We start from the raw sequence: 57,671 nt of genomic DNA on the forward strand, positions 1-57,671 counted from the left end.
TAGCTGTCAGTGGCTGTACAAAGTTTTCTTCCAATGAAGTAGCCATCTCCGCTGCAATGGAACCGATCGTAATACCATTGATATAATCAAACATACTCATCTGAGACATCTGACGATATCCCATTAGTTTTGTAAGTATGAATATAGCGATAATGGAGCCCAAAGAAAGGGCAATGATATAGATAATTTCTTTCACAAAATCCTCCACATTACTTTACTTTTTCTATATAGTATGTCGAGAACTTCCTGAATCTATGCTATCAATCTATTGCCCTGACTGTCTCTTTATATTTTCTACTTTCCCGAAGTTATCTGATTATTCAAACGCCATGAACTGATACCTGTAAGGTACTTCTTCCTCTTCTTCTGAGACAGCATCGTGCAGTTTCTTCCATAATTGTCCCAGAGAATCCTCTCCTTCCCGGAGATCATCAAGCACCATTCCTCCATCTTTTTCCAACAGTTCATAAGCCTTTTCTTCTTTTCCGCTCTCACCTAATGCCTGAATATAATAGAACCGAAATCTGCTGTCAGCCTGAAGTTTTTTACTCAGCTTTTTATAAGATGCACACAGTTCCGCATAAGCTTCACAACAAATTAATATCTTGAATCCTTCTTTTTGATATGAGCATTCCTTCTTCTGAAGCTTCATTCCTTTTAACATATACCGGGCTGCTTTCTTCTTCTTTCCTTTCCGTAAGCTCAGACAGGCGAGCCCATGAAGTGCCCATGCATTTTCCTCCAGTGTTCTGGATGTCTGAAATTCCTGCTCTGCTTTCTTGAATTTTCCATCCATATAATAACGAACTCCCAACTGATAGCGCGCGTACCAATTATGTTTTTCCTGTTCTTTGACAGCTTCCATTAATCTGGTAAAGCTTTCTTCATCATTCAAGAATACATCCGGTCTTTTCTCAGGCTTCGGACAATGTAATCTGCCGCCTTCTATGAATGCTTTCCAGCGGGCATAATCCCCTTCTTCATCTACAAATTCCAGATGATCCGTCCAATTGCCATGAACTCCAAGGATTCCATAGCCGCTTCCTGACTGCACAAGATCTGCTTTCTTTAAAGCCATTGGCTTGGATGTTTTCAGCTTTTCTTTCAGATGTCTGTGACATCCTCTTTCCAGGAGCATCTCTGTGACTTCGGCACTTCGCTCTTCATGAGATTCCTGAAGCTTCTGTGCATCAATCTGAATTGCCCCATATTGCTCCATCCATTCCCAGGCAGTGTGTGGTGCCATAGGAATACAGCCATACTGTGTCTTTGCAAGTCCGGCCTGAATCTCAATATATCTTCCTGCATTCTCCGTCAGGAATTCCTGCCAGTGGTCAGAAGCTGCCTGACTGCCCCAGGAGAATAACTTCCGGCTTTTCAGTCTGTCCGTTGACATCTGAAGAAGGCCGTATCCCTCTGCATTCACATTGGCAATATACTTCGGCATATCCTCTTCTATCTCAAAGAAATAATCTACAGACTTCGGAATCTTCTTATAATCGGTAACATCCACGCCCCGTACCATCGGAATCTCTACTTTTCGAACCTCTTTATCTACCGTCGTATATGCGGCTCTGGCCGGGACAATGATTCTTCCGCCATCGAATTCCGGCACTGCCATGTTACTCCACCAGTACATCGGCACTACCCCATCATTTTCATTTACAATCCGCATCCTGCAATTTAGGAAACGGGAATCTTCTTCCAGCCAGAAATCCATCTGGTATGTAACATCACGGATTCTTTCATATTCGTACATACGAAGAACTGGGTTGCCCGCTTCGTCTTCCGTCCGGGCAACATACATCTGTTCTGTCGTAAATGGAGTATGCCCGATAATACCGATATTCCATTCTACGCCGCCGCTGAACCATGCATTTCTAGTTGCCAGGTTACTGAATCGAAGAACGTCATTCGTATACAGAAGATTCTGATCTTGTTCCTTATCCCACAGTTCCCACAATCTCCCACCATATTCTGGCAAAAATACGGCTTTCAGATATTGATTTTCCAGAACAGCCGTCTGTACTTTACGCTCTTTGAGTTCTCTGCAATATCCATTTCTCTGGCGATACGGATAGGCACTTTTCACTCTCCCATATCCATCGTACAATTCAGAATCCTCCGGCAGCTGAAATCGCAGCTGATTCTGCAAGATACTTTCCCCGGACAGATCCGGCACACATGACTCTTTCCCCAATAAAGCCATCTGCATCTTCCGCTTTTCCATTCTAAGTTCTGTTCCCATATTACACCTCTTCTAACATCTTCGCCGGATCATCGGCTGCTTTTACCTTATCATTTGCTTTGATGATCACACCATCTTCGTCAATCAGGTATGTTGTCCGCACAACACCCATCGACACTTTTCCATAATTCTTCTTTTCCTTCCACACATCATATGCCTGAATTACTTTCAATTCCGGGTCTGACAATATCGTAAAAGTCAGTCCCTGCTTTTCTTCAAACCTTTTATGCGAAGCTACCGTATCCTTACTGATTCCGATGACAACTGCACCTTTTTCCTGAAACTGTGGATACAGCTGTGAATAACCACATGCCTGCTTCGTACACCCCGGAGTATTATCCCTCGGATAAAAATATAAGATCACCTTTTTCCCTCTGTACTCCTCAAGCGAATGCATTTGCCCATTCTGATCCGGCAGTGAAAATGCCGGTGCCTTGGTTCCCACTTCTAACATAGTGTCTCCTCCTTTAATCATAAAACCAACGGTTCATTACAATCTCTCTTCTATGTTCGATAATACAACCTATTTCCGCATTTGAAAAGACCGAAACTTATAAAAATGGCAGCAGGTATTACCCCACCGCCAGATTTTCTTTTCTCTATTCTTTTTCAATCAGCATCCATACCAGTGTAGCGTCTTCGTCCGAGTCGTTCATGCTGCTATGGACTTCTCCGGCCGGAATAAATGATGCTTCTCCGGCACATAATTCATTGCTCTTGCCATTGCACTCACATTTTACTTTTCCGGAGATGATGTAAGAATATTCATCGCCGGTATGAGACGCAGGCGGTACCACGGTTCCTGGTGGAAATACTGCATAGCCCATGGACACTTTTCCATCTGTCGGGCAGCAGGCACCGAAGAAATCACTCATGGCAACTCCGTCCTGGCGAACATGAGCAGAAATATCTGCCTGTTTCCGTACAATCATTCTACTGATCCCTCCTACTTTCTGGCATCTGTAAGACCTTTTACCTCAAAGGTATCTGCATCTACGATAACTCCGTAGTCTTCTTCTGCCTGGCGAATAGATATATATTCGTTCTTTACATCCCATGCTACCAGTTCCGGGTCACGTTCCAGCGGATTGCCATAGCCGCCTCCGGTACAGGTTACCATATATACCACATCATCTTTATTCATTACATGTCTTGCCACAATACCCATCGGTCCTTCTTTACTGCCATCGGCATTATGGAATTCAAAGTAATTGTAAGAACCGTCTTTTCCTCCGGCAGCTCCCCATGCAGGGAATTTATTTCTTCCGAATGATGCAGTAAATAACTGTCCGTCTGTCATTGCCCGGTAAGAGCGGACTGCTCCGCTTCCACCGCGGTATTTTCCTGCTCCCATTCCGTCTGTATGGAGACTGTATTCATCGATCATGATACCATAGCGGTTCTCTGCCATCTCTACCGGTACATTATAGGTCTCGCCATCCCCTACACAGAATTGTCCGACTTCGCCGTCTTTTCCGTCACTGGCTCCCCATCCGCCTCCGGTAGGTTCCACGATCAGGAATGGCTCACCGCTTTCCTGCTTCGTACCTGCAAGTACTACAGAACATACAGAGAGCATATGACCAGCTCCCAGAGCTTCTGGGAATACCGGTGCCAGAGCCTTCCATACAACATCGGATGCATAAATCATACTTTCAAAATAACAGGAAGTCGGTGCCGGTGCATGGCAGCGCATGATAGAACCATCTTCTGCAAAGATCCGCATTGGTTCAAACACTCCGTCATTTACAGCAAGCTCTGGTCCGAGAATGGACATATAGATCACCTTTACGCCCGCACACAGAGAACTGTATCCTGTATTGATAGGACTTGCCACCTGTGGACTGCTTCCGGTAAAATCAGCAATAAATTCATCTTCTGTAATCGTAATCTTTACTTTTACTCTTACCAGATTACCGTAACCGTCATCGTCCATGAATTCTTCCATCTCCCAGCTTCCTTTCGGCAGCTCTTTGATACGGTTATACGCAATCTTTGCGCCCTGCTCTAACAGACGTTTCATGGACTCTTTTACAACTTCTACGGTATATTTCTCACACAACTCACCAATTCGTTTGTATCCGGTACGAAGTGATGCGATCTGTCCCCACATATCTCCTTCTGATGTCTCTGGGAAACGAACATTGCTCTTGATCATTTCCAGAAGCGGCTTACAGATCTCACCCTGGTCTAATAATTTCACGCCGGAGAATCGAAGTCCTTCCTGGAATACATCCTGGGAATCCGTCGTAAAGGAGCCTGCTGCCATACCGCCTACGTCTGACCAGTGCGCCTTATTGCCGATAAATGCGATCAATTCCTCTCCATAGAAAACCGGCATGACCATACCGATATCTGACAGATGCGTACCACCGCCAAGATACGGGTCATTGATCAGATATACATCGCCCGAATGCATATTTTCTTTTCCATATTTATGTATAATTTCCTGAATCATCGGTGCAATCAGACCAATAAATCCGCAGGCTCCATTTCCCTGTGTCAGAAGTCTTCCGTCTACATCCGCAATACCACTTGCATAATCCAGCGTCTCATAGATGATCGGACTCATGGATGTGCGGGCAAATGCATAGAACACCTCATTGCTGACAGCGATCAGGGAGTCTTTCACGATATCAAGTGTTACCGGATTAATCTTTACTTCTGCCATTATTCCTGCACCTCCGTTTCAATAATCAGATTGCCATAGGTATCTACCGTCAGTTTCTGCCCCTTCGCTACTACTGTTGAAGCTGCCGCCTCTTCTACAATGACTGGTCCTTCCAGAACCACGCCGCTTCCCAGCGCTTCTCTGTCATAGATTGGGGTATCCATCCAGCCGTCATCGGTAAAGTATACTTTTCTTACTTCCTTGACTGCCTCTTTTACGTCTCCTTCATGTGGAGCGATCTCTGCCAGCTCAGGCTTGGTAAGACGTCCATAAGCCACCAGATGAAGATTCACGATCTCCGTTGGCGTGTCCGGAAGCCGGAAAGTATAGAAATGTTCATGTGTATCATGGAAGCGGTTGATAATCTCCTCTTTTGTCTCTTCAGTCCATGGCAGCGGGGGAACTTTAACCTTTACCGTATGTTCCTGTCCCATATAACGCATATCTGCGATAAAACTATAGACAACATTTTCCTTTCCGATGCCTTCTCTTGCGAACTGCTCATCTGCCTGCGCTACCAGACTCTCCCACATACTGTTCAGTTCTTCTGCCTTTACTTCATTCATCCTGCGAATATTGGTCTGAATATAGTCATGACGCACATCCGTCATCAGCATTCCCCATGCGGAGAATACCGGTGCAGCAATCGGTACTACTACTATGCGGATATTCAGTTCCTTAGCCAGATAAGCACAGTGCATCGGACCGCCTCCTCCGAAAGCGACCATCGTAAAGTCTCTCGGGTCATATCCACGTCTTACAGAGATCAGCTTCAGCGCATTATACATATTTGCCTCAGCCACACGGAGGATACTCATTGCCGCATCTTCTACATTCATGCCAAAGGCATCTCCTACTTTTTCCTGAATTGCTCTTTTCACGTTCTCCATATCTACTTCGTTATCGAAGTTCTTTGCAGACAGTCGTCCGGTCACCAGACAGGCATCCGTTGTGGTCGGCTCTGTTCCGCCGATTCCATAAGCCACCGGTCCGGGAAGTGCACCTGCAGACTGCGGACCTACCTTCAGAGAACCAGCCTCATCAATCCATGCAATGGAACCGCCGCCGTTTCCAATCTCTACGATATCTACGACCGGTGCCATAATTGGATAACCGGCATAGCTTTCTGTCCGTTCGATGCGATACTCTGTTGTCACCTTAACTTCTCCCTGATCGATCAGAGAACATTTTGCCGTTGTCCCTCCGACATCAAATGCGATAATATTATTTTCCCCAATGATTTTTCCGATAATGGCAGAACCATAGACACCGGCCACCGGCCCGGATTCTACCATATTGATCGGTGTCTGCTTTGCCTGCTCAAAGGTAGTCGTTCCACCATTGGACTGCATGATATATTCCTTGGCATGGCATCCGATTTCCTTCAGTCTGCTGTCCAGATGATCTACATAAGAAGAAGCCACCGGCATAACATAAGAATTCAGAGCAATCGTAGATGTCCGCTCATACTCTCTCCATTCCTTTGTAACCTCGATGGATGAAGTTACGAATACTTCCGGCCACAGTTCTTTGATCACTTCCACCGTTCGCTTTTCATGCGCGTCATTCGCATAGGAGTTAATATAGCATACTGCGATTGCCTCTACGCCTTCTTTGCGGAAATATTCTACTGCTGCTTTGATATCTTCTTCCACAAGAGGTGTCAGCACAGTTCCGTCATATGCAACACGCTCTGTGACTTCTTTGCGCAGATATCTTGGAATAAATGGTCTTGGTTTTGCAAAGACCATGTTAAAAAGATCCGGACGATTACATCTTGCAATCTCAAGTACATCCCGGAATCCCTTTGTCGTAATCAACGCAGTCTTTGCACCCTTTCTCTCGGTCAATGCATTAATGATCGTGGTCGTACCATGAATGAAATCCTCGATCTCCTCCGGACGGATCCCACTCTTCTTAATAACGTCAATAACACCTTCCTCAAAATTGGGCGGTGTCGTATGACTTTTGGTTAAAATTGTTTTCCCCTGGGCATCTACAGCAACCAGATCCGTAAATGTACCACCTATGTCTGTCGCAACTCGCAATATAATCCCACCTTTCTGTTCCTCTCCTTAAAATATCGTTGGTGTTACTATACATAAAAAGACCAGCTCCCGGTCTTCTATGTTTACAATACTATGCAGAAGGGTAGACGGATAATGTATGGATTCTCCTTCTGATACGATACATTCCTGCCCGTCCACGGTAAAACGCGCACTTCCTTCCAGAATATAGATGAACTCCTCTCCTTCATGCGTACACGGTTCAAAATCCGCACGCAGCGGCTCCATTCGAAGCAAAAGACTCTCTAACTTACGTCCTTCGAACTTACCGCTTAACCTCTCATAACTTGCATACTTCTTCTCAAGCCCTAATAATCCTGAACCACTGTCTTTCTTATGAACGAATTGTCCCTGTACATCCGATTCGTCTTCGAACAATTCCTTCACTGTGATGTTCAGCGCCTCTGCAATCTTCTTCAGGGATACCAGGGTAATAGATGAAATTCCACGTTCGAATTGAGACAAGAAACTGACTGATAATTCTGTCTTCTCACTCAATTCTTTTAATGTAATATTTTTTTCTCTGCGTATTTTCCTGATTTTTTTGCTTACGGATTCCATATTTTCGTCATATCCCTCACTCTATGTTTTGTATTTATAAAATTATTTCAGTACTACTGTAATTATTTTACTATTTTCACCATTAAGTGTCAATACAAAAGAAAAAGATATCCTCCGCTGTCTGAAAACAACTGCGGAGGATATCTCTTCTTATTATTGATATCTTTTTATCGCTTCTGCTACGAACTGTGCCGTTCCTTCACCTCCGGCACGGTCGATATTCTCTGTAAATTCATGATCGCCAACATACATCTCTCCCAAGGACTGCAGGATCTCATTCGTACAAGTATAAAAGTGATCCGTAATATAATCCTGTAATTTCTTTACCTGCGCCTGGACTGCTTCGCTGGTCGGGTCTTCCTTTTTCATCTTACCAAATTCTACAAAGAGTTCCATAAAAGCTTTCTGCATATCCTTCTCTTCTTTCTGACTCCTGATTTTTGCCTTTTCTTCATATTCTTGGAAGGCTTCCGTATGACCCCAGGTCTCCTTGGCCTTTCTCGTATATTCTTCTATTTTCTGTGTATCAAATGCCGAAAAATCCATATAATCCGCTCCTTTCTTTTTTGTCTCAAGAGCAAGGTCAATGAGTCTTTCCAGATGCTCTTTCTTCATCTTTAATAAAGTAATCTGCTGGTCCAGCGCCAGATTCTTATCAAAATTCGGGCTGTCCAGAATCTTCTTAATCTCTTTCAACGGGAATTCTAACTCCCGAAACAATAGAATCTGCTGCAATCGTTCCAACTCTGTATCGTCATACAGGCGGTAACCGGCATCCGTACTTTTTGCCGGATGCAAAAGCCCGATCTGGTCATAGTAATGCAGAGCGCGTATACTCACTCCCGTCATCCTACTTACTTCATGTACTGTTAACATCGTCTCGCCCTCCTCTTGTACAGATTCAGCATATACTATGACGCAGCGTCAGAGTCAATAGGTAATGGAAAATAAATGATAATTTCTTGACTTTTCTAACAGGGATAAATATGATAAATGTACCAGGAGGAATCACGATGTATCATTACTATATGTTTAACAAACCCTTCGGCTGTGTCACTGCAAGACGCGATGACCGCTACCCCACTGTGATGGATTATTTTCAGGAATTACACAATGATGCCCTCTCTCCCGTCGGCAGGCTGGACCGCGAGACAGAAGGGCTGCTTTTGATTACAGATGACGGGCAGTGGAATCAGGAAATGACTCATCCTACCCGTCACAAAGAAAAGACTTATGAATTTACCGCCCTTGGGGCCCTAACAGAAGAGAAGCAAAAGCAGCTGGAATATGGAGTCCTTCTAAAAGGCTCTGACATTCCAACTGCTCCTGCCAAAATCTCTGTTACACATACGACAATTCTTGCCGATATTCTTCCAACGCTTCACCCTGAGATTCAGGAGAAAACCCGTCATAACCGGATGGATCATCCTGTTGTCCAGGGAACCATCGTGATCACAGAGGGCCGAAAGCGCCAGATACGCCGAATGTTAAAGATTGTGGGTTGCTGTGTTATAGAATTAAAACGTACAGCCATTGATTCTATTTCCTTAGACCCGGATCTTAAATCGGGAGAATGGAAAGAGATCTCCCCACATTTTTAACCAATTCCACCAAAGAAGATTCCAAGGACATACACAACCAGTGTGATGCCTACAAACACATATTTTGTCAGTGGCTCGAACCATTTGCCCAAAGGCTTCGTCCGTCCCGTCTCAGCCTGACTTCTTGCATATCCTTTCGGACATACCCAGAAGAACATGATTCCTGCCAGCAATGCTCCAAGAGGAATGATGTAGATGGAGATGACATCCATCCATGCGCCAACAGAATCTCCGCTCTCAATGAAGATACTGACGGCTGCTCCAATCACGGCAATCACTGCTACTGCCATCCTTCTTGACAGTCCGAACTGTTCCTGAAGCGCCTCGACCGGCGTCTCGAACAGATTCATAAGGGACGTGATCGCTGCCGATAACACCGCAGCAAAAAAGATAATTGCAAATAAACCACCAAGCGGAAGCTGTTGAAATACTGCCGGCAATGTGATAAACATCAGCGGCGGACCGCTTGCCACATCAAGACCGAACGCGAATACAGCCGGAATCACTACGACTCCTGCCAGCAGTGCCGCACAGGTATCAAAGAACGCAACATTCTTCGCACAGCTCACAATATCAATGTCTTTCTTCAGATAACTTCCATACACAATGGTTCCAGAACCTGCCAGTGACAATGAGAAAAATGCCTGTCCCAATGCATACACCCAGGTATTGATATCCAGTAATTCTTCCCACTTCGGTACAAAGAGATACTTGTAACCTTCCATTGCTCCCGGCAGAGTAGCAACACGTACCATCAGAATCAGAAAGAACAGGAAAAAGACTGGCATCATGACCTTATTGACCTTCTCGATTCCCTTGGTGATACCAAATGCCATGATAACAAACGTCACAGCTAACCCCAGCATATGCCAGCTGATATTTCCGAATGGTACCGCAATCTTTCCAAAAAAGCTTCCCATATCCTCTACTTTTGTAAGATTCCCTGTCAGAGAACTCCACAGATACTTCATGACCCATCCGACAACCACAGAATAGCCGATTGCAATTCCAAGAGAACCTATCACCGGAATCATCCCAATTGCTCTGCCGACTGGTCTCCCTTTTTCTCCGAACCGCATCTCCATCGCTTTTCCAAAAGAACCAAGCGGTCCTGTCTTCATGCTCCGTCCGAATGCCATCTCGCCGATAACACCGGAAAATCCAAGCAGCACCACAAATATAAAATACGGAATTAAAAATGCTGCTCCGCCAAACTTACCGGTTCTGTATGGAAACATCCAGATATTAGCCATTCCTACCGCAGAACCAATACACGCAATAACAAATCCCATTTTTGTGCGGAACTCATCTCTTCCCTTCTCAACTGTCTTACCCATCTCATTTTCTCCATCAACTATCGTATTTTCAACAAAAGAGGCTTATTCAAAATGTCTTTTCCCCGACATCCGAATAAGCCTTATCATCCCTACTGCTCTTCCCTATTCAGAAGCGACCTGAACACAATGTTCTACCAGCCATTCTTTGACCAGATTATTCAATGCGATTTCTTTCAAGTCCTCTTCTGACGCTGCTTCTTTTAACGCATCTACATCTTCATAGCCGTAATCTTCAGCCATCTGTTTTAATTGTTCCTCATAAACATCATCTGTCAGCTTAATCTTCTCTTTGTCTGCGATTGCCTCTGTTACCATCGTCTGCTTGACACTTGATTTTGCAGCCTCCTCAACCTGGCTTTCAAAATCTTCCACTGTGGTCTGCATCTGTTCCTCAATGAAAGTCTCATAATCCTGTCCATAGTATTCTGCTGCTGACTTGTATTGTTCAATCAAGGAATCCGATATCTCCTGTACATCTTCTTCTGGATACTTCTTTACTTCGGTATTATCCAGAACTGCCTGCCATACTTCCTGGCTGAGACTGTCTTCATAGTTGGTCTTGGCATCTTCTTCTAACTGTTTTCTGACTTCTTCCTTATATTCCTTAACAGTCTTTGATTCCTCAGATACAGATTTTACAAATTCATCGTCCAGCTCAGGAACGACCTGTTCACTGATTTCTTTGACTGTAATGGTAAATACGACCGACTTCCCGGCATAATCTGTATTGCCATAATCATCTGGGAATTGTCCTTCCCAGTCATAAGTATCTCCAACATTATGTCCAATCACACTATCTTCAAATCCATCGATAAATGTTCCTGATCCAATCGTAAGCGGATAATCTGTAGAAGATCCGCCTTCAAATTCAACGCCATCCATTTTTCCAACAAAATCAATCGTTGCTGTATCTCCCTCTTGTACCGGACGGTCTGTGATCTCATTCGTAGTTGCATTCATCTGCAGAGTAGAATTAATCGTATTCTCTACATCCTCATCCGTAATCTCCTCAGACTTTTCTACCTCGTCAACTTCCACTCCTTTATATTTGGAAATCGTCAATGCATCCGTCTCCAATCCTTTGCTTCCTTCACAACCAGTCAATATCATAGAAGCGGCAAATACACCTGTTAATAACATTATAATCTTCTTTTTCATACTACACCTCATGCTCTATATTATTCTTATCAACAAAATTACGCACTATTATGTTATAGCACATTTGGCTGGACTTTCAAAGGCTTTTCACATTTATTTCATTCTTTTCTCGTCTCGTATTACAAAACTGGAGATAACAATCTGCAAAATTGTTCTTTGATTCGTACGATATAATTTCTCTGTTCATACTTCTTTCGAGTCACCAGAGTACTCTTTGTAATGTCATTCTCAAATGCTTCAACTAATTTCTCGGTTGTTCGCGCACTGTAGATCACAGCATTAACTTCAAAATTCAGACTAAAACTGCGAATATCCATATTAGCCGTCCCCATACAGGTCACAAGCCCATCTACACACATACATTTCGCATGAAGGAAGCCATGATCATAAGTATAACATCTTGCACCAGCCTCAATCATTTCGCCTAGATAAGAATAGGTCGCCCAATATACAAACGGATGATCTGGTTTGCACGGAATCATGATCCGTACGTCAATACCAGACTTCGCAGCTATCATCAATGCATCCCGTATATTATCATCCGGGATAAAGTATGGAGTCTGTATATAGATACTCTTCTTCGCCATATGAATCAGACGGAGATAATTATTACGAATTTCCTGACTGCTGGAATCCGGGCCACTGGAAATAATCTGTACCGGATCACGTCCGTTACGCACATAATTGGGAATCTCAAAGAGTCGATCTTCTAAGAATAGATTCTCCTTGGCCGCATAATTCCAATCTAACACAAATCGTACCGCCAACGAAGTAACCGCCGATCCTTCAATGCAAATATGTGTATCTCTCCAATAGCCAAACTTTTTATCCTTTCCAAGATATTCCCGTCCGATATTAAAGCCTCCGACAAATCCAATTCTCCCATCGATAACTACAATCTTTCTGTGATTTCGATAGTTTACGCGAAGTTGTAATTTCCCCAGAACTGCCGGGAAGAATTCGGCCACTTCAATGCCTGCTTTCTCTAAGCGAACCCAGTCGGAATTATGCATTCCTCTGCATCCCATACTGTCGAACAAGACCCGAACTTCCACTCCCTGTCTTGCTTTTCGTATCAATACCTTTTCAATCTCCTGCCACAGCTCATCATTGCGGATAATGTAATATTGCACATGGATATAATTTCTGGCATGCTCCATCTCTGCAAGCAACGCCTGAAACTTCTCCTTTCCATCCGTATAGATGCGAATATCATTATTATCTGTCAACACAGACTCTACTTCATTCAGATTATATAAGATCAATCCTTTGAACCTTTCCAGCTCAGGATCGCGCAACCGCAATTTCTTCCTATAGATGGATTCCTCCTGTCTGCGAACGGCATACTTGATCTCTCCTTCGATTTCCTTCATCTTAAACATTCGGTCTTTATGGAAATTCTGACCCAGGATCAGATATAGTACAAATCCCAGAATGGGGATAAAATACAACAGCAGAAGCCATGCCCACACAGTCGTGGGATTGCGGCGCTGAAAAAATATGATCAGAAGTGAAAACACGATATTTATCAAGAAAAAATGATCCAGAATCCATTCATATGCAATTCCGATTCCATCTCCTGCTATCTGAAGCATGATAATCCTCCCCAACACTCTCTTACTTATAATTATTATACCTTTTCTCACCGGAAAAGTAACCCTAAAACCTCAAATCTCTTGCACTTGTGCTCAAAGAATGTTACAATGTAGTTCGTGAAAAATAGATTTTAGGAGGTTCGCCGTGAGTACGTTTACCATCGTATTGCTTGTTATTTTAATCGTTTTAATTGTTGCATGTGTTGTGTTGTATTTCTTAGGAAAAAAGGCAGAAAAGAGACAGGCTGAACAGCAGGAACAGTTGGATGCTGTAGCGCAGACTGTATCTATGCTTATTATCGATAAAGGCAAGATGCGGATGAAAGATGCAGGACTCCCAGCCATCGTTCTGGAGAACACACCAAAATATCTTCGCCGTTCCAAAGTGCCGGTTGTAAAAGCAAAAGTTGGTCCGAAGATTATGACCTTAATGTGCGATGCACAGATCTATCCTCTGATTCCTGTGAAAAAGGAAGTAAAAGCTACTGTAAGCGGCATCTACATTACCGCAGTCAAGGGCTTAAGAGGACCATTAGAGACACCACAGAAGAAGAAAGGTTTCTTCGCAAGATTACGTGGCAAATAAAGACAAGCGCAACAACAAATAAAAGCATTGGATCTTAACGGTCCAATGCTTTTATATTAATCGCTATATTACAGTCAGCGACCATCTCACTATTGATATCCAACGCATAATTTACATGGATATCGATATTCTCCTCGGTCACATCCACCTTCATCTCTTTTGTATGTGTTCCAACCATTAATTCCCCATACGGAGTATTATACTGAGTCATGTTAATCTTATCTTTTTCAAAAACCATATGTGTATTTGAAATGCCACTTTTCATAATCTCAAGCTTGCCCTCTTCATCAACGCGAATCTTATTCTTGATAGACCCCGGCATTCCTTCTACCACTTCATCATAGACAACATAATGCTTCCCATTCTTCAGATAATATGTTGCCGGCGTGATGACTTCAATTGGTTCGTTCTCATTTTCATCCTCATCCACTAATCCAGTCGTCTCATAATGCAGACCAGATATAGTCAATAATACTTCTTTCGTCATACCATCACCTAATATTCTTCTATATTAATCTGCTTTGTCGCAGCGACATCATATGGAAGGATCGTATTCGCAAATTGCGTAAACTTCTCAGCCGCATCACTGACATAAAAATCATAGACTGCCGGTTTTCCCGATTGATTTGCAATTCCTTTCTTTTCCAATATGGATTTCAGATCCATCGCTGTCTCATAAGCCGGATTTACAATATGTACCTTCTCCCCAAAATACTCAATAATTCTGGATCTCAACAAAGGATAATGCGTACATCCCAAAATCATGGTATCAATATCCGTCTTCTTCATATCCGACAGATAGATATCGATTACTTCCTCTGTGATCTTGTGCTTCGCAAAGCCTTCTTCCACTAACGGCACAAATAACGGACAAGGCTTTCCAATAACGACCGCATCCGGATTCATGCTCTTAATGACCTTCGTATAAGTCTCACTTCGAATCGTCGCTTCCGTTCCTGCCACACCAATCATTCCATTCTTCGTCTCCTGCACAGCTGCTCTCGCACCTGGCACGATCACTCCAATAATCGGAATATCTATCTCCTTCTCCACAGTCTCAAGTGCCAGCGCACTGGCTGTGTTACAGGCAATTACAATCGCCTTCACGTTCTTCGTCTGAAGAAAACGGATAATCTGCCGCGAAAATCGGATAATATTATTCTTAGACTTGCTTCCATAAGGCACTCTGGCCGTATCCCCAAAATACACAAGATTCTCATTCGGAAGCTGACGCATAATCTCTCTGGCAACCGTCAAACCGCCCACACCAGAGTCAAAGACACCAACAGGGGCTGTATTTTTAGAATTCATCTCCACGATAATAATCTCCTTTATCATACATTCGTACTACCCATTGTACCGTTTGCCTCTCACGATTTCAAGTAGAGGACGTAGACTTTTTTAACTTTACTACGTCCCAAATTAAAAAATGCCCTGTACCCAATCGAAAAAAAAGAGGCATTTTTGCCTCTTTTTTCTCTATCTTTCAATCTTACAATGCGAGTTCTTTTGCGATTTCGTACTGGTAATCTGGAATTCCTTTTTGCATCTTCAATGCTTCGTTGATATCGAAATCAACGTATTCTCCGTGTCTGTAGCCTACTACACGATTGCTCTTTCCTGCGATCAGAAGATCTACTGCCATTGCTCCCATGATGGATGCATATACACGGTCTTTACATGTCGGGCTTCCACCACGCTGCATGTGTCCGATAATGGTTGCTCTGGTCTCCATTCCGGTTGCTTCTTCGATTCTCTTCGCCATGTTCAGTGAGTCACCGACGCCTTCTGCGTTGATGATGATGTAATTCTTCTTACCACGTTTTCTGCATTCCTGAATATCTGCTACGATTGCTTCTTCGTTATAGTCATGCTCTTCTGGCATCAGAATACGCTCTGCACCATTGGCAATACCACACCACAAAGCAAGATATCCGGCATCTCTTCCCATAACCTCGATGATAGAGCATCTTTCATGAGAAGTTGATGTATCACGAACTTTATCGATTGCTTCCATTGCTGTATTTACTGCTGTATCAAATCCGATTGTATATTCTGTACATGCGATATCCAGATCAATAGTTCCCGGAATTCCGATTGTATTAATTCCAAGATTTGCTAACCTCTGAGCTCCGGCAAAGGAACCGTCTCCACCGATTACTACTAATCCGTCAATTCCATATTTCTTACAAATTGCTGCAGCTTTCTGTTGCCCCTCTTCTGTACGCATCTCTTCACAACGCGCCGTCTGAAGAATTGTTCCTCCGCGCTGGATTGTATCAGATACGTCTCTGGCGGACAGATCAATAATCTCTTCATCCAAAAGTCCCTGATATCCTTTTCTGATACCTCTGACTTTCAGGCCTTTTCCTAATGCTGTTCTAACTACCGCACGGATTGCTGCATTCATTCCAGGTGCGTCACCGCCACTTGTCAATACACCTATCGTACGTATTACTTTGTCTGCCATGAATTATCCCTCCATCGTATTCTTAATTTAATCCCTATGGAAATCTATCTCTCTCGTGCAACATTGTACATTAATTATCAAAGGTTTTCAATGGGTTTTTCGATTACTTTTACACAAGATTCTCCCAAATAATTCGTCAATTTGCTCAATAAAACTTTGTCTGCACTTACATTTCTGTTTGCCGGAAGACGTTTGATTGCCTTCTCTTTTTTACAATATATGACCACAGAATCGGATCCATCGGAGTCTTTCAACAATTCCAAAAGTTCCTTCTCCTTTGATAAATACGCCTCTTTATCCGCGTATTGCAACCACAATTCTCGTTTCGTCTGCTCAAATGGAACAATCGACTCACAGATCAGCTTACTTGCCGCCTCATCTTCTTCTGACACTCTTCCTTTTACAAAGACTTTGCTCTCTTCGTTCAGATATTGCTGATTCTTCTCATAGACTTTTGGGAAGATTACAACTTCTACAGAACCTGCCAAGTCTTCCAGCGTAATAAATGCCATCGTCTGATTATTCTTCGTATATTTGATAGTCTTCGAGGTTATAATTCCACCCACGATCTCTCTGGCGCCATCGTGAACCTTTGTTCTTCCAGTCTCTTCATCCAATTGAAAATCTAAGGTTGTTCTGGTAATATTCTTCTTCCACTTTTCTTCGTATTCTTCCATTGGGTGACCACTGAGATAGATGCCCAGTACCTCTTTTTCAAACGCAAGTTTTGTCTCTTTTTCATACTCACCTACATGAGGAAGCGGAATGTCGAATTCAGCTTTCTGGTCATCACCAACCATATCAAACAAAGACAACTGTCCTGTCATAGAGTATTTACGCTCCTGATTCACCTGATCCAGGATCTTCACATAGATAACCATGAACTGCTTGCGAGTTCCACCCAAACTATCAAAAGCCCCTGATTTGATGAAACTTTCTATGGTTCGTTTATTTACTTCTTTTCCTGATAATCGTTCAATAAAATCTTTCAGATTTTTGAATTCACCTCTGGCGTTTCTCTCAGCAATGATTGCATCTATGACCGGTCTGCCAATACTTTTGATTGCAGCAAGTCCATAACGGATATTTCCATTATCTACAGAGAAACTTCCTTCGCCTTTATTTATATCCGGTGGAAGAATCTCAATGCCAAGCTGTCGGCATGTGTAGATATATTCTGATACTTTTCCCGGATTATCAATGACAGAAGTCATAAGCGCTGCCATAAACTCTACCGGATAATAATATTTTAACCAGGCTGTCTGATAAGATACCACCGCATACGCAGCTGCATGAGATTTGTTAAATGCATATTTTGCGAAATCAATCATCTCATCATAAATCTTATTGGCCGTCTTCTCATCAATTCCGTTGGCGATACAGCCCGGCACCCCTTCTTCCGGATTGCCGTACACAAAGTTCTTCCGCTCACGCTCCATTACTTCGCCCTTTTTCTTAGACATCGCACGGCGTAAGAGATCACTTCGTCCCAATGTATAACCGGCCAGATCTCGTACAATCTGCATAACCTGTTCCTGATACACAATACATCCATAGGTCGGTGCAAGGATCGGCTCCAGCTGCGGACAGTCATACGTAATCGTTTCTGGATGGTTCTTTCCTTTGATATATTGTGGAATAAAATCCATCGGTCCCGGTCGGTATAAAGAGATTCCGGCAATAATATCCTCCAGATTCTGCGGCTTCAGCTCCTTCATGAAACTCTTCATTCCGCCACTTTCTAACTGGAAGATTCCGTCAGTCTTTCCTGTTCCAATCGACTCCAGGACACGTTTATCATCATAATCAATCTGATTAATATCTATCCTTTCTCCTGCGCTTTCACTTGCCAGACGCGCCGCATCCTGAATTACCGTAAGAGTACGAAGCCCCAGAAAATCCATCTTTAAAAGCCCCAGTTCCTCCAATGTCGTCATTGTAAACTGCGCAACTACAGATCCGTCAGATCCAAGTGACAATGGTACATACTCATCTACAGATTTCTGACTGATTACGACTCCTGCCGCATGCATAGATGTATGTCTTGGAAGACCTTCCAGTCTCTTGGACATGTCAATCAATTCACGGACCTGATCATCTTCCTGGTACAACTTCTTTAACTCCGGATTCATGCTCAATGCACGATCCAATGTTATATTCAGTTCTTTCGGTATCATCTTGGCGATAGAATCCACGAACGCATAAGGCAGATCCATAACGCGCCCCACATCACGAATGACTCCCTTCGCTGCCATCGTACCAAACGTAACAATCTGAACCACCCGGTCTGAACCGTATTTTTCCACCACATAATCAATCACTTCCTGACGTCGTTCGAAACAGAAATCCACGTCTATATCAGGCATGGATACACGTTCCGGATTCAGAAAACGTTCAAACAGCAACTGATACTTAATCGGATCAATGCTGGTAATCTCCAGGCAATATGCCACAATACTTCCGGCTGCCGAACCACGTCCCGGCCCCACCATAATACCATGATCCTTGGCATACTTGATAAAATCCCACACAATCAGGAAATAATCCACATAGCCCATGGACTTGATGACAGACAATTCATATTCCAACCGATTCTTTAAAGCTTCGTCACCAGATGGATATCGCTTCTTGAGTCCCTGATAGCACAAATGCTGCAAATACTCCCAAGAGGTGTATCCCTCTGGAACATCATATTTTGGAAGTTTTGTCACCCCAAACTCAATCTCAACATTACAACGGTCTGCAATCTTCTGTGTATTTTCCAAAGCCTGAAGTGCATAAGGGAATAATGTGCGCATCTCTTCTTCGGATTTGATATAATACTGTCCTCCCTCATAGCGCATACGGTTTTCATCCGAAAGTTTCTTTCCAGTCTGGATACAAAGCAGCATATCATGTGGCTTCTCATCTTCTGCATAGGTATAATGAATATCGTTAGTCGCCACCAGTTCAATTCCCGTCTCCTGCGACATTCGAAGCAACGACTGATTCACCATCTTCTGTTCTTGCATACCGTGGTCTTGTAATTCCAGGAAGAAGTTTCCCTCCCCAAATATCTTCTGATACCGAAGTGCTGCTTCTTTACCCTCGCTGTACATTCCACGCAGAATATTTCTCTGAACTTCCCCCGCAAGGCATGCACTCAGAGCAATGATTCCCTCATGAAATTCTTTCAGTACTTCCAGGTCTACACGGGGTTTGTAATAATATCCTTCTGTAAATCCCCTCGATACAATCTTCATCAGATTATGATATCCTAAGTCATTCTCCGCCAGCAAGACCAGATGATAATATCGTTCTTCCCCGCTTCCTGCGGCTTCTTTGTCAAAGCGTGAACCTGGTGCCACATAAACTTCACATCCCAGAATTGGCTTAATCCCCACTGCTTTTGCCGCACGGTAAAAATCAATCACTCCAAACATTACACCATGATCCGTGATAGCCACACTGTTCATCCCCAGCTCTTTCACCCGGGATACGCATTCTTTTATTTTATTCGAACCGTCCAGCAGACTATATTCTGTATGGACATGAAGATGTGCAAAACTCATACCTACTCCTTTTCCTGCTCTTTTGTATTACGCACTTCAAAAATATTTCTATATATAAGTAAAAGGTGCCCCTTCCGAAAGGAACACCTTCTGTCTGCATTCACGTAAGATTCTACTCACCATCAACCATGAATTTCACTAATCTATCAATATCTTCCTTCTCATATGCAATAAGCTCTAATTCCGGAATCTCGCCATTTGAAAAGATATTTGCCATGGATACGTACTGAGACAGCTTAGATTTTAAATTCAATCTGTCACCTTCGCCAGTTACTAATTCTACTCTTCCCTTACACTCATCAACTGCATTAAAAAACTTTTCAATGTTTGTAATATTCTGTACTTTCATCTCACTATCTCCTTCTTACGTTATATTCCTTCGCCCTTATTATAACCTATTTCTTTCGAATTTCAATATGTTTTTCGCTAATTAGTATCTTTCCTTCTTTTAGTAAACGTCCCACTGCACGCTTGAATGCATTTTTACTTAACCCGAATTCTTTCTTGATTAATTCCGGTTCCGCCTTATCTGTAAATGGCAGGATGCCGCCATAAGCTTCTATGCGTTTCATGATCAAATCTGCATCTGCATCCATCTGAAGAAATGCTTTCTCACGCACACTTAAATCAAGCTTCCCATCTTTCTTCACCTGCACGACTCTTGCATGTACACGGTCTCCGACTCTCAGCTTTCCAAAAGCTTCTCGCTTCGGAATCAATGCGGAATAGCGATTATCTACTGCCACAAATACACCAAAATTATCACTGATCTCATAGACTGTTCCTTCCACCTGATCATCCTTCTGATATGGCGAATCACTCTGCAATCTATCGTAGACCTTCATAGTCGCACACAATCTTCCTGACTTATCAATATAAAGGGCAACAAGCACTTCGTCCCCTTTCTTGATCTTTGCAGTCTGCTCCCTGAACGGCAATAAAAGATCTTTCTCCAATCCCCAGTCAAGAAATGCTCCAATCCTTCCAGTATCTACTACACGAAGCACGGTAAGTTCCCCCAATGTAATCTTTGGTTCACTGGTTGTTGCGATCAATCGGTCGGACGAATCTTTGTATAAAAATACTTCGACCGGATCATCGATTTCTATTCCGCGCGGAACCTGCTTTTTGGGAAGAAGTACCTTCTCCTGGCTATTTCCAAGATACACACCAAATTCTACTTCCTTTACTACCATCAATCTTACTTTTTTCCCCAGATTATCTGTTAATGCCATGACTGCCTCCTTGCATCTTGTATACAGTGTTATTATAGTATACTTTTGTTCTGTCCAAAAATCAATATCATTCAGCATAATTAATGGACTCAGGTAATCATTCCATATACCTAATGCAGTAAAAATCCCAAGAGCTCCTCCATCTGTTTCCAACAGGCTGTACTTCCATATAACGAACGTAAAATCCGATTTCTACATCATATCTCTCAGAAACAGGGTAAATGCAGAAATAGCAAAAAGGAGCTAATTGCTCCTTTTCATAACTCCCAATGCTATTCCTACTTTTTTCCCTTCAAGTAAAAATTTTTTCAAATTTTTCTGTAAACGAGTATCTTCTGGATACTCGTTTTTATCTTCTTTTATGATTCCATATACCCTTTGTTCTGCTAATGGGAACATATATTGAATATCCAGGATCTCAAATCTTTTCTGAAACTTCAGGATGTTACTCGTTTCATCTAACAATTCATATAATGCTGGAGATGTCAGCCATGAAGAACAAGTATATAATTTGTATTCGTCCGAAAAGAATTTTTCCGCAAGTGCAAAAGATTCATCACACGCTTCCGGCAAAAGTGATCCTCCTTCCGGAATATGGACACCTATCACCTTTTCTCCTTTTTTTACATGGCCGCCAGAATACCGGATATCTTCTTCCAGAATAATCTTTTCAAATTCAAGTCTTCCCAGGCGGAATACCTTCATCTCATATAATCGTTCATACCATCTTGCCTCGACCATTCCATAGATACCATAATATTTTTTACACCACTTACACCAGATAGTCAGGTCATGAAATGTATCATAATATATTTTTTCTGAAATATTATTTTCTAAAAAAACAGGTTTCATCTTCAGTGCAAATCTAATATATAGATATAATGTTCTTAATTTCTGATCTTCTCGCAATTCCAACTGTGAAAAAAAATCATCCCTGTCATTTTGGAACCGTTTCTCCCACTCTGCCAGCTCTTCTTCTGTCATCTGAAACCGCAGTACTTCATCAACTGCACCCACCGGCAAATGTATACGTTCCATAAACTCTTCGATTGTATCTGTTGTTCTCATCCCTTTATCTTCCAACCTTTCACAATGTCTGTCCCATCTTCAAAGATCTGATACATTGTATAGGGTACTAACTGGAGCCCCATTTCTCCCATTTGAGGATATAAGACTCGTCGCTTTTGCCTGTTCAAATAATCATCTATTACATCCACCTTTTCCATCAAAGACTGATTCCTTCCGTATTTTATTTTAATTCCACTACTGCATAAGGTTTCCCTTTTTCATTGCATAATTCAATCACGGTACGATCTTCTTCATAAGCCGTCCTTGGACAGATTACATCTCCATATACCGCAGACTTCTTATATTCTACTCTGAGCTGCCGAACTTCCATTGGTTCCTTTAGTACTTCCAGTGCCATCTGCACATACTGACAGTTGTTCACATGCTCATTGGTATCAATATGATATTTTCTTACCGGAAATGGTGTATTCTCTATTGTCTCTTTCGGAAGATCGATCTTCCTCGATGCATATTCCATTTCCAATGGCTCCTCTGATCCATAGAGTGCGATCTCCTGTTCATCCGGCTTTACAGGCCTGCCTTTCTCCATATCCATGTACACCCATACAGAATTCGCATATGCCACATTCTGCTTTCCTGCATCCTGCATACAAAAATTACGAATCCCATACAGCCCCTGAAACTCAGTCGCCCAGGTGCTGACACTTACTGGCTCTCCCATCATCGGATAACGCTCTACAATCACTTGCCAGGCCGATAGAATCCATGCTCGTTTATGTTTTGCACAATAATCAATCCCTACCCCAAGACTCTCTGAATGAAAGGTACTGCAATCCTGAAAATAATTAATAATTCCCGGCAATGTAATCCGCTTCGTATGATCTACTTCACTGAATCGTATTCTGCTTTCAAATGTGTACTTATGATTCTTTTGCACTGGCTACATAACTCCTTTCCAACGTAATGACACACTGATATCTGTGATCAACAATCTGCAGAAGCTTAATCAATGTCATACGCAATTCATCCTGCTTCTTCTTGTCATATTCAAATGGTACAACCATGTCGAAGATCAGATTCACCTGTTCTTTTCCATCAACCATACGGAAATCATGAATAGAAACCGCAGGATCCAAAGCATCCAGCGTCTGTTCTACCTGCTCCCGGACTTGTAATACATACGTATCCTTTGTCTCAATCGGATCCATATGTATGACCAGAAAGATTCCCAGATTCTTGATTGCATCTCTCTCAATCCGGTCAATAATCTCATGCGACACTTCAATATCCGCATCGTTCGGTACTTCTGCATGAATAGATGCCATACTTCTTCCCGGCCCATAATTATGTACGATCAGATCATGACTTCCAACAATACCATCATAACCCTCTACGAAATTCGTAATTCTCTCATATTCTTCCGGATCTACCGCTTCTCCGATCAATGGTTCCAATGTATCTTTCGCAATTCCGACTCCGGCCCACATAACAACCAATGACACGCCAATTCCCACAAAGCCGTCAATATTAATGCCTGTAACTTTCCAAAACAGAATCGCCAGAATGGTCGCAGATGTGGTGATAACATCTCCCATGGCATCTGCCGCCGTTGCCAACATAACTTTGGAATTGATTTTGTTGCCTAATGTTCTATTAAAATACCCCATCCATAATTTTACGCCAATGGACAAGATCAGGATAATAATCGATACCAGCTGAAATTTTAACTCTTCTGGTTCGCGTATCTTTCCAATCGAATCCTTAAAAAATGTAAATCCAACCTGAAGTACCAAAAATGCAACAATCAATGCCGCAATATATTCGATTCTTCCATGTCCAAAAGGATGGTCTTCATCTGCCGGCTTACTGGCCATCTTCACCCCGACCAGTCCGATGATCGAGGACCCTGCATCTGACAGATTATTAAATGCATCCGCCATAACTGCGATACTATGCAGGAAGAATCCGATCATCCATTTCACCGCAAATAAAAAAAGCATTACAAAAGATGCCTACCACACTCGCCAACACACCATAGGCGGTACGGACAGACACCTTTTCCGTCTCTTCGTAATTCTTTACAAAATGTCTTACTAAAAACTCAGTCATATAACTGCCTCCGTGTTTCTTCTATTTTTCTTCTGAGGCATCTCCGAAGAAAAACCATTTTATCTTAAAGTCTGAGGTGGCCGTGACCATCTCATATTCCTCAGCCGTCAGCGCCTTCTTTAATTCTTTTTTCCCATCTTCACTGACTACTGCACATGTTGCATTGGTAAAACATAAATTAGGATATAGAACGCACCACCAGTTATGACCTTCTGCCTCGCCCAATCTGATGCGAAGAGCCTCATACCACCCTTCCGGAAAGAGGACATCGCCATAACGCTTATCTGGGAAATAACATGTTGTCACCTCTGCCTTTGCAAGGTAATCATATCCTTCTTTTTCAAGTACTTTATCGGCAACCTCTTCCAAGTCTGTCAGATGTTGCTGCGCCCACTCCTTTGTTTTCTGTGCACTCATTTCTCCTTCCGTCTTATCAGACATACTCTCTTTCATATATTCCAACACCGCATCTCTGACTTGCAATTTCACCTTCTGATCTTCTTCACTGTCACTGTTCGCCAATACATGAAAACGGAACACTTCTTTCGCAAGCTGTTCCTGTGTCTGAGATACCTTAGCATTCACCTGCTCCATTCTATGACAGGAAAATGTAACGGTTATAATGAATGCAATACAGATTCCCAATATTGTACAGATCCACTGCTTGATTCTATATTTCGGATAAAATTCTTTGTGAAGATTCATATGTATCAGACCTCCTTCTATGTTATCAGAAGTGTTAACATATGAATCTTCATTTATTCAGATATTAATTATTTTTTGTACGAATCAGATCCATTACCGCTGCAACCTGGTTGTCAATGTGTTTACATACGATCTCTGCCGCTTCTTTCTTCTGTTTCTTCTCAATATGGCGGATAATCTCTTCATGTTCCGCAAGCAGCTGGGAATATTTATCGGCTCTCTTCAGATACTCAATTCGATACCGATACATCTGTTCTCTAAGATTATTCAACAACAGTATTAATTTCTGATTATCCGTAGCAAGATATATGATATCGTGGAAACGTACATCTGCCTCCGCTATTTCTGTTATATCATTGCTCTTAAGAGTCTTCTTAAATTGTTCTGCTGCCTGCTCTAATTCTCTGATCTGCTCCTTAGTTATCTTATCACAAGTCAACTGAACAGCCAGTTCTTCCAGAGCTTTGCGCACTTCCAATACATCCCGGAGACTCTTTTCCGTGATATCTGCAACTTCTGCTCCTTTTCTTGGAATCATGAGCACCAGGCCTTCCAGCTCCAGCTTACGGATTGCTTCTCGAATCGGAGTACGGCTGACTCCCAGTTTATTCGCAAGCTGAATCTCCATCAAGCGTTCTCCCGGCTTTAACTCACCCCGCAGAATTGCCTGCCGTAACGTATTGAACACAACATCCCTTAACGGGAGATATTCATTCATATTGACTTGAAAATTCGTATCCATCTTCTATTTCCTCCTTGCATTGTGTATATTCGTCACATACACCTGCTTTGCCAATTGTAATTCTTTTATCTTGGATGCTGCATTTTTCGCCTGTTGCTTATCATCGTATATTCCAAAAACAGTCGGGCCACTTCCACTCATCATAGCATTCAACGCACCATTATCCTTCATCACACTCTTGATTTCTTCTATGACCGGATATTCTTCTATGGTCACTTTCTCTAACACATTTCCCATACAAGAAGCGATCTGCTGCAAATCCTGATTCTCCAGTCCATGAAGAATTCCATCGATATCTGGATGTTCCTGAATCTCATGAGCATCTAACTTCTCATATACCATCTTTGTAGATACACTAATCGGTGGTTTTGCAATCAATATATAACATTTCGGCATATCTGGAAGCGGGGTCAGGATTTCTCCGATTCCTTCCGCCAGCACGGTTCCCCGCATAATACAGTAGGGAACATCTGCTCCCAGCGTCACCCCACGTTCCATCAACTCTTTCTGCGATAATCCCAGAGAAAACATCTGATTGATCCCGAATAAAACTGCCGCTGCATTGGAACTGCCGCCGGCCATTCCTGCTGCAACCGGAATATGCTTATCCAGCGTAATCTTCACACCCTCTGAAATCTGAAATTCTTCCATTAATAAGTTTGCTGCCTGATATGCAAGATTATTCTCATTTACCGGGAGATAAAAAAGATTGGTCGACAATTGAATCCCTGGCTCTTTCGTCCTTTCTATCTTAATCTGATCATAGAGATAGACCGTCTGCATAACCATCCTTACATCATGATATCCATTATCTCTCCGCCCCAGAACATCAAGCCCCAGATTAATCTTTCCCAGTGCCTTTAACTCTAATTTATCCATATGCTTTCTCCTTGTATCTTGTATACAGTGTTCTTATAGTATACTCATATTTTCTTTAAAAATCAATATCTTATCCCCTGATTTTATCTCCTCAGTCTCCAAATCATTGACTTCCATAATTCCTTGCACTGTTGTATGATAACGTTTCGCCAGATCCCACAGAATATCCCCGTCACGGACTGTATAGCCTGTAATTCCCGGGCGTTTCTCCATTTCTTCCATATCAATAGGTTGAAACTCTATTTCTTCTATATTCTGAATCATTACCGGGCTCTTCAAGAAGCTGTTGAATGCAAGCACTGCCTTAATCTCAATCTCATCAGTTCCCAAAAGGCTAACGGAAAGTTGTTCCACCGCATAGGTGAGTCCATAGGTCATATCTTCGGAAGTCTCATTGCTCTCCAGAAGATATGAAAACGGAATCATACCCTGCCATGTATCAAATGGAATCTCATCATCTGTTTTGACATACAGAAAACAGATATGAAGCACACCTTCAATCTGAATTCCTCCTTCTGTTACCTCCGTATGTTCTACTTGAATTCTGGCGTTGCTATGACAGATCTGAAGGATATTATCTTTGATCTCTGGGAGCGAGAGTTGCTCGGTCACTTTACATTTCGAATGGTTCTGCATCAGAAGGCGTTCGAAGATCTCTTCTGTCAGCTTTGGCGCACAAGTCTTCTCCAGGGAATACGCATCCATAAGAATGTCCATTTTTTCCTCTTCATAGACAATCAGTCGCACTTCCAATGTCGCTTCTACTCCAATCAGCCTCATCTCTCCATCTTCATCCATACGAACATCAATATTCACATCCGTCAATTCTGGATATATCTGATGATACATGGAATCTTCTGCTCCATAGCATTCAATTCGTCCTTCATAGGGGATAGCCTGTTCCACCCAGTCTGTCTTCCCATCCACAGTCTCATAAAGGCAAAACAGCAGTAGTTCTCCTTGCATCTTCAATTCATCTGTCTCAAGTCGAGTATCTAATTTTCTGCTGGAAAGTTCTGTCCAGAGCAGTGTGCCGATATTTTCCTTTGTTCCACTTAATGCGGCCTCTTCCTTAATACGGTATGTATCTTTTTTCGTCAGGAATGCCCGAAGAAGCTCCCGATTCTCATATCTTTTATACAGTGGAGTATCACTCTCTATATCTACGGTAAGCTCATTTTCTTTCTTGCCTTCCGAACAGATGGTAAGTTCTGCCAGTGTTTTCAGATTCAGCTTTCTGGAATGAATAACCGTAACTGTCAGATCCACACTCGAAGATTGGACAAATAGATTCCCGATCGGCTCCTGCTCAAGATAGATCATTTCTTCAAATGGTATTCTTCCTTCAAGGCATGAAAGCCGATTTTCTCCCTCGTCCGTCACATACAGTACCTTAAAATTCAGTTTGCCGGATGCCCTTATATAATTTTCCACTACCTTCATGTCTTCTACATGTAAGGTTCCTTCCCCTAATATCACTCGCTTCACATCACCCTTTGCATCTGGTACATTATAATCATCATCAATATAGAATTGATCTGTAATTGATTTTCCCGTCTGGTATGTCTGCATTTGTTTTGTCACATATTCCATGGTCAAGCCTCCTATCTGAATTCTACTTCTTTATCCGTATATTCCATTTTTATCACTACATAAGGACATGTCTTCTTCTTTAGAATCTTTTCTTCTTTTTCTGGTCCGAGAAGACTGGTCACTACACGGATTCCATTCTCAGTCTCATAACACTGCTCTACCTTCACACTATATCCAGTGGTATCCTGAACTCCATAACCTCTTGCTGCATACAGGTATCCTTTATCCCCATAAGTCAGCATCATCGGTTCTTCTTTTGATGCTTCAATCTCAGCCAGAAATTCTTCTGGTATCTCGTCGTGATCAAGCACAGTAAACTCAACATCTCGGAGTCTCTCTTCTTCCGTTTTTTTTACAGAACATGCCGTCAGAACCAACAATCCCAGTGACAGCAGAAGTATCTTACATGTTTTTTTCATAATGCCCTCTTAACAGCATATCTTCTCTAACATCATACACAACAACGCTAGGAAAAATTCCAATTTTATAGTATAATAGTGAGTATTAATATGGAACACTATCGAAGGAGAACAATTATGAAAAACGACAAAAGACTATCTGGAATCTTGCTGCATCCCACTTCTTTTCCTTCTCCTTACGGAATTGGAGATCTGGGAGAAGCTGCCTATGAGTTTGTAGATTTTCTTACAGAAGCAGGGCAGCATCTATGGCAGATTCTTCCATTAACACCTACCGGATATGGAGACTCTCCTTATCAGAGTTTTTCAGCATTTGCCGGACAACCTCTTTTAATCGCCCCTTCTCATCTGTTAAAACTGGGACTGATTACAGAAGCAGATCTGACAGATTGTCCGGTCTCAGATCCGGAGCACATTGATTATGGAAGTGTCATTCCATGGAAGCAACAATTATTCAGAATTGCTTATGAACATTTTACAGATGGAACTTTTCACGATGAACAGTTTCTCTCTGACTTTAAACAATTTATAGAAGAACAGAATGAATGGCTGAATGACTATGCACTGTTTATGGCCTGTAAAGACGTACACAACGGAGCATGCTGGCTGGACTGGGCAGAAGAATACCGAATTCCGACCGAGGAATTCCGGCAACAGCTTCGCAGCACTTTGCATCATCAGATACAATATTATCAATTTTTACAGTTTTTATTTTTTGAAGAATGGATGGCACTGAAGTCTTATGCCAATGAACGTGATATTCAGATTATTGGGGACATTCCCATCTTCGTATCCATGGACAGTGCCGATGTATGGGCGAATCAACACTTGTTCCAACTGGACTCTAAAGGCTATCCACTGAAAGTTGCCGGAGTTCCGCCGGATTATTTTTCCGCGACCGGTCAACTGTGGGGCAATCCGCTATATGCCTGGGATGCTCATTTAGAAGATGGTTTTTCCTGGTGGATATCCAGGATCCGTCATCAGCTGCATTCTCTGGACATCTTAAGAATTGACCACTTCCGTGGTTTTCAGGCTTTCTGGGCGGTTCCTTATGGAGAAGAGACTGCTATCAACGGAGAATGGATCCTTGCACCAGGATATGAATTATTCCATGCAATTCAGGAGGCTTTGGGTGATGATCTTCCAATCATTGCGGAAGATCTGGGAATTATAACTGAAGAGGTGGAGGCACTTCGAGATGCATTCCATTTCCCTGGAATGAAAGTACTTCAATTTGCCTTTGATTCTCTGGGAGAGGGTTCTTACCTGCCACATCAGTTCACTTCTCCTGACTGTGTCTGCTACACCGGAACCCACGACAACGACACTACGCTTGGCTGGTATCTGACTCTGAATCCGGACTGTCAGAAAAAAGTATGTCAATATACACGGAACAGCGATGTTGCTTATATCAGCCATGATCTGATTCGCACAGCGCTTGGAAGCATTGCACGCTATGCAATCTTTCCAATGCAGGATGTTCTTGGATATGGCTCATCCGCCCGGATGAATACACCAGGTAAAGCGTCCGGCAACTGGAGTTGGCGGTACAAAGAAGGGGTACTGCGTCAGGAATTAGCAGATAACCTGAGAGAAATGACACATTTATATGGAAGATATTAATGAAACACGCATCAAATTGGGAGGTTCATACAGATGATAAGGTTTCTAATTGTAGTATTATTTTTATTCCTGTATTTATTATTGGGAATCCCGGTACTGGGCATTGAATGGATCATTGGAAAGTTCAACAAAAACTTGAGCGACTACCAGAGCCTTCGTCTGGTTCAATGGGCATTTAATGTAATTCTAAAGATCTCCGGTGTAGAAGTAACCGTAATCGGGGAGGAAAACGTACCGGATGAACCCGTACTTTTTATCGGGAACCACAGAAGTTATTTCGATATTCTTCTTACCTATTCCCGATGCAAGCGCCTGACCGGATATGTTGCCAAAAAAGAGATGCTCCGTTACCCTCTTTTGCGCGACTGGATGAAACGCTTATATTGCCTCTTTCTGGATCGGGAGAATCCAAAGGAAGGTCTAAAGACAATTCTTCAAGCTATTGACTATGAAAAAAACGGAATCTCTATCTGCATCTTTCCAGAAGGAACTCGCAATGATGGCGAGGAACTAAGCATGCTTCCATTCCACAATGGTTCTTTTAAAATTGCAGAAAAATCTGGCTGTGCCATTGTTCCGATGAGTCTGAACAACACTGTCTCTATCTTTGAGGCTCATCTCCCATTTATTCGGAAGACACATGTAGTGTTAGAATATGGCAAACCAATCTATATGAAAGATATGGATAAAGAAACCAAAAAGCATATCGGAGAATATTGTCAGAATATTATCCAGGAAACAATTAATAAAAACCAGGCGCTTGTATAGCGTCTGGTTTTTTGGTTCATCTACTTTCCGTATTTTTTACTGTTCTCTTCGCGGGTCTCTGCCAATGCCTGTTTAAATATATCGGCTTTCATCTTCCATGACAACTTCAGTGGCTGGAAGATCTTCCCAGTCTTGTGCGTAAAGAAATCGTAAAACCCTTCTGCATCTCCCAAAGTAAAATCTCCCTTTGGAATCATATGAAGATCATCATTATTTACATTAATATAAAAATAATTATCATCTGCATACATGAATTCGACTTCTCCATACTTAATCCTCTGCTCATCTCCTGCATCTGGATTGTCTACGCGGAATTCACTTTCTCCAAAGATAAAATGAATCTCACTCTTCTTTTGATAATTGACATCCGCCTTCGCCAGCTTAGAAAATGCGATTCGCTTTCTTACTGCCGTAAAAGCTAATATAATGACTGCAAGTGTGGCAAAAATATAGGTCAGTACCGTTCCTTTTCCTAATGCTGCAAGTGTCAGACTGCAGATGGAAAGCACTACAAGTCGAAAAGTAATATGGATGTTCCTTGCCGCTTCGCGAAATGTAATGAAATCTTTTAACACTTGATCGGTATGTTTGGTCCTTACTTCATAAACTGGGGTCATATTGACTTCTCCTTATATCTTCGTTCATATTAATACTTGTCTACCATTATAGTATGAATCCGTAATTTCCACAAGGACTACTTTTTCTTTTACATTTTCTTCATCTGGTGCTATAATATAGCGGAATATATTATTCATAACGGTTTAAAAAAAAGGAGTATGAAAAAGAATGAACAGACAAGATCTAACTTTGCTGACAGACCTGTACGAACTTACAATGATGCAGGGATATTATGCAAAAGGGCAAAATGAAAAAGTTATCTTTGACGTATTTTTCCGCCAGAACCCTTGCAACAATGGTTATTCTGTTTGTGCCGGATTAGATCAGGTCATTGATTACGTAAAAAATCTGAACTTCACTTATGATGATGTAGATTATCTGAGAGGTCTTGGAATATTCAGCGAAGACTTTCTCCACTACTTAAGTGGTTTTCATTTCAGCGGCGATATCTATGCAATTCCTGAGGGAACGGTTGTATTTCCAAAGGAACCTCTGTTAAAAGTCGTTGCACCTATCATGGAAGCTCAGCTTGTGGAGACTGCTATTCTGAATATCATTAATCACCAGTCTCTGATTGCTACAAAGGCATCCCGTGTTGTATTCGCTGCAAACGGTGACGGGATCATGGAATTTGGACTGCGAAGAGCGCAAGGACCAGATGCTGGTCTGTATGGTGCAAGAGCCGCAATCATTGGCGGATGTGTCGGAACTTCCAATGTTCTGGCAGGAAAGCTTTTTGACGTTCCAGTCATGGGAACTCATGCTCACAGCTGGATCATGAGCTTTCCAGATGAATACACTGCTTTTAAAACTTATGCAGAGATGTACCCAGATAATTGTACACTGCTGGTAGACACTTATGATACCTTAAAATCCGGTGTTCCGAATGCAATTCGCGTATTCCAGGAATTCCGTGATGCAGGTAAGCCTTTTAAGAAATATGGCATTCGCCTGGACAGTGGTGACTTGGCCTACTTATCGAAAGAAGCACGCAAGATGCTGGATGCTGCAGGATTCACGGACGCAACCATCTGTGCTTCCAATGATCTGGACGAGTATCTGCTGCACGATCTGAAGATGCAGGAAGCCGCAATTAACTCCTGGGGTGTCGGTACGAACCTGATCACCTCCAAAGACAATCCTTCTTTTGGCGGTGTATACAAACTCGCTGCGATTCAGAATGAAGAAGGCGAATTTGTACCAAAGATTAAAATCTCAGAAAATACGGAAAAAATCACTAATCCTGGTAACAAGACAATCTATCGAATCTATGATAAAACAACTGGAAAAGTAAAGGCTGATCTCATCTGCTTTGTCGGAGAGACCTTCGACACCAATGAAGATATGCTTTTGTTCGATCCAATTGAGACCTGGAAAAAGACGAAACTTCCTGGCGGTTCCTACACCCTGAGAGAGATTCTTGTTCCAGTCTTTAAGAATGGTGAATGTGTCTATAAGTCACCTTCTGTGAAGGAGATTGCAGAATATTGTAAACAGGAGAAAAAGACACTTTGGGAAGAGACAAAACGTCTCTTTTACCCTCACAGAGTTTACGTGGATTTATCTCCGCGACTCTATGAAGTCAAGAAATCTTTATTGGATCAAATGAATATGACAGAATAAAAAATGACAGTAAAAAAGGAGACCAATTTTTATGAAGATTATTGTATTAGCAGGCGGACTTAGTCCTGAACGCGATGTATCATTAATATCTGGTGCAGGGATCTGCAAAACTTTAAGAGAACAAGGACATCAGGCATTCTTACTGGATGTATATTTTGGATATCCTTATGATCCTCAGAAACTCGAGGAAGTCTTTGATCTTCCTGGAGCAGGTCTTGAAATTGCAGAAGGTATCAAGACCACTGCTCCTGATCTGGAAGCTTTAAGAAAATCACGTCCTGACCAGTCTGATTGTTATCTTGGTCCAAATGTCATTGAGTTATGCCGCATGGCAGACATCACATTTATGGGACTTCACGGTTCTGTTGGGGAAAATGGAAAATTGCAGGCAACTTTTGATATTCTGGGTATCAAATATACTGGCCCGAACTCCCTTGGATGTGCTGTATCTATGGATAAACTGCTCACCAAAGAGATCTACAAGACTGCCAAAGTTCCGACCCCTCGCGGGACCTCTCTTACTCCAAAGACCAAAGATACGCCTTTGGATAAGTTAGGATATTATCTTCCACTGGTGATAAAACCATGTTCCAATGGTTCCAGCATCGGTGTATACATCGTTCATACAGAAGAAGAATATCTCGATGCAATTCATCAGTCCTTTGATGTTGCTCATGAGGATGAAGTCATCGTTGAACCTTATATCAAAGGGCGCGAATTTGCCTGTGGAATTCTTGCCGGCAAAGCCCTCCCGTTAGTCGAAATCATTCCAAAAGATGGTGTCTTCAATTATGAAAATAAATATCAGACCGGTGGTGCTCAAGAAATCTGTCCACCGGTATCTATTGATGAGGATACACAGGCACAGATACAACGTGCCGGAGAAAAAGCATTCGAAGCATTACGTATGGATGTATATGCCCGTGCTGATTTTATTATCGATGATGCAGATGGTAAATTCTATTGTCTTGAGATGAATGGCCTTCCGGGAATGACTCCTGCCAGCCTTCTCCCGAAAGCTGCCAAAGCTGCCGGTATCGAATATAGTGACTTGTGTATGAAGATCATCGAAGAATCTTTTAAAGCACGTTATAACAACTAGAAACGAGGAGATGCACTATGAAAAACCTCACTTTAAGAAATATTACCAAAGCTTGTCAGGGAACTTATCACGGAGATGCTTCCATTCTGGATCAGGAAGTAGACGGTGTTGTGATTGACAGCCGTAAAGTTCAGCCCAATTATCTGTTCGTTGCTATTGATGGTGAAAGAGTCAATGCTCATAAATTCATTCCTGATACCATCGAAAAGGGGGCACTTTGTGTCGTTTCCCATGAAGATCTTGGAGACACAGACTATCCTTATATACTGGTTGAATCTACCGGACAGGCACTACTGGACATTGCCAAGTTATACCGTGATTCTTTTGATGTAAAAGTAATCGGTATCACCGGAAGTGTGGGAAAGACCAGCACAAAAGAAATGATTGCTTCTGTTGTAGCTCAAAAGTACAACGTTCACAAAACGATTGGCAATTTTAACAATGAGTGGGGACTTCCTATCACAATTTTTGAGATGAATGAAAGTCATCAGGTAGCAATTCTGGAAATGGGAGTCAATCACTTTGGAGAGATGCGCCGTCTTTCTTCTGTTGCAAGCCCAGATATCTGCGTGATTACCAATATCGGAGTCGCACATCTGGAATTCTTCAAGACAAGAGAAGGAATCCTTCAGGAAAAATCACAGATGATTCAGGATATGAAAGATGGAGGTACGATCATTCTCAATGGAGATGATGATCTCCTGTCTCGAGTAGGACCAATCAAGGGGGTAGCACCTATATTCTTTGGTATTGATGAGAATAATCAATTCTATGCTGACCAGATCCAGCCATTGGGATTACGAGGAACTTCTTGTACAATTCATCTCCCAGATGATACTTCTTTTGAATGTATCGTTCCGCTTCCTGGAAAGCATATGATCTTCAATGCTCTTGCCGGAACTGCCGTTGGATATACGTTAGGACTTACTCCGGAAGAAATCAAAGCTGGAATTGAAGGTCTTCCTTCTATCCCAGGGCGCAATAACATCATCAAAACAGACCGGATGATTATTCTGGACGACTGTTACAATGCTAACCCGATATCCATGAAAGCATCCATTGATGTATTGGATATGGCCATTGGCCGCAAGATTGCTGTGCTTGGTGATATGGGTGAGCTAGGCGAGAAAGCAGGAGAACTTCACCGTGAAGTCGGAGAATATGCAGCTTCCCACGGAATTGATCTGGTGTGCGGAATCGGAGACCTTTCGAAAGAACTGGTCGATGGCGCCTTAAAAACTGCTTCTTCCACAGAAGGATTATGGTTTGCTACGAAAGCAGACTTTTTGGATGCAATCAGGGACATCATAAAAGATGGTGACAACATTCTTGTAAAGGCATCCCATGGCATGAATTTCCCTGAGATTGTAGATGCCTTAAAAAACATATAGCAGGAGTACTATTATGAGTTATCAGATTCTTGCATTGGACTTAGATGGCACACTAACCAATTCAAAAAAAGAGATTACGAAACCAACCTTAGATGCATTAATTGAGATACAAAAAGCCGGAAAAAAAGTAGTTCTTGCCAGTGGCCGCCCTACAAATGGCGTTCTTCCACTGGCAGAACAGCTTCATCTGGCAGATTACGGCAGCTATATTCTATCTTTTAATGGAGGTCGTATTACGGATTGCCGCAGCAAGGAAATAGTCTACAATAAAGTCTTGCCCGATAACGTTGCGGAGCCAGTTTTCCACATTGCGAAAAAATATGCCGGAATAGATATTATCGGCTATACTCCAGATCACTTACTCTCTGGAATCAGACCGAATCAATACAGTGAACTGGAATCACACATTAATCATATGCCGATTGAAAGGGTTGAAGATTTTCCTTCACACATTACAGAACCAACGAATAAGATTCTGATCACGGGAGAACCTTCCATAATTCAAAGAGTCAAGGATGAAGTATGCGATTATTTTCACTCTTATCTGAGTATCTATTGCTCAGACCCTTTCTTTTTGGAAATCATGCCACGTGGAATTGATAAAGCGCACTCTCTGCTGCGGCTACTGACGAGTATCGGTCTAACTACAGATGAGATGATCTGCTGCGGCGATGGCTACAATGACCTGACTATGATTGAAGTTGCAGGTCTTGGCGTTGCCATGGCAAATGCACAACCGGATGTATTGGAAATTGCAGATTACATTACCAAATCCAATGATGAAGATGGAGTTCTGCATGTCATCAATCAGTTCATGCGTTAAAATTCATAAACAGAGTTTTTATAGAATAGAATAACAGGCGAAAAATCATCTCTGGTTTTCGCCTGTATGATTATACGCCCGTCTCATCAAATTCAGGGATAAAGCTGTCCGACGCCACTTCACCTTCCTGTATAAATCCGTATTCAACACCGATCTCGAGTGCATAATCCACTACTTTTTCATATTCACGTTTTGTAACCTTTCGCTTTAAAAGGGAATCTTCTGCCACTTGAGGCATTGGGGTATACTGATTCATGATACTGATCATAATCTGATCTCCATACGTTTCATATAAATATCGGATTACTTTTTTTGAATCTCTAACATGCCCCGGAAGCACCAGATGCCGAACTATCACACCCTTTTTCATCAATCCGGTAATCTCATCCACATCAGGGCTTCCTACCTGTCTCACCATCTCTTGTAACGCTTCTTTGGCATATTCAGGATAATCCAATGCATGAGAATATTCCTGTGCCAGTTCCGGATCCATATACTTAAAATCAGGCAGATAGATATCCACGTACCCCTTCAACATCTGAAGCGTCTCTACTTTCTCGTATCCACTGGTATTATACACCACCGGAAGTCTAAGCCCTCGCTCTTTTGCCAGATCTAATGCATCTATGATCTGTGGAACATAATGCGTTGGTGTCACCAGGTTAATATTATTCGCGCTTTGCCCCTGAAGCTCCAGAAATATCTCTGCCAGACGTTCCACACTGATCTTCTTTCCGACCTCATTTCTTGCAATATGATAATTCTGACAAAAAACGCATCCCATATTACATCCAGCGAAAAAAACTGTTCCTGATCCATCTTTCCCTGAGATACAGGCCTCTTCCCACATATGCAGGGCTGCCCTTGCCACAACAACATCTGCCGTTTCTTTACAATAACCTTTTTGTCCCATTACACGATTCACATGACATTGCCTAGGACACAAAGTACAATCTTCAAGTCTGGAATCCTTTCTCATCTGCAAATTTACTCTCCTATCAGTTACTTTGGACATACATTCCTCTGATTATTATAACATAAAAACAATTATGACTGAACCATTCCAATTTATTTGTCATAATATTCGCAGGCTCTTGACCTAGTTGTAAAAACTATGTATCATGTTATTGATTGCATTATTTTAAAGCATTAATATTATACACCCGAAAGGAGATTCCCAATGAATCCAATCATTCTTGTTGCAGAGACCGGTTCTGATCTGACACCAGAACTTGCCTCTCAATATAATATCAAAATTGTTCCGATGCACGTCTCTTTTGACACAGAGACCCTCGATGACGGATCATTTCCTGTTGAGAAAATCTGCGATTACTACCATGATACTCGTAAGCTTCCCAGAACCAGCGGATGTTCACCGGAAGATTTTATTACAACTTTTGATGAGATTCACGAGCAATATCCAGACTCTCAGATTCTATATCTTGCATATTCTGCAGTGACCACTTGTTCCTATCAAAGTGCACTCATTGCTGCGCAAGACCGTGATTACGTCACTGCAATCGATACCAAGCAAGTATCCATCGGACAAGCTGCTGTCGTGACTGCTGTCGCTGAGCTTCTCAAGAATCATCCCGAGATGACTATTGAAGAGGCTGCAGATGCTGCCAGAGAACTTCTTTCACGGGCAAAGATGTGTTTTCTTCCAGACAATCTGGAATTCCTGCGTGCCGGCGGCCGTGTCAGTAACGCTGTCTGTCTTGGAAGCCGCATCTTACACATTCATCCATGTATTGAAATCCTGGATGGTAAACTTGTAGCTACGAAAAATACCGGGGAAAGATGAAAAAAGTAGTCCGACAACTTATTGAAGACTATTCCGACAGCTACCGTCTGGAGCGCGACGTTCTGTGGATGGTATATACGATTGGACTGCAGGATGAGATACGTACTGCTGCCGAAGAAACAGCCAAATCTTGTGGATTCAAAGAAATACAATGGATTCAGGCACAGGGCGTCATTACAACTCATGGAGGTCCTGCAGCTTTTGGAATTGCCGGATTTTCAAGCATTTCCTGATAACCAAAAAGGAAGTGTAAATCATCATGATATCTACATAAAAAAAAGCCATTGCACTATGGATGAATATCATCTATGTGCAACGACCCTTTATTTCATTCTGTATTTACTTTGTCTTTACATACTCATTGATTGGTCTCAGCATATATTCGTTATATGGGAACTGATCTGTTGTAACATAACCTGCCGGTGCATCGATCAGCTGTGCAATACGGTTGACCAGTGTTGCACAGGTAAGTTCAACGGTCGCCGGACGATTGACGATACTTGTTGTATCCGGTTCTCCATACAACGTCCATTCATTCTTATCATATTCTTCCGGTGCATATACCTTGCCGACACATTCCGTCTCCAGAGTAATTCCCTCTGCTGTCTCTGTCGTTACAATCGCACGCATTCCTGTCGCATCACCGGCTTTGATCGTTGTACCCAGTGTCTTGGATTCCAGGTCTGTCGGCCATGTGCATGGAACACATTTCTGCGTCTGAGAAGTAATGGTAAGTCCAAGCTTGCTTGCAAGCCATCCATTCTGGTTCCACATATAAGACGGAACGTATTCTCCACTTTCAACCTTTTCCTTAATCTCCTCAGATGACCACTTATTACAGGTTGCAATCTTCTCTTCAAACTCATCCAGAGAAAGTCCTGCTCCATGGCCCTCTGCCAGTGCTATTCCATAATCTTCTACATCATACCAGCTGCTGCCTACGATCTTCTTTACCTGGAAGGAAGAACCCATCAGATTCGTGACCATGGTGCCCCAGAAGAGGTCACAGTAGCCAACACCTGTAAGTGTACATCCACCTTCTTTTGCAAGTGCATCCAGCTTCTTCGTCAATGCAGGTGAAGAATTCCACGGATATAATGCTTCTTCACAGGTTGTAATTGCATTTACCCCGTGTTTCGCACAGATGGTAAAGATATCTTCCAGCTCTGCCACCGTGCTGCGGGTGGCAATGATACATACATCCGGCTTTAACTCTCCAATGATCCGATCAGCATCTGCTGCCGGAGAGACGCTTACTCCAACAGATGGATATCCATTTCCAATGATCTCACTGACATCCTTGCCAAACACTGCCGGATTCATATCGAATGCTGCCAGCAGTTCACATCCCTTTTCCATCGCATAGCGCATAAGCCAGCGGCTCATTCTTCCACATCCATACTGTACATACTTAACTTTACGATCCATACTGATACCTCCTATGATAATCTCATTTTTCGTTCCTTTGTTATATTATTATCATAGTGGTTATTGTTGGTATAAAGTCAATACTTTTTCATTAAAAATTCAGCTATAAAATAACCGGAATCTGAATCTTACTGAATATGTGTCGCTTTTTTTCTTCCAGAACCGGGAAATCTATGATCGCCTCGCAAAGATAATCTCCGACGATCTGATATCCCATATCTTCTATATATGCGAGCAATGTCCTTGCGTTTTCCGCTTCCTGGGAAAAATCACCGGAACACATACATACATAAGTCGCAGCCGGAACCCTTTCGCAATCTTTTATATCTATACGTTCATCCACAAACAGAAACACTTCCTTAGAGGTAAGCTTCCCAAACTTCAGATCCTCTTTACGGATAATCGTTCCGATATTGCAGAATAATGACAGCGGAATATCGTGGCTTACAAGATGCTGTTTTAACTGGCGCAGCATATACTCATATCCTGCCTCATCCTGCTCAAAAAAATCCTGTTCACATTCACACCTGTAGATCTGCCTTTCTGACTGATACTCCAGGAATATCTGTCCGTTCTTCGGCAGCGCTTCGTATCGCTTATAGTTATCCAGTACCCGATTCAGGGAGCACTTTACCCTAGTCAACTGCTGAAGACGCTCTTCAATGTCCTTCGACTGCATCTCCAGTTTCTGCCGGATCACATCCGCATCATCATTTTCCAGCATATCCTTGATCTGCTTTAATGTCAGTCCGTACCGTTTCATATTCTGGATCAGGTCGATTCTTGCCGACTGCAGGATGTGATAATAACGATATCCGCTTTCCGGATCCACCTCCTGTGCTTTGAGCAGCCCCTCCCTGTCATACAAGCGCAGGGTCTGCTCAGATATATGATTCAATTGTGCCATCTGTCCGATTGTTAATCTCTGTAAATCCATTGTAAAACCTTATCCTTACTATAATGTTTTATATACCTTTAATCTACATAACAGAGGCATCATCGTCTCACTAAGCGCACAGATCTTATCAGCGACACACACGATCCAAGCTTCTTGAGTACTAGGTGGTATTGGAGTCAGAGGAAACATATGACAGTAGATCATATTTCTTTCTGTTTCCGTAAGCTGAAATTCCTTGTCTGCATTTTCCAGGGCTCTCCTGGGATGTGTAAATCCATGAAACCGATGACTTCTGTCCTTTACATGCCAGTCATATAAAAAATAATCATGCAGCAATGCACCTCTGATCAGGGCATAGTAATCTACATCGAGATGATATTTTTCTGCAATCTTACAGCTTACACAGGCAACATTGATACTATGCTGAAAAATCGTTGTTACTCCATGCTGATAGTATCTTCGTTCCATACCAAGTCGGCTCTCACCCTCCAACTTCTCTGCCAATTGAAGAACCTGCAATTTTCTTCTGTTCACAGACATCCACTCCTTCTGCTAAGATTACGGTTCCGTGTCTTTCAGATTGTCTCCATAGACAACTTCATCATAGCAGAAATCATCGGGAATGAAAAGTCTCTCGCCAGAATCAATTTCCATAATGCAGAATGCCTGTGCTGGAGCGTTCCAGGTTCTCTTTAGCCCGCCGGATATCGTTAAAATACGCAGGAACCGTAATGACTGCCCCTGCAACCTCTTCTCCCAGAATTGCTTCCGCATCTTTTTTCAGCTGCATCAGTACCATCGCACTGATTGTCTGTGGCTTATAGACCGTTCCGTCTATCTTTGTGCACCAGTCGGTTCCCATGTGTCTTTTCACAGAACTGATAGTACGATCCGGATTCGTGTCTGCCTGCCGTCTGGCCGTATCCCCTACAAGACGTTCTCCATTTTTGGCAAATGCGACCACGCTCGGTGTTGTCCGGCTTCCCGAACTGTTCGGAATAATGACGGGCTGTCCGTTCTCAATGACAGCCACACAACTATTGGTAGTTCCCAAGTCGATTCTGATATAAGAATACATTTAATTTCCAAATTGGAATAAAAAGATAGTTTTTTCTGTGTAAATAAGATATAATTTATATTATGAAATTATTTCGAATCCAATTGGACATATCTGGAGGTATTTGTATGGAAATCAGTGTATTACAAGAGTTTGTTTCACTTGTGGAAACTTGCAGTTTTCAGGAAACTGCCGCCATTATGAACGTATCTCAGTCTGCCCTTACCAAACACATTCATAAGCTGGAAGAAGAATTGAATCTGTCATTATTTGACCGCTCTACCAGGAATGTTAAATTAAATGATTTTAGCGAGGACTTTTATCCTTATGCAAAGCATATAATCCAGCTTCACCAAGAAGCACTTTCCTCGCTAAATGAATTAAAGAATCAAAACAAAAGACAGATTACGATTGTATATACACCTGTGCTGGGACAGTATGGACTTGTAGAAACGATCTCAGATTTCACAAAAAAATATCCGGAACACAATCTATCTACCATTGAAAGTTATCAGCCGCTCTCTCTATTATCTCAGAGGAAAAGCGACTTTGCCTTTGTGTCAGAAAACGATGCTCAGGATGAAAGTTTTAACAAGCTGATCTATAAGACGGATCATCTGGCAGTTGTCCTTCCGGACAGTCATCCTTTGGCAGGACAAAATTCTGTAACAATCGAGCAATTATACGACGAACAATTCATCCTGCACTCAAGTCCCAATCCAACTATGCACGAAGAAACGCAGAAGTTTATGGATTTGTGCGACTCGAAAGGATTTACTCCCAATATTGTGGCGGAATCACAGTTCACAGCTACCATGGTGCGCTATGTCAGCGCCGGACGTGGAATTGCCGTACTGAACCGGCTTCATATTCCGACAGAAGTTCCCAATATATCCATCGTTGACTTATATCCGACGATTCATTCTTATATCTATCTGTTATATCCACGGAAGTTCTCTCACTCTTCTGCAATGGATTTTCTTCACTTCGTTATCGGACAATTAAGTACATAAATAACAGGACAGAAGCCAATCTTCTGTCCTGTCTGTTATTAAAATCTTCCTTTTTCTTGTATCCACTCATCAATATAATCATGCAGGGTCTTCATCGTATCTCCAAACTGACCCTCATGCTTTTCCAGATGTCTTGCCGGAGTAAACTTGTGCGTTGCACCTTCAATAAATGCAATGGTCTTGTCTTTACTTGCTGCCCGGTCATAGATGGTCTCAGATGCAAGGTATTCCCACCCTGCCGTCATGCCTACAACCAACATCGGTACATGGATATGTGTCACATTTCCCGGAGGACAGCTGTAAGAAGAATCCCACTCAATCCCCCATACATGGTCTTCATCATATCCATATTCCTTCTCTGTACGTACTGCATAAGAAGTCAGATAAGTCTTCACCGACATAAATCTTGCACCTTCCCAGAATGAAGGGGTAAAGGACTTTGGATTTTCAGGGCCGCGAAGAGAATGAATGATCTCCGTTGTTCTGGTACCGTCCGGATGCAGCAGCAAATGCGGCTCTCTGGTATGAGACATCAGACGAATATCCTGTGCATAGAGCTTATTGTTAAAAAAGCTCTGTGCAGCTCCTGGAATGATGATAGGCTCATCATCACAGTAACTTCCCTGCCCATTCTGAAGCATCAGGAGACGATTCAATGCATAATCAACCAGACAACAGTTTCTTTCACTCTGTGCCTTCTGAAATTTCTCAATAAACTCCTGAGAATAAGTGGATCCCTCTGGGTTGAACCCATTATCCGGGTTGAACAGATTCAATTCTTCGTTAATCCGTACTCCACTGTGTTCATCTTCTATCGCCGGATCCAGGCTGAACAACTGCATTGCTGCATTGCCCCAGTTGGAATCCAGAAGCAGTATCCCATCTGCTGCCGGAAGATCCTCATCTCCTGAGTATGGAATAATCTTTTCCTGTCCCTGAAATATCTTCGCACCATTTTCTGCGATTGCCTGGTATGCGGACATCAGAGTTCCGCCTCCGCTGTGCCCCATCAATAAGACCTTTTCTACATAAGGGAGGCTTCGAAGGTATTGGACTGCTGCCTTAACACTCTTCATCTTATCGTCCTGACTGAAGATGATTCCTTCTTTATTCATAACATTTGCACACAATACGGTATATCCCCTTCCGGCCATCTCTGAGCCGGTAGGGAATGACAGGTAATTTTCATCTGAGTGCATAATAAGGATTGCTATTCTCTGTTTTTCATTCTGTTCCACCGGCTCATACAGCACGCCCGGTGTACGTCTTTCAACCTCTACAAAAGTCGTTTTAACAGCTTCCATCGTATTCTCCTTTTCCTACATATGACTAGTCCGCATCCATCGGAAGATCCTTATATGCCTCATAAAGATCCGGAAGTACCTGATATAGATGAGCACGTTCAATCGTATTGTGTGTCAGTACATTTTTCAGATAGGTCTCATCTACCGGAGTGTCCTCATCACGGATAATCTTTCCGTCTTTTGCGTAAAATCCCATCCATTCACAGTTGATGCTCTCTCTTCCGCCAAGCGGACATGGTCTGCTGAAGCGCAGTACCAGATGATGCCCTGGTCCGTCGAATTCTTCCCAGCATGCATCTGCCCTGCAGTCTGCCGCAAGAAGTTCATTGTAGCGTTCCTCAGAAAGCCCATAGTCTCTCAGATCAATATTGTGAGAGATTGCAGCAATCCCTTTGCTCGGATCTCCGCCTGCTCCCAGATCCAGTGTTTCCATAGACCATACGCCATCTTTATCATCCACGCCATTGACGAACTTGTGATCCCAGTGATCCAGCGGATTCCAGATCTTATATCGAAGGTTACCCTGTCCTTCTACCATACTCTTAGAATATTGATTGTACCATTTTCCATACCATCTTCTCCATTTTCCCTGCCAGTTAGCCGGTGTCACGGAATATTCAATATAGAAACCATAGCCTCCCGGCATCATGGTATACCCATAACATACCTTTGGATATCCGCCAATCTGGAGATGATCCAGCCAGTGCTCAATCGGAATCGCATCTTCGACCTTCATTGGGCCCGCATCCAGGATCTGCTGCTGAAGCGGATTCGGTGGATATAATTTGTAATCTGTATAAAAACGGGAAGCCGGCATTGCTTTTTCTTCTTCCGTAAGTTCTGGAACTTTGATATAAGGCATGCCATCATTTGTGATCAATTCCATCGTGATTCCTCCTCTTCTTAACCAACGATCATACCACCGTTGACATCAATTCTCGCACCATTTACAAAGCTTGCTTCTTCACTTGCCAGGAAGCAGAACGCTCCAACTACATCCTGTGGTACCCCGAGACGTCCGACCGGCGTCTTTGCCAACAGCTGTGCACGCATCTCGTCTGAAAGCACATCTTCTTCCGGGACATCTCCTTCAATAGGTCCGATCAGGATACAGTTTGAAGTAATCCCCTTCGGGCCAAGTTCTTTCGCCATCTCGTAGGTCAAGGCCTCCAGACCGGCACGGGCTGCTGCAAAGGACGGGTCCGGATACCAGCCGCCATTTCTTCCGTCACAAGTCGTAATATTAATCACACGAGGAGCTTTACTTTTCAGCAGATATGGAAGCGCCAGTTTTGTATTAACAAATGCTGATTCCACAACTTCCATAGAATGACGCCAGATGGTCTGATCTGTCTGTTCGAAATTATAACGGATGTGACCGCCTTTTGCATTTACGACTACGTCAATACCGCCGAAACGTTCATAGATCATACGAATGACATCTGCCATCGTGGAATTCTCATTATAGATCTCTGGAGCAGCCTCCAGGTTTTCTTTCAGGCGGGACTGCGGATTCTGTGCAAAACCAATCACCTGATCCTTATATTTCGGATCCAGTTTTGCAATCGCATTCTGCGCCTTACTGTGTAATCCACTTAAAAATGCCACATTCATTCCATTTTCCAATGCTGCATTAATCATAGCAAGACCATTGTTACCTGCCCCGCCCGTGATGATCATAGTTCTTCCTGCCAATGTAAACATCTTTTGCTACCTCCTGTTATTATTTATGATACTTCCTTCATACTGATTTTCTGTTCCTGATCTTCTGTTTCTTTTGTTTTAATAATCTTCAATGCACGAATTCCCAACGGAATTACAACAAGTGCACTTAATAAGTCTGCAATTGCCTGCGTTGCTGCCACACCATTAATGCCAAGGAGCATTGGTGCGATCAAGAGTGCCGGATAGAAGCAGTAGCCTTGTCTTGCAAAATTAACGATCAAAGAGTACTTCGCATGTCCGACTCCCGCGTAGAACATGTTGACCTGCGATCCAAGAGAATGGAATACCAACACGATACACTGTAGCCTGATGCACAGAAGTCCCAGTGCCAGCACTTCTGCATCTGCCTGGCTGTTAAATACATGTATGATCGGCGTTGCAAAGAGGAAGATAATTGCTCCCATTGCGATTGCTCCTACAATTGCCACTGTACATCCAAATACATAACTTTCCCGGACACGTTTCCATGCTTTTGCTCCCCAGTTGAATCCAACAATCGGCTGATATCCCTGGCCAAATCCAAGAATAATCGCAAATGGGAATTCCATTACACGGTTCGCTACAGACAATGCTGCCAGAGCCGCAGTCGAATATCCACCTGCCACACGGTTAATTGCAACGCTTGCTGCAACCGTCAGCAATGAGCGGAAGAACGAACTGGAACCGATGGAAATAACTTCCTTGATATCTTTCATCACCAGTTTAAATTTCCTGATAGAGATTGTAACCAGACTGCTCTTCCTGATATACGGCCAGCATAAGATGCAGAAACTGATGAACTTGGAAAGCGCGGTTGCCATGGAAGCTCCTGCTACACCAAGGTCAAATGTATAGATAAAAAGCGGATCAAGGAAGCAGTTCAATATGCCGCCAAATCCAATTCCTATCATGGAATAAGTGGCGCTTCCTTCACTTCTCAGACACATGTTCAGGATAAAACTTCCAATCATGAACGGAGCCGCATACAATACATAAGTTGCATACTGCATGGAATACTCTGCACATTCTTCGGTTGCTCCAAGCCAGTATACCATATCTCCCATCAAGACTCTACCTGCGATCAAGAAGATGACTCCTAAGCCAAGCCCTGAAAAGAAAGACGTTGACAGTACGGTATTCGCATGTTCATCTTCTTTTGCACCAAGAAGTCTTGCGATATAACTGCATGCTCCGGCGCCGATCAAAGACCCGATCAGAGTAATCATACGCTCCAGAGAGCTGTTCACTCCTACGGCCGCAGTCGCGTTCGTTCCCAGTGTACTTACAAAATATGTATCTACAAGATTATAAATTGTTGTGATCAGCTGTGCCATAATCGTTGGCACAGCCATACGCAGAATCAGCGTCTTAATATTATCATTCAGCATCATCTGCTTTTTTGCTTCTTTTACATTACTTCTCATAAAATCTCCTGCCTTTTTGTTTTTTTATTTTATACCATTAAGACAAGCATTCTATCAATTCTGATTCCAGAGTCATTTTTTCCAAATTAGAAATCTTACTCCTCATCTTCTTCATCAGATTCTTCACTGTCTTCCCAGTCATCTTCCACGGATTCGTCTTCTGCTCCATCTGCTCCATGATGTCTGCCTTTTCCATAACGATGACGGCCTTTATGTTCACGATGTGCTCTTTCTTCTTCCTCACGACGTTTTGCAAGGATTGCTGCATTCTCATTTACACGTGCTTTGTTCAAAGGATACAAGAACACTAAGACCAGAACGATCAGGATACATCCAATCATCGGTACCAGACAGCTGATATTATAGATATTATCCACAATCTCCGGATCAAACGCTGTTGCTGTTGTATAGCCGATAATACTCAGCATAATACCAGTAACTGCAGAAGATAAAGCCTGTCCGGCCTTTCTGGAGAAACTGTAGATTCCATAGATCGTACCATCAATTCGTCTTCCTGTCTTTACTTCGGTGTCATCAATAATATCTGATACCAACGCCCATCCAACACAACTGAATGTAGCAAGGCCAAGAGCCACAAGTCCAAAGAATACATACCATACGATTACACTGTGGGTGTGGACGAAGAACGCAACAGCCATTGTTGCAGCTGCCATAAGTGTTACTGCCGCAATTACTTCTTTCTTTCCAAATCTTGCAGTCAGCTTAACGATGAATGTAGCAATTGCAAGAGCAAGGATTGTCTCAATCACACCAGCAGCGGACTGTGCAGCACCATTTCCAAAATAGTTAGGATAAATATAACTTGCCATACCATGCAGACTCTGATTACATCCTTCTCTGAGAAGCACCAGTAAGATTACGGCAAACAGACAACGGTTATGTAAAAGTTCTTTTACCATCCCTTTTCCGTCAAATTTCTGACCTTTTTTATCTGTCTTTACACGTTCTGTTGTCAGACTGTAGCAAAGTATATAGCAGAGCAAAGCACCCAGTGAACAGATCAATGCTGCGACACTCATTCTGCTTCCTGACATGATGCTGTGTCCCTCAGCATCTGTATAATATACGATCATTGGCAGGGCCACACTACAGAATGTCATAGCAAGAGTTCCTCCCACATGACGATAGGTAGATAACTGTGTACGTCCTACCGGATCATCTGTGATCGCAGATACCATAGAACCATAAGGAATAACGATTGCAGTGTAGAAAATACTTCCATACAGCAGATATGTAACGAACATCCATACAACCTTGAATGTCATATTCATATCAGAGAACCAGCTTGCATACATCAAAAGGCTGGTCAGGGCAATTGGCCCCATGATCCGACGGATCCAGGGACGGAATTTTCCATCTTTCTGTCGCGGAGAACGGTCTACGAGCTGCCCCATTCCAATGTCAGTAAAGGCATCCAGTAACTGTGCTACCATCATCAAAATACCAACGATTGCACTGGAAACACCCATAACATCTGTATAAAATTTCAAGAAAAACGTAGATGATAGTACAAACGTAAAGTCATTTCCAAAATCTCCAAACATATACCCTATCTTGTCTCGAAAGCCAAAGGGTCTCACCTCTCTATGTCTCATTTCTTTTCGGTGTTTCATTTTACAGCTTCCTCCTTAGATTTTCCATAAATCGCATTTCGCCGGCATATTTGATTTATTTCTTGTTTATCTTGTCTTATTTTGTCATATTCCGTCCTTTTAATCAATTCAGTTTACCCCTTGACTTTTTCCAAACGCGAAATTGCCATCGTTAAATTGCACAACAAATCTCCTATCTTTCCCAGCCTATTCTTGTATAAATTATACTACAAGTGATTTCCCACTATAAAGTATTACTCATCTAAATCAATATAATCTGGGGTTTTCTAATCCTTTCCACTTCGCAATGCTATTATTTCCAAAAAAGAAAATGTATCATAGCAAATAAAGGGTGAAGTCAGCATAAAGGGCATCGGTTTTTGACCGATGCCCTTATTATTATCCTCAATTCAGTTATTTACCCAGAGCCTTAGTTCATCACTATCGCATTGACTGCCTCTATCAGATCTACTACAAGTACTTTTCAACAAACTGCTTCATCCCTTCTTCCGGATCCGGGCTTTGTATCTGGCCCAGATCCGAAGACAAGAGAATATGCCCCGCGCCTGCCTGACGGATACTTTCCAGAATCTCTTCCCAGGCGCAGAGATGATAATAAGGCGTATAGTAACAATGCTCCAGCATGGCTCCACAAGCGTAGACCGAAGCTTCATTCAATCCTCCGACTGCATGATTCAGCACAATTCCTCCATAAACCTTTATCGAAGGGAACACTTCCGATACAGTAGATGCTCTTGCTGCAGTATCCCCTTGATGACACTTACAGACAAATCCATCCATTCCTGCTGCCTGATACTTCTTTGCCAGCTGGATGTCGGTATACTTTCTTGGTACAAGATCCGGAGCTGTGTGCACATGCAGATCTATCGCTCCCTGAATTAACATTTCTCCTGTCTCCGACATAAATCTATCCTCCCGATGCTGATGAAAACGTTACGTTGATTTTCACTGATATCATAACAATACACCTATTCAGGTCTTCTGTAAAATAGCAAATTCTCTTTTCACTACTCGGCCAATCATATTGACCATCTGGTCTGTTTGTGACATTCTATAAAACAGACTTGTTGGTTTGTTTTTAAACCCATTAGTAAATAACATTCTCAATATGCTTGAATATTAAGCCTAACAGGAGGTCAGGATATATGAAACGCGAAGAAAAAAGCGCCTTATCCAGGCAGAGAATTCTGGATGCTGCTACAGAAGAGTTTTCCCAAAAAGGCTATGAAGGCGCATCCCTAAATACTGTCTGGGCAAAAAAAGGCATCTCCAAAGGAATTATTTATCATCATTTTAAGGATAAAGATGAGCTGTACCTGTTCTGCGTGGAAGCTTGCTTTCGCAGATTTACCTCTTTCCTGCAATCTACAGCAGATAATCTGACCGGCACAGCCAGCGAACGTCTTCAGGAATATTTTAATGCCAGACTTCGGTTCTTCTCGGACAACCCAGAACAGCTCGGGATCTTTATTGATGCCTCTTTTCGTTCTCCAGAAAAGCTCAGACCTCAGATTGCCCAGATACGTCAGCCTTTTGATTCGCTGAATATTGCAGTACTTACGGAGCTCCTCAAAAGTGAGCCCCTGCGCCCGGGTCTTTCTGTGGATCTGGTGGCAGATGATTTCCGAATGTATATGGATTACTTTAACCTGCACTACAAAATAGATTCTCATGGGACTTATGAACAAGATGATATTCTTCGAGAACACGAAGAAACATGCCGTCGTCAGTTGGATATTCTGCTATACGGCGTATTAGATATTAGATAATAATCAATCATAGAAATGACAGGAGGAATGGAAATGAACTTATCTCTCTATATATTAAGATGGATCTGCACACTGGCAGTTGCGTTTCTTGCCGGAAAATTAATTACAAAACTTCGAATGCCCTCTATCTTAGGATGGCTGATCACCGGAATGCTTCTCGGTCCAAATGCCGCCGGTCTTCTGCCACAGGAAGTCATGAATTCCGAATGGTATAAATTAATCATTACCTGGATGCAGTGCGCTTTTGGGCTGATGCTTGGAACCGAACTGATCTGGGCAAAAATCAAAGCATACGGAAAAGCATTGATTGTCACAACTCTGACACAGTCCCTCGGAACATTTGCTTTTGTCTCCTTCCTGTTTGCCATTGTATTCTCGCTCTCCGGAGTACCCGTCTATCTGGCATTTGCATTCGGAGGCATCGCCCTTGCAACAGCTCCTGCACCTGCACTTTCTATCGTACAGGAATTCCACACACACGGAGCTGTAACAGACACATTGCTTCCAATGACAGTCCTGGATGATATCGTTGGAATTGCCGTCTTCTTCACCGTCAATTCCTTCATCGCCCGTGCGGTCTCCGGTGGTTCTGTTCCACTGTATATGATTCCAGTCATGATCTTCTTACCAATCATCATCGGAATTGCCACTGGATGGATTGCCGGACTTTTCCTGAAGAAGAATCCCGGAAAAGCAGGAACCCTGATCATCCTTTTACTTGGCATCACCGCCACAGCTGCAATCGGCCTCTTCTGCAATACAACAGTATTTACGAATATTACTTTAAACTATATGCTGATGGGTGTATCTTTCTCTGCCGTATTCTCTAATATGATCCCAGAAAGGCAGCTTCAGAATCTGGTCGACTGGTTCCATCCGATTCTTGCCATCTGCCTGCTTACAGCCATCGTCGATCTGGGAGCACCGCTGGATTATCATCTGATCCTGGGCGCTGGAATGTATACTTTTATCTACATTGCTGCACGTGCCTGCGGAAAGTACTTCGGTGCAAGATTCGGTGCGAAGATTACCAAGATGCCCAAGACCGTCCAGAATTATCTTGGTCTTACCTTGCTGCCCCATTCCGGAGTATCTCTGGTCTTCACCGGAATTATCTGCTCCGTCCTGGCTGTCTCCGAGCCCGAACTTGCAGTCATCGTGAAAGGAACCATCGCAGCTGCAGCCGTCATCAATGAAATTATTGCTGTGATTGCGGCAAAGAAAGGATTCGAGCTGGCAGGGGAGATCACGACTGCGCAGTGATTCCCTTCCCCTGTAAAACAAGAATTACAGCTAATACATGGATTGACATTATACCATGCCTGATCTTGTCAGATTAAAAAGCCTTCATACTGTGCCATATATAACTGGTAGTATTTGCCTCGCTGTGCCAGCAGATCTTCATGTGTTCCACTTTCGATGATTCTTTCTTCATCCATGACAACAATGATATCCGCATCCCGAATGGTACTGAGGCGGTGCGATATAATAATACTGGTCCGGTTCTGCATAATACGCTGCATAGCAATCTGAATCGCTTTTTCTGTTCGTGTATCCACGTTAGAAGTAGCCTCATCCAGTATCAGAATCCTCGAATCAGCCACAAAAGCCCGTGCAATCGCTAACAGCTGTCGCTGCCCCTGACTGCTGTTGGCACCGGCCCCGCTAAGTACAGTGTCCATCCCCTGTGCAAGCATATCAATCATATCCCTACATCGGCTCATATCCACAGCCTTTTCCAGCTGTTCATCGGTTGCCTCATCATTAGAATATATCAGGTTGTTGCGAATTGTATCAGAAAACGACACGGTATCCTGTAAAACAATTGCCACATTTTTCCGAAGATCTGCTCTGGACAATTCCGCAATATTCTGATCGCCAATCCAGATTTCTCCACTTTCAATATCATAGAAACGCATCAGCAGATTTACAATCGTAGTTTTCCCACTGCCGGTGGCCCCAACCAAAGCCACCTTTTTGCCAGAGGGAACTTCTAAGCTAAAGTCGTGGATTACCGGATGATCCGGTACATAAGAAAAATTCACATTTTTAAAATATACTGACGCATCTTTGTTTTTGTACACAACATTTCCATCCATAACCTCACTGTTCTGATCCAGAACCACAAATACACGTTCTGCACCAGCTATAGCTGTCTGTAACTGTCCATAAATCTGCGCAATCTCATTGATCGGCCGGCTGAACTGCTTTGCATAGACAATGAATGCAGAAATGATTCCCACCGAAATCAGTCCATGTACAGCAAAATAACCACCAAACGCCGCAATAATCACAAACCCTATATTACCGATACAGTTCATAACACCACTGAAAATATCCGTTCGAATCCCTGCTGTCGTCAAATCATCTGCTGTCGTACAGAATTCCCTGATTGTATCGTCCTGATGATTATAAGCAACCACTGTACGGTAACCGGAAATCATTTCCTCAACAGTACCGTTCAGTTTTCCTAACAGCATTTGCCGTTTTCTTGAAAATTCACGGACTTTTTTTGACAAAACCTTTGTCGCAAGCAAAGTCAAAAGCATCGTTGCAAAGCTCTTTGACACGTTTCCATGAGGCAACACCACGGGAAATGCTCTGGAAAAGCATGGTCAGTCCCAGAATACCGTTCAGAAGCTGCGTCGTATAGGTGATAGCCGCCATAATGCTTCCCGGTGTCGTCTGACCTGCACCAACCTCATAGGAGCCAGCTACTAAAATCACAGCTACGACTACATACATCAAAGCATTTACAATCGGATTCATAAATGCAAAAATAACCAACACCTGTAGCTGTGTTTTAATCAAGGCTTCGTTAGCCTTTCCAAAACGTATCTTTTCATAGGCTTCTCTCACACAGGCTTTAATAATGCGGATGCCGGATACATCTTCTTGCATAATGGAATTGATTTTATCCAGCTGCGCCTGCAGCATATAAAAAAGAGGATTCGCTTTGTACAGACAGAAAACCATTGTTCCGACAATAAAGGGAAAGGCGCCTAGAACAATCGCACCAAACTGCCTGTTTAGACGAAACATAAAGAAAATACTGCCAAACATCAACATAGACGTTCGAATCATTCCTCGGATAAACAGTGACACAAAATTCTGCACCTGAGTAATATCGTTGGTAACGCGAGTGATTAACGACCCTGTGCCAAACTGATCCACCTGAGGAAAAGAAAAATCCATAATCCTGCAAAAACAATCCTTACGCATCTGATTTCCAATGTTCTGGCCTGCCATTTGAACAAATACATTATTCAGGCTGCCACACAAACCACCAAAAAGAACCAGGCAGATCATCTGGATCCCCAGACTCCAGATCAGATGAAGATCTCCAACACCGCCTGTGTGAACGCCCAATACGCCATCATCTACAATGGCACTCATAATTTCCGGCTGCAATAAATCCATCAAAACTTCTGCAACCATAAATGCCGCGGCAATGACTGCAAAATGCAAATATCTCTTGATATACTTCCTCATAAATATATATTTCTCCTTCTGCTCACGCTGTTTCTTCTACTGAATATCGGCTTTCGGCACTTATTATTAAGGTGCCTTAATAATTGTGTCACCAGAAATTTTTATTGTCAAGAAAGCAAATTCCGGATTATCATTGATACTATCCATACACCAGACAAAATCCATCCTTTGTTTATTCCCTAGACAAAAGAACTATTTTGCGTTATTTCTATGCTTGCAGCGGCACTTTACAACATTGTTGACCAAATATTTATTGCAAACGCTGACTATCTCGGTTCCTATGGAAACGCCGCAAACACAGTGTTTTTTCCAATGACTATCTTGGCAATTGCGCTCGCCGTCATGATTGGTGACGGCTGCTACACCTTTGTCAGCATTCATCTAGGCTCAGGGTCCCCCGAAAAATCCCGTCAGGGAATCGGAAGTTCAGTCATAACGGTCATTGCCGTCAGTCTCATCCTTACAATCATCTATCTCGTATTTCAGGAACATATACTGACCGCATTTAGCGCCCGGGTAAATGATGAAACGTACCGACTCTCAAATGAATATTTTTTCTGGATCACCCTCGGCATCCCTTTTTATATGTTCGGTCAGGCAATGAATCCCATCATACGATCTGACGGCAGCCCCGTTATGCTATGGCAACCCTTGCCATCGGCGCGCTGATAAACGTTATATTTGACCCGGTCTGTATCTACGTCCTTCACTGGGGAATGATGGGCGCTGCAGTCGCAACCATTGGAGGTCAGATTGTTTCTGCAATTCTGGCGGCAGCATATCTATTTAAAATGAAAGCATTCCGACTGGACAAGGATAGTTTTCATTTTCGCCCAGGTCTGATGAAAAAAATTATATTTCTTGGCGCAGCGAGCTTTCTTTCCCAGATTTCCATCGTACTCTCTATGGCCACAACCATCAACATGTGCGTAAAATACGGAGCTAAAGATGCCATATTCAGTCAGGCAGAATACTCCCAGATCCCCACCGCAGTCGCAGGCATTGTCTCAAAATTCTTCCAGATTATCATCTCTGTCTCTGCGGGTCTGGCTGCAGGATGTATCCCGATTGCAGGATATAACATCGGCGCACAGCAATACTCCAGAGTACAGGGATTAATGAAACGGCTGATGAGCGTCGAAGCGCTTGTTGGTCTGATAGCATCCATAATCTTCCTGCAGTCCCTTGAAAAATCATTGCAGTCCTCAGTATTGTCTGTCACATGTGAATCTGCTTAAGCAATAGGATAAACCCAATTCGTTTAACCACATCGAATTACGCACGGTTAAAATCGGGGTTCTACCATTCTTCTCAAGATTATCCAATATATACCGAAAAAGGGTCGTAACCTGTGAATCTGTGCTCACACAGGTTACGACCCTGATAATTCCTAACTCCAACTCATTAATAAATATCCTCTGCTTTCTTATACAGGTCGATATCCATATTTTTCCTGGATACTTCTCCGCCGTCAAATTTCTTCTCGGCTATTTTTATTCTCTACCGCATTTGGTGCATCGATAAGCCTAAATCGCTTTACCCTCGCCAAACTCGACTTCTACGTTGATTTGCCGTCTGGCTTTTTGTGGGAAAGCAGCACAACAGTCTCAACATGCGATAAGCGTACGATAGCATACTGATTAGCGAAACTTTTCCCTCAGAAAATCATCTGATACAATTTGGCATTAATATGCTATCTACAGCTGGTCTTTCAATTTATCCCTCAACCACTGTGGTATGTTTATCTTTTCTCCAGTCATCAGTGCATCCACAAATTGTTCTGCGTCTTCTCTACTCCAGAAACGATTTTTTATATAACACTCATGACTGCAAAACTTCTGTTTTGAGTTTACCATTTCAAAGACCTTTCCGCAATATGCACATTGCGCTGATGACCGTGGTGTTGTCGGATAAAGCATATAATATTTTCGTCTGCACTGATCACTACAAAATTTACGTTTTCTCCCCGTTGTTGCAGTCTGATATTCTTTTCCACACCATAGGCACGAATTATCTTTCCATTCCACATCCGTATCCTCTTCTCTGGGAGTCCATCCCGTTTCTACAAGTTCGTTGCGGTAGTCAATAATATCCTGCTTTGATGCCAGTACGTATTTCATTGTTTCTCGATATCCGATTCCGTCTGCTGCCATCTGTCGAATCTGTTTTTTCTGCTCTTCACTTAACATTTCATGTTCACCTTTCCATTTTGTTGTTCAGTAATCACTCTGAATTTCTAAAATGTCAAGATGTTTCTTTATATGCAAAAGAAGGCAGCCATCATGACCACCTTCTCCTTTTCATTTTTTACAATACTTCCAAGAACTTCAGTATCTGAATACTATCTTTCAGTCCGGCAAGATACAAATAATGATAATTTGCACCTTCCTGTTCATTGCGGGTATCACTGTAATCTGTAAGTACCTTTCTTTGATTGTCACTGAGCGTATTCAAATGTTCTTGAACCTTATCCGAAAGCTTCAGAAGTCTTCGATTAATGTCTTGACATTCCTCGCTCTCAGCTCGTAACCTTCGCAGATGTTCTTCCAGAATTTCATCAACGAACATGTCTACCGTTTCCTGTATTGACATCGCAATCACCTCCTTGTGGTGTTGCATGTTACAATACTATTTCAGGTATAGCAAGTTAATCACATTATAATTTTCATGGAATTTCCATTTGAAATCAACACTTAAAATGCTAATTTTGAGAATAATATTACCAAAATTATTGTATTTTTCTCAAAATTGGCATATAATACAATTAAAGAATAGCTTGACATTAAAGTGATTTGAATGTATAATCACGTTAATCCTTTACTTATTGTTTGGGATCTATAAAGGCTTCGACTACTGGGCCAGATAACCAGTGGTTTTTTTATGCACTTTTTTCCCAGACAGGGCTACTTGCAATCTTGTTGGCCGTATCTTGATTATCCACCAAATACGCTGTCACAAATTTTCCTTCCCCTTTTGCATTTATGTATATAACAACAACATAATTATTAGGAGCCAAAAAAGTAACTCTACGACTATTATCATAGTTCTTCTTCGCACTATCATATCCTTTTCTTGGAATAATAGACGGATCCTCTAATACTGACTTAATCCAGTCAATGCGTTCTCCTCTTTCTGTTGAATATTTATCTTTCGGTGCTTTCCAGCTTTTCCTTGTTCTCACATAAAATGCATGCTCAAACGTCTCTTCATAAAATCTTACACAAATGCCATCAAATGTTTTTATTTCTGTATTATTACAATAATGTTCTATATAATACTTCTTACATTCTTCTTCATTTGTAAATTTTCTCAATTCAGGAAGCCCCATCAAATCCCTCCCCTTAAAGAAATTTTGAAAATATTAAATTTCCTATCGCACTTATAAGTAGGGGCAATTTTACATCCTAATTTTTCTTCAACTGCACGAACCAACTGATTTTTCGCAACTGATTTTCCTCTATCTCCATAATTAAACTTATAAGCGACTGCCCCCATCAATATATTCTGTAATTGTAATATAACAGACTCTTCAGAATCAATTGCCTGTAACACTTTTACATTCTCTCCATGCAAACTTCTATTTACAATTCTCCGGAGTTCATGTAGTCGGTTATTATCTTTGTTAGTTTTAAAATCAG

General features: G+C 42.4%; 56 protein-coding genes and 2 pseudogenes (2 of these 58 cut by a window edge). 15 read left to right on the plus strand and 43 right to left on the minus strand.

Features of this window, described 5'->3' with window-relative positions:
• From ACQRBH_RS03040 to ACQRBH_RS03075, 8 genes are all read right to left on the minus strand, one after another.
• Window positions 1-196: the beginning of a DUF421 domain-containing protein gene (locus ACQRBH_RS03040; RefSeq protein WP_427760850.1), read on the minus strand. Its footprint begins 515 nt before the window's first position; only the first 196 of its 711 coding nucleotides appear in the window; it begins with the start codon at window positions 194-196; the stop codon falls past the left edge of the window.
• Between the two features lie 120 nt (window positions 197-316).
• Entirely contained in the window at window positions 317-2,248 is a 1,932-nt protein-coding gene (locus tag ACQRBH_RS03045) for a DUF5107 domain-containing protein (RefSeq protein ID WP_427760851.1), read from the minus strand.
• Between the two features lies 1 nt (window position 2,249).
• The gene (bcp, locus tag ACQRBH_RS03050) at window positions 2,250-2,702 is read right to left on the minus strand and encodes a thioredoxin-dependent thiol peroxidase (RefSeq protein WP_427760852.1); all 453 of its coding nucleotides are present in this window, start codon (window positions 2,700-2,702) and stop codon (window positions 2,250-2,252) included.
• 145 nt (window positions 2,703-2,847) lie between these two features.
• Window positions 2,848-3,180, minus strand: a complete 333-nt coding sequence (locus ACQRBH_RS03055; protein ID WP_427743448.1) for a cupin domain-containing protein — start codon at window positions 3,178-3,180, stop codon at window positions 2,848-2,850.
• A 14-nt stretch (window positions 3,181-3,194) separates the two neighbouring features.
• Window positions 3,195-4,919, minus strand: coding sequence for a hydantoinase B/oxoprolinase family protein (locus tag ACQRBH_RS03060; protein ID WP_427760853.1), 1,725 nt, complete (start codon window positions 4,917-4,919; stop codon window positions 3,195-3,197).
• Window positions 4,919-6,967: a hydantoinase/oxoprolinase family protein gene (locus tag ACQRBH_RS03065; RefSeq protein WP_427760854.1), complete on the minus strand. Its 2,049-nt coding sequence runs from the start codon at window positions 6,965-6,967 to the stop codon at window positions 4,919-4,921. Before ACQRBH_RS03065 ends, ACQRBH_RS03060 begins: the two co-directional genes overlap by 1 nt.
• 27 nt (window positions 6,968-6,994) lie before the next feature.
• Window positions 6,995-7,546 (minus strand): helix-turn-helix domain-containing protein, encoded by a 552-nt coding sequence (locus ACQRBH_RS03070; protein WP_427743444.1) that lies wholly within the window; start codon window positions 7,544-7,546, stop codon window positions 6,995-6,997.
• 153 nt (window positions 7,547-7,699) lie between these two features.
• On the minus strand, window positions 7,700-8,422 hold the full coding sequence (locus tag ACQRBH_RS03075) for a MerR family transcriptional regulator (RefSeq protein ID WP_427743442.1): 723 nt from the start codon (window positions 8,420-8,422) through the stop codon (window positions 7,700-7,702).
• Between the two features lie 137 nt (window positions 8,423-8,559).
• Here ACQRBH_RS03075 and ACQRBH_RS03080 point away from each other — a divergent pair, with 137 nt between their 5' ends.
• Window positions 8,560-9,147 (plus strand): pseudouridine synthase, encoded by a 588-nt coding sequence (locus ACQRBH_RS03080; protein ID WP_427743440.1) that lies wholly within the window; start codon window positions 8,560-8,562, stop codon window positions 9,145-9,147.
• On the opposite strand, the gene ACQRBH_RS03085 is transcribed toward ACQRBH_RS03080, so the two are convergent.
• The 3 genes from ACQRBH_RS03085 to cls form a co-directional block, all read right to left on the minus strand.
• Window positions 9,144-10,484 (minus strand): sodium-dependent transporter, encoded by a 1,341-nt coding sequence (locus ACQRBH_RS03085; RefSeq protein ID WP_427743438.1) that lies wholly within the window; start codon window positions 10,482-10,484, stop codon window positions 9,144-9,146. The genes ACQRBH_RS03080 and ACQRBH_RS03085 overlap by 4 nt on opposite strands.
• 102 nt (window positions 10,485-10,586) lie before the next feature.
• Window positions 10,587-11,642 carry a trigger factor gene (gene tig, locus ACQRBH_RS03090; RefSeq protein WP_427743437.1) on the minus strand — a complete coding sequence of 352 codons (1,056 nt, stop codon included), beginning with the start codon at window positions 11,640-11,642 and terminating at the stop codon, window positions 10,587-10,589.
• A 119-nt stretch (window positions 11,643-11,761) separates the two neighbouring features.
• The gene (gene cls, locus ACQRBH_RS03095) at window positions 11,762-13,237 is read right to left on the minus strand and encodes a cardiolipin synthase (RefSeq protein ID WP_427743435.1); all 1,476 of its coding nucleotides are present in this window, start codon (window positions 13,235-13,237) and stop codon (window positions 11,762-11,764) included.
• Window positions 13,238-13,382: 145 nt separating this feature from the next.
• Here cls and ACQRBH_RS03100 point away from each other — a divergent pair, with 145 nt between their 5' ends.
• Window positions 13,383-13,823: a hypothetical protein gene (locus ACQRBH_RS03100; protein WP_235232375.1), complete on the plus strand. Its 441-nt coding sequence runs from the start codon at window positions 13,383-13,385 to the stop codon at window positions 13,821-13,823.
• Between the two features lie 34 nt (window positions 13,824-13,857).
• Here ACQRBH_RS03100 and ACQRBH_RS03105 read toward each other — a convergent pair whose 3' ends face one another.
• From ACQRBH_RS03105 to ACQRBH_RS03170, 14 genes and pseudogenes are all read right to left on the minus strand, one after another.
• The gene (locus ACQRBH_RS03105; protein WP_235232376.1) at window positions 13,858-14,310 is read right to left on the minus strand and encodes a DUF1934 domain-containing protein; all 453 of its coding nucleotides are present in this window, start codon (window positions 14,308-14,310) and stop codon (window positions 13,858-13,860) included.
• Window positions 14,311-14,318: 8 nt separating this feature from the next.
• A complete protein-coding gene (murI, locus tag ACQRBH_RS03110) occupies window positions 14,319-15,161 on the minus strand; it encodes a glutamate racemase (RefSeq protein WP_268826444.1) in 843 nt (280 codons plus the stop codon).
• Window positions 15,162-15,315: 154 nt separating this feature from the next.
• Complete coding sequence (gene pfkA, locus ACQRBH_RS03115; protein WP_427743434.1) at window positions 15,316-16,293, minus strand: 6-phosphofructokinase; 978 nt, start codon at window positions 16,291-16,293, stop codon at window positions 15,316-15,318.
• A gap of 77 nt (window positions 16,294-16,370) precedes the next feature.
• Window positions 16,371-19,844 (minus strand): DNA polymerase III subunit alpha, encoded by a 3,474-nt coding sequence (locus tag ACQRBH_RS03120; RefSeq protein ID WP_427743433.1) that lies wholly within the window; start codon window positions 19,842-19,844, stop codon window positions 16,371-16,373.
• Between the two features lie 112 nt (window positions 19,845-19,956).
• On the minus strand, window positions 19,957-20,193 hold the full coding sequence (locus ACQRBH_RS03125) for a polya polymerase (RefSeq protein ID WP_235232379.1): 237 nt from the start codon (window positions 20,191-20,193) through the stop codon (window positions 19,957-19,959).
• A 46-nt stretch (window positions 20,194-20,239) separates the two neighbouring features.
• On the minus strand, window positions 20,240-21,079 hold the full coding sequence (locus tag ACQRBH_RS03130; RefSeq protein ID WP_427743432.1) for a CvfB family protein: 840 nt from the start codon (window positions 21,077-21,079) through the stop codon (window positions 20,240-20,242).
• 243 nt (window positions 21,080-21,322) lie between these two features.
• Entirely contained in the window at window positions 21,323-22,147 is an 825-nt protein-coding gene (locus ACQRBH_RS03135; RefSeq protein ID WP_427743431.1) for an acyltransferase domain-containing protein, read from the minus strand.
• Between the two features lie 181 nt (window positions 22,148-22,328).
• Window positions 22,329-23,045, minus strand: coding sequence for an acyl-[acyl-carrier-protein] thioesterase (locus ACQRBH_RS03140; RefSeq protein ID WP_427743430.1), 717 nt, complete (start codon window positions 23,043-23,045; stop codon window positions 22,329-22,331).
• A pseudogene (locus ACQRBH_RS03145) lies at window positions 23,029-24,217 on the minus strand (cation diffusion facilitator family transporter). The gene ACQRBH_RS03140 and the pseudogene ACQRBH_RS03145 overlap by 17 nt, the downstream one beginning before the upstream one ends.
• A gap of 21 nt (window positions 24,218-24,238) precedes the next feature.
• Window positions 24,239-24,922 carry a stage II sporulation protein R gene (spoIIR, locus tag ACQRBH_RS03150; RefSeq protein WP_427743428.1) on the minus strand — a complete coding sequence of 228 codons (684 nt, stop codon included), beginning with the start codon at window positions 24,920-24,922 and terminating at the stop codon, window positions 24,239-24,241.
• A 64-nt stretch (window positions 24,923-24,986) separates the two neighbouring features.
• Complete coding sequence (locus ACQRBH_RS03155) at window positions 24,987-25,664, minus strand: GntR family transcriptional regulator (RefSeq protein ID WP_427743427.1); 678 nt, start codon at window positions 25,662-25,664, stop codon at window positions 24,987-24,989.
• Window positions 25,665-25,667: 3 nt separating this feature from the next.
• Window positions 25,668-26,543, minus strand: coding sequence for a 4-(cytidine 5'-diphospho)-2-C-methyl-D-erythritol kinase (gene ispE / locus ACQRBH_RS03160; protein ID WP_427743426.1), 876 nt, complete (start codon window positions 26,541-26,543; stop codon window positions 25,668-25,670).
• A 33-nt stretch (window positions 26,544-26,576) separates the two neighbouring features.
• The gene (locus ACQRBH_RS03165) at window positions 26,577-28,136 is read right to left on the minus strand and encodes a DUF3794 and LysM peptidoglycan-binding domain-containing protein (RefSeq protein ID WP_427743424.1); all 1,560 of its coding nucleotides are present in this window, start codon (window positions 28,134-28,136) and stop codon (window positions 26,577-26,579) included.
• An 11-nt stretch (window positions 28,137-28,147) separates the two neighbouring features.
• A complete protein-coding gene (locus ACQRBH_RS03170; protein WP_427743422.1) occupies window positions 28,148-28,555 on the minus strand; it encodes a protease complex subunit PrcB family protein in 408 nt (135 codons plus the stop codon).
• A gap of 117 nt (window positions 28,556-28,672) precedes the next feature.
• Between ACQRBH_RS03170 and malQ the strand changes: the two genes are divergently transcribed.
• Both malQ and ACQRBH_RS03180 read left to right on the plus strand, forming a co-directional pair.
• Window positions 28,673-30,181 (plus strand): 4-alpha-glucanotransferase, encoded by a 1,509-nt coding sequence (gene malQ, locus ACQRBH_RS03175; RefSeq protein ID WP_427743421.1) that lies wholly within the window; start codon window positions 28,673-28,675, stop codon window positions 30,179-30,181.
• 33 nt (window positions 30,182-30,214) lie between these two features.
• Window positions 30,215-30,949 carry a lysophospholipid acyltransferase family protein gene (locus ACQRBH_RS03180; RefSeq protein WP_427743420.1) on the plus strand — a complete coding sequence of 245 codons (735 nt, stop codon included), beginning with the start codon at window positions 30,215-30,217 and terminating at the stop codon, window positions 30,947-30,949.
• A gap of 20 nt (window positions 30,950-30,969) precedes the next feature.
• Here ACQRBH_RS03180 and ACQRBH_RS03185 read toward each other — a convergent pair whose 3' ends face one another.
• Entirely contained in the window at window positions 30,970-31,566 is a 597-nt protein-coding gene (locus ACQRBH_RS03185; RefSeq protein WP_427760855.1) for a YcxB family protein, read from the minus strand.
• 169 nt (window positions 31,567-31,735) lie between these two features.
• Between ACQRBH_RS03185 and ACQRBH_RS03190 the strand changes: the two genes are divergently transcribed.
• The 4 genes from ACQRBH_RS03190 to ACQRBH_RS03205 are packed head-to-tail and all read left to right on the plus strand — an operon-like array spanning window position 31,736 to window position 36,506.
• Entirely contained in the window at window positions 31,736-33,190 is a 1,455-nt protein-coding gene (locus tag ACQRBH_RS03190) for a nicotinate phosphoribosyltransferase (protein ID WP_427760856.1), read from the plus strand.
• A gap of 31 nt (window positions 33,191-33,221) precedes the next feature.
• On the plus strand, window positions 33,222-34,292 hold the full coding sequence (locus tag ACQRBH_RS03195; RefSeq protein ID WP_427760857.1) for a D-alanine--D-alanine ligase family protein: 1,071 nt from the start codon (window positions 33,222-33,224) through the stop codon (window positions 34,290-34,292).
• A 17-nt stretch (window positions 34,293-34,309) separates the two neighbouring features.
• Window positions 34,310-35,683, plus strand: coding sequence for a UDP-N-acetylmuramoyl-tripeptide--D-alanyl-D-alanine ligase (locus ACQRBH_RS03200; protein WP_427760858.1), 1,374 nt, complete (start codon window positions 34,310-34,312; stop codon window positions 35,681-35,683).
• A 13-nt stretch (window positions 35,684-35,696) separates the two neighbouring features.
• Entirely contained in the window at window positions 35,697-36,506 is an 810-nt protein-coding gene (locus ACQRBH_RS03205) for a Cof-type HAD-IIB family hydrolase (RefSeq protein ID WP_427760859.1), read from the plus strand.
• Between the two features lie 70 nt (window positions 36,507-36,576).
• On the opposite strand, the gene ACQRBH_RS03210 is transcribed toward ACQRBH_RS03205, so the two are convergent.
• On the minus strand, window positions 36,577-37,485 hold the full coding sequence (locus tag ACQRBH_RS03210; RefSeq protein WP_427760887.1) for a radical SAM protein: 909 nt from the start codon (window positions 37,483-37,485) through the stop codon (window positions 36,577-36,579).
• Between the two features lie 201 nt (window positions 37,486-37,686).
• Between ACQRBH_RS03210 and ACQRBH_RS03215 the strand changes: the two genes are divergently transcribed.
• Together ACQRBH_RS03215 and ACQRBH_RS03220 are read left to right on the plus strand one after the other, a co-directional pair.
• Entirely contained in the window at window positions 37,687-38,310 is a 624-nt protein-coding gene (locus ACQRBH_RS03215; protein ID WP_427760860.1) for a DegV family protein, read from the plus strand.
• Window positions 38,307-38,543, plus strand: a complete 237-nt coding sequence (locus ACQRBH_RS03220; protein ID WP_427760861.1) for a hypothetical protein — start codon at window positions 38,307-38,309, stop codon at window positions 38,541-38,543. Before ACQRBH_RS03215 ends, ACQRBH_RS03220 begins: the two co-directional genes overlap by 4 nt.
• A gap of 106 nt (window positions 38,544-38,649) precedes the next feature.
• Here ACQRBH_RS03220 and ACQRBH_RS03225 read toward each other — a convergent pair whose 3' ends face one another.
• From ACQRBH_RS03225 to ACQRBH_RS03240, 4 genes and pseudogenes are all read right to left on the minus strand, one after another.
• A complete protein-coding gene (locus ACQRBH_RS03225) occupies window positions 38,650-39,738 on the minus strand; it encodes a dihydrodipicolinate reductase (protein WP_427760862.1) in 1,089 nt (362 codons plus the stop codon).
• 103 nt (window positions 39,739-39,841) lie between these two features.
• Complete coding sequence (locus tag ACQRBH_RS03230; protein ID WP_427760863.1) at window positions 39,842-40,675, minus strand: MerR family transcriptional regulator; 834 nt, start codon at window positions 40,673-40,675, stop codon at window positions 39,842-39,844.
• A gap of 18 nt (window positions 40,676-40,693) precedes the next feature.
• On the minus strand, window positions 40,694-41,176 hold the full coding sequence (locus ACQRBH_RS03235; protein WP_427760864.1) for an HD domain-containing protein: 483 nt from the start codon (window positions 41,174-41,176) through the stop codon (window positions 40,694-40,696).
• Between the two features lie 157 nt (window positions 41,177-41,333).
• Window positions 41,334-41,714: pseudogene (locus ACQRBH_RS03240) on the minus strand (Hsp70 family protein); the annotation flags it as partial.
• A gap of 107 nt (window positions 41,715-41,821) precedes the next feature.
• Here ACQRBH_RS03240 and ACQRBH_RS03245 point away from each other — a divergent pair.
• On the plus strand, window positions 41,822-42,706 hold the full coding sequence (locus ACQRBH_RS03245) for a LysR family transcriptional regulator (RefSeq protein WP_427760865.1): 885 nt from the start codon (window positions 41,822-41,824) through the stop codon (window positions 42,704-42,706).
• A gap of 38 nt (window positions 42,707-42,744) precedes the next feature.
• Here ACQRBH_RS03245 and ACQRBH_RS03250 read toward each other — a convergent pair whose 3' ends face one another.
• The 6 genes from ACQRBH_RS03250 to ACQRBH_RS03275 all read right to left on the minus strand — a co-directional run bounded on the left by ACQRBH_RS03250 (window position 42,745) and on the right by ACQRBH_RS03275 (window position 49,675).
• Window positions 42,745-44,010 carry an alpha/beta hydrolase gene (locus tag ACQRBH_RS03250; protein WP_427760866.1) on the minus strand — a complete coding sequence of 422 codons (1,266 nt, stop codon included), beginning with the start codon at window positions 44,008-44,010 and terminating at the stop codon, window positions 42,745-42,747.
• Window positions 44,011-44,035: 25 nt separating this feature from the next.
• Window positions 44,036-44,896: a DAPG hydrolase family protein gene (locus tag ACQRBH_RS03255; RefSeq protein ID WP_427744265.1), complete on the minus strand. Its 861-nt coding sequence runs from the start codon at window positions 44,894-44,896 to the stop codon at window positions 44,036-44,038.
• Between the two features lie 17 nt (window positions 44,897-44,913).
• Window positions 44,914-45,714: an SDR family NAD(P)-dependent oxidoreductase gene (locus ACQRBH_RS03260; RefSeq protein ID WP_427760867.1), complete on the minus strand. Its 801-nt coding sequence runs from the start codon at window positions 45,712-45,714 to the stop codon at window positions 44,914-44,916.
• 23 nt (window positions 45,715-45,737) lie between these two features.
• A complete protein-coding gene (locus tag ACQRBH_RS03265; RefSeq protein ID WP_427760868.1) occupies window positions 45,738-47,138 on the minus strand; it encodes an MATE family efflux transporter in 1,401 nt (466 codons plus the stop codon).
• A gap of 95 nt (window positions 47,139-47,233) precedes the next feature.
• Window positions 47,234-48,772, minus strand: a complete 1,539-nt coding sequence (locus tag ACQRBH_RS03270; protein ID WP_427760869.1) for an MFS transporter — start codon at window positions 48,770-48,772, stop codon at window positions 47,234-47,236.
• Between the two features lie 450 nt (window positions 48,773-49,222).
• On the minus strand, window positions 49,223-49,675 hold the full coding sequence (locus tag ACQRBH_RS03275; RefSeq protein ID WP_427760870.1) for a DUF6282 family protein: 453 nt from the start codon (window positions 49,673-49,675) through the stop codon (window positions 49,223-49,225).
• 242 nt (window positions 49,676-49,917) lie between these two features.
• Between ACQRBH_RS03275 and ACQRBH_RS03280 the strand changes: the two genes are divergently transcribed.
• Both ACQRBH_RS03280 and ACQRBH_RS03285 read left to right on the plus strand, forming a co-directional pair.
• A complete protein-coding gene (locus ACQRBH_RS03280) occupies window positions 49,918-50,541 on the plus strand; it encodes a TetR/AcrR family transcriptional regulator (protein ID WP_427744258.1) in 624 nt (207 codons plus the stop codon).
• A 33-nt stretch (window positions 50,542-50,574) separates the two neighbouring features.
• Window positions 50,575-51,804 carry a cation:proton antiporter gene (locus ACQRBH_RS03285; RefSeq protein ID WP_427760871.1) on the plus strand — a complete coding sequence of 410 codons (1,230 nt, stop codon included), beginning with the start codon at window positions 50,575-50,577 and terminating at the stop codon, window positions 51,802-51,804.
• A 68-nt stretch (window positions 51,805-51,872) separates the two neighbouring features.
• Here ACQRBH_RS03285 and ACQRBH_RS03290 read toward each other — a convergent pair whose 3' ends face one another.
• On the minus strand, window positions 51,873-53,090 hold the full coding sequence (locus ACQRBH_RS03290) for an ABC transporter ATP-binding protein (RefSeq protein WP_427760872.1): 1,218 nt from the start codon (window positions 53,088-53,090) through the stop codon (window positions 51,873-51,875).
• Window positions 53,041-54,033, minus strand: a complete 993-nt coding sequence (locus tag ACQRBH_RS03295; RefSeq protein ID WP_427760873.1) for an ABC transporter permease — start codon at window positions 54,031-54,033, stop codon at window positions 53,041-53,043. The genes ACQRBH_RS03290 and ACQRBH_RS03295 overlap by 50 nt, the downstream gene beginning before the upstream one ends.
• A 210-nt stretch (window positions 54,034-54,243) precedes the next feature.
• On the opposite strand from ACQRBH_RS03295, the gene ACQRBH_RS03300 reads away from it, so the two are divergent.
• Both ACQRBH_RS03300 and ACQRBH_RS03305 read left to right on the plus strand, forming a co-directional pair.
• Complete coding sequence (locus tag ACQRBH_RS03300) at window positions 54,244-54,702, plus strand: MATE family efflux transporter (protein WP_427760874.1); 459 nt, start codon at window positions 54,244-54,246, stop codon at window positions 54,700-54,702.
• Entirely contained in the window at window positions 54,675-55,271 is a 597-nt protein-coding gene (locus tag ACQRBH_RS03305) for an MATE family efflux transporter (RefSeq protein ID WP_427760875.1), read from the plus strand. Before ACQRBH_RS03300 ends, ACQRBH_RS03305 begins: the two co-directional genes overlap by 28 nt.
• 459 nt (window positions 55,272-55,730) lie before the next feature.
• Here the strand turns inward: ACQRBH_RS03305 and ACQRBH_RS03310 are convergent, their stop codons facing one another.
• From ACQRBH_RS03310 to ACQRBH_RS03325, 4 genes are all read right to left on the minus strand, one after another.
• The gene (locus ACQRBH_RS03310) at window positions 55,731-56,222 is read right to left on the minus strand and encodes a hypothetical protein (protein ID WP_427760876.1); all 492 of its coding nucleotides are present in this window, start codon (window positions 56,220-56,222) and stop codon (window positions 55,731-55,733) included.
• 118 nt (window positions 56,223-56,340) lie between these two features.
• Complete coding sequence (locus tag ACQRBH_RS03315) at window positions 56,341-56,625, minus strand: hypothetical protein (RefSeq protein WP_427760877.1); 285 nt, start codon at window positions 56,623-56,625, stop codon at window positions 56,341-56,343.
• 286 nt (window positions 56,626-56,911) lie between these two features.
• On the minus strand, window positions 56,912-57,361 hold the full coding sequence (locus ACQRBH_RS03320) for a hypothetical protein (protein ID WP_427760878.1): 450 nt from the start codon (window positions 57,359-57,361) through the stop codon (window positions 56,912-56,914).
• Window positions 57,361-57,671: the 3' portion of a DUF3800 domain-containing protein gene (locus ACQRBH_RS03325; protein ID WP_427760879.1), read on the minus strand. The gene runs 406 nt beyond the window's last position; only the last 311 of its 717 coding nucleotides appear in the window; the start codon falls outside the window, past its right edge — the gene reads right to left on this strand; it ends in the stop codon at window positions 57,361-57,363. Before ACQRBH_RS03325 ends, ACQRBH_RS03320 begins: the two co-directional genes overlap by 1 nt.

It is taken from the genome of Bariatricus sp. SGI.161, from assembly GCF_050313695.1.
GTDB lineage: Bacteria > Bacillota > Clostridia > Lachnospirales > Lachnospiraceae > JAFBIX01.

Excerpts from the sequence above, each read along its gene's own strand:
- malQ (WP_427743421.1), top strand. The coding sequence starts at position 28,673 with ATGAAAAACGACAAAAGACTATCTGGAATCTTGCTGCATCCCACTTCT.
- ACQRBH_RS03075 (WP_427743442.1), bottom strand. The coding sequence starts at position 8,422 with ATGTTAACAGTACATGAAGTAAGTAGGATGACGGGAGTGAGTATACGC.
- ACQRBH_RS03265 (WP_427760868.1), bottom strand. The coding sequence starts at position 47,138 with ATGAGAAGTAATGTAAAAGAAGCAAAAAAGCAGATGATGCTGAATGAT.
- ACQRBH_RS03205 (WP_427760859.1), top strand. The coding sequence starts at position 35,697 with ATGAGTTATCAGATTCTTGCATTGGACTTAGATGGCACACTAACCAAT.
- ACQRBH_RS03290 (WP_427760872.1), bottom strand. The coding sequence starts at position 53,090 with ATGCTTTTGACTTTGCTTGCGACAAAGGTTTTGTCAAAAAAAGTCCGT.
- ACQRBH_RS03135 (WP_427743431.1), bottom strand. The coding sequence starts at position 22,147 with ATGAGAACAACAGATACAATCGAAGAGTTTATGGAACGTATACATTTG.
- bcp (WP_427760852.1), bottom strand. The coding sequence starts at position 2,702 with ATGTTAGAAGTGGGAACCAAGGCACCGGCATTTTCACTGCCGGATCAG.
- ACQRBH_RS03125 (WP_235232379.1), bottom strand. The coding sequence starts at position 20,193 with ATGAAAGTACAGAATATTACAAACATTGAAAAGTTTTTTAATGCAGTT.
- ACQRBH_RS03060 (WP_427760853.1), bottom strand. The coding sequence starts at position 4,919 with ATGGCAGAAGTAAAGATTAATCCGGTAACACTTGATATCGTGAAAGAC.
- ACQRBH_RS03275 (WP_427760870.1), bottom strand. The coding sequence starts at position 49,675 with ATGTCGGAGACAGGAGAAATGTTAATTCAGGGAGCGATAGATCTGCAT.
- ACQRBH_RS03220 (WP_427760861.1), top strand. The coding sequence starts at position 38,307 with ATGAAAAAAGTAGTCCGACAACTTATTGAAGACTATTCCGACAGCTAC.
- ACQRBH_RS03225 (WP_427760862.1), bottom strand. The coding sequence starts at position 39,738 with ATGGATCGTAAAGTTAAGTATGTACAGTATGGATGTGGAAGAATGAGC.
- ACQRBH_RS03120 (WP_427743433.1), bottom strand. The coding sequence starts at position 19,844 with ATGAGTTTTGCACATCTTCATGTCCATACAGAATATAGTCTGCTGGAC.
- ACQRBH_RS03280 (WP_427744258.1), top strand. The coding sequence starts at position 49,918 with ATGAAACGCGAAGAAAAAAGCGCCTTATCCAGGCAGAGAATTCTGGAT.
- ACQRBH_RS03300 (WP_427760874.1), top strand. The coding sequence starts at position 54,244 with ATGCTTGCAGCGGCACTTTACAACATTGTTGACCAAATATTTATTGCA.
- ACQRBH_RS03165 (WP_427743424.1), bottom strand. The coding sequence starts at position 28,136 with ATGGAATATGTGACAAAACAAATGCAGACATACCAGACGGGAAAATCA.
- ACQRBH_RS03190 (WP_427760856.1), top strand. The coding sequence starts at position 31,736 with ATGAACAGACAAGATCTAACTTTGCTGACAGACCTGTACGAACTTACA.
- ispE (WP_427743426.1), bottom strand. The coding sequence starts at position 26,543 with ATGGATAAATTAGAGTTAAAGGCACTGGGAAAGATTAATCTGGGGCTT.
- ACQRBH_RS03295 (WP_427760873.1), bottom strand. The coding sequence starts at position 54,033 with ATGAGGAAGTATATCAAGAGATATTTGCATTTTGCAGTCATTGCCGCG.
- ACQRBH_RS03235 (WP_427760864.1), bottom strand. The coding sequence starts at position 41,176 with ATGTCTGTGAACAGAAGAAAATTGCAGGTTCTTCAATTGGCAGAGAAG.
- spoIIR (WP_427743428.1), bottom strand. The coding sequence starts at position 24,922 with ATGAATCTTCACAAAGAATTTTATCCGAAATATAGAATCAAGCAGTGG.
- murI (WP_268826444.1), bottom strand. The coding sequence starts at position 15,161 with ATGATAAAGGAGATTATTATCGTGGAGATGAATTCTAAAAATACAGCC.
- ACQRBH_RS03080 (WP_427743440.1), top strand. The coding sequence starts at position 8,560 with ATGTATCATTACTATATGTTTAACAAACCCTTCGGCTGTGTCACTGCA.
- ACQRBH_RS03180 (WP_427743420.1), top strand. The coding sequence starts at position 30,215 with ATGATAAGGTTTCTAATTGTAGTATTATTTTTATTCCTGTATTTATTA.
- ACQRBH_RS03085 (WP_427743438.1), bottom strand. The coding sequence starts at position 10,484 with ATGGGTAAGACAGTTGAGAAGGGAAGAGATGAGTTCCGCACAAAAATG.
- ACQRBH_RS03195 (WP_427760857.1), top strand. The coding sequence starts at position 33,222 with ATGAAGATTATTGTATTAGCAGGCGGACTTAGTCCTGAACGCGATGTA.
- ACQRBH_RS03170 (WP_427743422.1), bottom strand. The coding sequence starts at position 28,555 with ATGAAAAAAACATGTAAGATACTTCTGCTGTCACTGGGATTGTTGGTT.
- ACQRBH_RS03255 (WP_427744265.1), bottom strand. The coding sequence starts at position 44,896 with ATGGAATTGATCACAAATGATGGCATGCCTTATATCAAAGTTCCAGAA.
- ACQRBH_RS03245 (WP_427760865.1), top strand. The coding sequence starts at position 41,822 with ATGGAAATCAGTGTATTACAAGAGTTTGTTTCACTTGTGGAAACTTGC.
- pfkA (WP_427743434.1), bottom strand. The coding sequence starts at position 16,293 with ATGGCAGACAAAGTAATACGTACGATAGGTGTATTGACAAGTGGCGGT.
- ACQRBH_RS03315 (WP_427760877.1), bottom strand. The coding sequence starts at position 56,625 with ATGTCAATACAGGAAACGGTAGACATGTTCGTTGATGAAATTCTGGAA.
- ACQRBH_RS03155 (WP_427743427.1), bottom strand. The coding sequence starts at position 25,664 with ATGGATACGAATTTTCAAGTCAATATGAATGAATATCTCCCGTTAAGG.
- ACQRBH_RS03310 (WP_427760876.1), bottom strand. The coding sequence starts at position 56,222 with ATGTTAAGTGAAGAGCAGAAAAAACAGATTCGACAGATGGCAGCAGAC.
- ACQRBH_RS03270 (WP_427760869.1), bottom strand. The coding sequence starts at position 48,772 with ATGAAACACCGAAAAGAAATGAGACATAGAGAGGTGAGACCCTTTGGC.
- ACQRBH_RS03185 (WP_427760855.1), bottom strand. The coding sequence starts at position 31,566 with ATGACCCCAGTTTATGAAGTAAGGACCAAACATACCGATCAAGTGTTA.
- ACQRBH_RS03250 (WP_427760866.1), bottom strand. The coding sequence starts at position 44,010 with ATGGAAGCTGTTAAAACGACTTTTGTAGAGGTTGAAAGACGTACACCG.
- ACQRBH_RS03200 (WP_427760858.1), top strand. The coding sequence starts at position 34,310 with ATGAAAAACCTCACTTTAAGAAATATTACCAAAGCTTGTCAGGGAACT.
- tig (WP_427743437.1), bottom strand. The coding sequence starts at position 11,642 with ATGAAAAAGAAGATTATAATGTTATTAACAGGTGTATTTGCCGCTTCT.
- ACQRBH_RS03215 (WP_427760860.1), top strand. The coding sequence starts at position 37,687 with ATGAATCCAATCATTCTTGTTGCAGAGACCGGTTCTGATCTGACACCA.
- ACQRBH_RS03070 (WP_427743444.1), bottom strand. The coding sequence starts at position 7,546 with ATGGAATCCGTAAGCAAAAAAATCAGGAAAATACGCAGAGAAAAAAAT.
- ACQRBH_RS03320 (WP_427760878.1), bottom strand. The coding sequence starts at position 57,361 with ATGGGGCTTCCTGAATTGAGAAAATTTACAAATGAAGAAGAATGTAAG.
- ACQRBH_RS03230 (WP_427760863.1), bottom strand. The coding sequence starts at position 40,675 with ATGGATTTACAGAGATTAACAATCGGACAGATGGCACAATTGAATCAT.
- ACQRBH_RS03055 (WP_427743448.1), bottom strand. The coding sequence starts at position 3,180 with ATGATTGTACGGAAACAGGCAGATATTTCTGCTCATGTTCGCCAGGAC.
- ACQRBH_RS03045 (WP_427760851.1), bottom strand. The coding sequence starts at position 2,248 with ATGGGAACAGAACTTAGAATGGAAAAGCGGAAGATGCAGATGGCTTTA.
- ACQRBH_RS03210 (WP_427760887.1), bottom strand. The coding sequence starts at position 37,485 with ATGAGAAAGGATTCCAGACTTGAAGATTGTACTTTGTGTCCTAGGCAA.
- ACQRBH_RS03285 (WP_427760871.1), top strand. The coding sequence starts at position 50,575 with ATGAACTTATCTCTCTATATATTAAGATGGATCTGCACACTGGCAGTT.
- ACQRBH_RS03260 (WP_427760867.1), bottom strand. The coding sequence starts at position 45,714 with ATGTTTACATTGGCAGGAAGAACTATGATCATCACGGGCGGGGCAGGT.
- ACQRBH_RS03130 (WP_427743432.1), bottom strand. The coding sequence starts at position 21,079 with ATGGCATTAACAGATAATCTGGGGAAAAAAGTAAGATTGATGGTAGTA.
- ACQRBH_RS03305 (WP_427760875.1), top strand. The coding sequence starts at position 54,675 with ATGGCAACCCTTGCCATCGGCGCGCTGATAAACGTTATATTTGACCCG.
- ACQRBH_RS03105 (WP_235232376.1), bottom strand. The coding sequence starts at position 14,310 with ATGACGAAAGAAGTATTATTGACTATATCTGGTCTGCATTATGAGACG.
- cls (WP_427743435.1), bottom strand. The coding sequence starts at position 13,237 with ATGCTTCAGATAGCAGGAGATGGAATCGGAATTGCATATGAATGGATT.